The 57,671-nt window shown below is 47.8% G+C and carries 46 protein-coding genes and 1 pseudogene (1 of these 47 running past the window's edge); 5 read left to right on the plus strand and 42 right to left on the minus strand.

Going from position 1 to position 57,671, the window contains the following annotated elements; all coding sequences use genetic code 11:
• Window positions 1–60: 60 nt before the first annotated feature.
• The 5 genes from ACYVEA_RS25540 to ACYVEA_RS25560 form a co-directional block, all read right to left on the minus strand.
• Complete coding sequence (locus tag ACYVEA_RS25540; protein ID WP_461116263.1) at window positions 61–363, minus strand: hypothetical protein; 303 nt, start codon at window positions 361–363, stop codon at window positions 61–63.
• A gap of 24 nt (window positions 364–387) precedes the next feature.
• Window positions 388–1,797 carry a tyrosine-type recombinase/integrase gene (locus ACYVEA_RS25545; protein ID WP_461116264.1) on the minus strand — a complete coding sequence of 470 codons (1,410 nt, stop codon included), beginning with the start codon at window positions 1,795–1,797 and terminating at the stop codon, window positions 388–390.
• Between the two features lie 939 nt (window positions 1,798–2,736).
• Window positions 2,737–3,558, minus strand: coding sequence for an alpha/beta fold hydrolase (locus ACYVEA_RS25550; RefSeq protein ID WP_461116265.1), 822 nt, complete (start codon window positions 3,556–3,558; stop codon window positions 2,737–2,739).
• Between the two features lie 307 nt (window positions 3,559–3,865).
• A complete protein-coding gene (locus ACYVEA_RS25555) occupies window positions 3,866–5,446 on the minus strand; it encodes a Na+/H+ antiporter (protein WP_461116266.1) in 1,581 nt (526 codons plus the stop codon).
• A gap of 28 nt (window positions 5,447–5,474) precedes the next feature.
• A complete protein-coding gene (locus tag ACYVEA_RS25560) occupies window positions 5,475–5,945 on the minus strand; it encodes a nuclear transport factor 2 family protein (RefSeq protein WP_461116267.1) in 471 nt (156 codons plus the stop codon).
• A gap of 443 nt (window positions 5,946–6,388) precedes the next feature.
• Between ACYVEA_RS25560 and ACYVEA_RS25565 the strand changes: the two genes are divergently transcribed.
• From ACYVEA_RS25565 to ACYVEA_RS25575, 3 genes are all read left to right on the plus strand, one after another.
• Window positions 6,389–8,461 (plus strand): sigma 54-interacting transcriptional regulator, encoded by a 2,073-nt coding sequence (locus ACYVEA_RS25565; protein ID WP_461116268.1) that lies wholly within the window; start codon window positions 6,389–6,391, stop codon window positions 8,459–8,461.
• A gap of 13 nt (window positions 8,462–8,474) precedes the next feature.
• Window positions 8,475–10,763, plus strand: a complete 2,289-nt coding sequence (locus tag ACYVEA_RS25570; protein WP_461116269.1) for a tetratricopeptide repeat-containing sensor histidine kinase — start codon at window positions 8,475–8,477, stop codon at window positions 10,761–10,763.
• Between the two features lie 207 nt (window positions 10,764–10,970).
• Window positions 10,971–13,187: a tetratricopeptide repeat-containing sensor histidine kinase gene (locus ACYVEA_RS25575; protein ID WP_461116270.1), complete on the plus strand. Its 2,217-nt coding sequence runs from the start codon at window positions 10,971–10,973 to the stop codon at window positions 13,185–13,187.
• 9 nt (window positions 13,188–13,196) lie between these two features.
• Here the strand turns inward: ACYVEA_RS25575 and ACYVEA_RS25580 are convergent, their stop codons facing one another.
• The 12 genes from ACYVEA_RS25580 to ACYVEA_RS25635 all read right to left on the minus strand — a co-directional run bounded on the left by ACYVEA_RS25580 (window position 13,197) and on the right by ACYVEA_RS25635 (window position 21,728).
• Window positions 13,197–14,090 carry a helix-turn-helix domain-containing protein gene (locus ACYVEA_RS25580; RefSeq protein ID WP_461116271.1) on the minus strand — a complete coding sequence of 298 codons (894 nt, stop codon included), beginning with the start codon at window positions 14,088–14,090 and terminating at the stop codon, window positions 13,197–13,199.
• A 201-nt stretch (window positions 14,091–14,291) separates the two neighbouring features.
• Entirely contained in the window at window positions 14,292–14,813 is a 522-nt protein-coding gene (locus ACYVEA_RS25585) for a MaoC family dehydratase (RefSeq protein ID WP_461116272.1), read from the minus strand.
• Between the two features lie 39 nt (window positions 14,814–14,852).
• On the minus strand, window positions 14,853–15,326 hold the full coding sequence (locus ACYVEA_RS25590) for a Dps family protein (protein ID WP_461116273.1): 474 nt from the start codon (window positions 15,324–15,326) through the stop codon (window positions 14,853–14,855).
• Between the two features lie 22 nt (window positions 15,327–15,348).
• Window positions 15,349–16,350: a type I glyceraldehyde-3-phosphate dehydrogenase gene (locus ACYVEA_RS25595; protein WP_461116274.1), complete on the minus strand. Its 1,002-nt coding sequence runs from the start codon at window positions 16,348–16,350 to the stop codon at window positions 15,349–15,351.
• A 100-nt stretch (window positions 16,351–16,450) separates the two neighbouring features.
• On the minus strand, window positions 16,451–17,383 hold the full coding sequence (locus ACYVEA_RS25600) for a ring-cleaving dioxygenase (RefSeq protein WP_461116275.1): 933 nt from the start codon (window positions 17,381–17,383) through the stop codon (window positions 16,451–16,453).
• A gap of 101 nt (window positions 17,384–17,484) precedes the next feature.
• Window positions 17,485–17,889, minus strand: coding sequence for a response regulator (locus ACYVEA_RS25605; protein WP_461116276.1), 405 nt, complete (start codon window positions 17,887–17,889; stop codon window positions 17,485–17,487).
• Between the two features lie 105 nt (window positions 17,890–17,994).
• A complete protein-coding gene (locus tag ACYVEA_RS25610) occupies window positions 17,995–18,780 on the minus strand; it encodes an alpha/beta fold hydrolase (RefSeq protein WP_461116277.1) in 786 nt (261 codons plus the stop codon).
• Window positions 18,781–19,321: 541 nt separating this feature from the next.
• On the minus strand, window positions 19,322–19,498 hold the full coding sequence (locus tag ACYVEA_RS25615) for a hypothetical protein (RefSeq protein ID WP_461116278.1): 177 nt from the start codon (window positions 19,496–19,498) through the stop codon (window positions 19,322–19,324).
• Window positions 19,499–19,551: 53 nt separating this feature from the next.
• The gene (locus ACYVEA_RS25620) at window positions 19,552–19,677 is read right to left on the minus strand and encodes a hypothetical protein (RefSeq protein ID WP_461116279.1); all 126 of its coding nucleotides are present in this window, start codon (window positions 19,675–19,677) and stop codon (window positions 19,552–19,554) included.
• A 477-nt stretch (window positions 19,678–20,154) separates the two neighbouring features.
• Window positions 20,155–20,346, minus strand: a complete 192-nt coding sequence (locus ACYVEA_RS25625) for a carboxypeptidase-like regulatory domain-containing protein (RefSeq protein ID WP_461116280.1) — start codon at window positions 20,344–20,346, stop codon at window positions 20,155–20,157.
• 81 nt (window positions 20,347–20,427) lie between these two features.
• Complete coding sequence (aqpZ, locus tag ACYVEA_RS25630; RefSeq protein WP_461116447.1) at window positions 20,428–21,153, minus strand: aquaporin Z; 726 nt, start codon at window positions 21,151–21,153, stop codon at window positions 20,428–20,430.
• Between the two features lie 26 nt (window positions 21,154–21,179).
• The gene (locus tag ACYVEA_RS25635) at window positions 21,180–21,728 is read right to left on the minus strand and encodes a hypothetical protein (protein WP_461116281.1); all 549 of its coding nucleotides are present in this window, start codon (window positions 21,726–21,728) and stop codon (window positions 21,180–21,182) included.
• A gap of 773 nt (window positions 21,729–22,501) precedes the next feature.
• On the opposite strand from ACYVEA_RS25635, the gene ACYVEA_RS25640 reads away from it, so the two are divergent.
• Window positions 22,502–23,140, plus strand: a complete 639-nt coding sequence (locus tag ACYVEA_RS25640) for a hypothetical protein (protein ID WP_461116282.1) — start codon at window positions 22,502–22,504, stop codon at window positions 23,138–23,140.
• Between the two features lie 185 nt (window positions 23,141–23,325).
• Here ACYVEA_RS25640 and ACYVEA_RS25645 read toward each other — a convergent pair.
• The 5 genes and pseudogenes from ACYVEA_RS25645 to ACYVEA_RS25665 all read right to left on the minus strand — a co-directional run.
• A pseudogene (locus ACYVEA_RS25645) lies at window positions 23,326–23,868 on the minus strand (DUF481 domain-containing protein); the annotation flags it as partial.
• A gap of 11 nt (window positions 23,869–23,879) precedes the next feature.
• Window positions 23,880–24,113, minus strand: a complete 234-nt coding sequence (locus ACYVEA_RS25650) for a hypothetical protein (protein WP_461116283.1) — start codon at window positions 24,111–24,113, stop codon at window positions 23,880–23,882.
• 74 nt (window positions 24,114–24,187) lie between these two features.
• Window positions 24,188–24,436 (minus strand): hypothetical protein, encoded by a 249-nt coding sequence (locus ACYVEA_RS25655; protein ID WP_461116284.1) that lies wholly within the window; start codon window positions 24,434–24,436, stop codon window positions 24,188–24,190.
• Window positions 24,437–24,656: 220 nt separating this feature from the next.
• On the minus strand, window positions 24,657–24,881 hold the full coding sequence (locus ACYVEA_RS25660; protein ID WP_461116285.1) for a hypothetical protein: 225 nt from the start codon (window positions 24,879–24,881) through the stop codon (window positions 24,657–24,659).
• A 481-nt stretch (window positions 24,882–25,362) separates the two neighbouring features.
• Entirely contained in the window at window positions 25,363–27,186 is a 1,824-nt protein-coding gene (locus ACYVEA_RS25665; RefSeq protein WP_461116286.1) for a 7TM diverse intracellular signaling domain-containing protein, read from the minus strand.
• 226 nt (window positions 27,187–27,412) lie between these two features.
• Here ACYVEA_RS25665 and ACYVEA_RS25670 point away from each other — a divergent pair, with 226 nt between their 5' ends.
• Window positions 27,413–28,114, plus strand: coding sequence for a DUF421 domain-containing protein (locus ACYVEA_RS25670; RefSeq protein ID WP_461116287.1), 702 nt, complete (start codon window positions 27,413–27,415; stop codon window positions 28,112–28,114).
• Window positions 28,115–28,267: 153 nt separating this feature from the next.
• Here ACYVEA_RS25670 and ACYVEA_RS25675 read toward each other — a convergent pair whose 3' ends face one another.
• From ACYVEA_RS25675 to ACYVEA_RS25770, 20 genes are all read right to left on the minus strand, one after another.
• Window positions 28,268–29,320: a glycoside hydrolase family 43 protein gene (locus tag ACYVEA_RS25675; protein ID WP_461116288.1), complete on the minus strand. Its 1,053-nt coding sequence runs from the start codon at window positions 29,318–29,320 to the stop codon at window positions 28,268–28,270.
• Window positions 29,321–29,413: 93 nt separating this feature from the next.
• The gene (locus ACYVEA_RS25680; RefSeq protein ID WP_461116289.1) at window positions 29,414–30,520 is read right to left on the minus strand and encodes an endo-1,4-beta-xylanase; all 1,107 of its coding nucleotides are present in this window, start codon (window positions 30,518–30,520) and stop codon (window positions 29,414–29,416) included.
• Window positions 30,521–30,563: 43 nt separating this feature from the next.
• On the minus strand, window positions 30,564–32,486 hold the full coding sequence (locus tag ACYVEA_RS25685; RefSeq protein WP_461116290.1) for an alpha/beta hydrolase-fold protein: 1,923 nt from the start codon (window positions 32,484–32,486) through the stop codon (window positions 30,564–30,566).
• A 159-nt stretch (window positions 32,487–32,645) separates the two neighbouring features.
• Window positions 32,646–33,785: an alpha/beta hydrolase-fold protein gene (locus tag ACYVEA_RS25690; RefSeq protein WP_461116291.1), complete on the minus strand. Its 1,140-nt coding sequence runs from the start codon at window positions 33,783–33,785 to the stop codon at window positions 32,646–32,648.
• A 26-nt stretch (window positions 33,786–33,811) separates the two neighbouring features.
• Window positions 33,812–35,089, minus strand: a complete 1,278-nt coding sequence (locus tag ACYVEA_RS25695; RefSeq protein WP_461116292.1) for a glycosyl hydrolase family 8 — start codon at window positions 35,087–35,089, stop codon at window positions 33,812–33,814.
• 143 nt (window positions 35,090–35,232) lie between these two features.
• Window positions 35,233–36,348 carry an alpha/beta hydrolase-fold protein gene (locus ACYVEA_RS25700; RefSeq protein WP_461116293.1) on the minus strand — a complete coding sequence of 372 codons (1,116 nt, stop codon included), beginning with the start codon at window positions 36,346–36,348 and terminating at the stop codon, window positions 35,233–35,235.
• Window positions 36,349–36,470: 122 nt separating this feature from the next.
• Window positions 36,471–37,550, minus strand: coding sequence for an esterase (locus tag ACYVEA_RS25705; RefSeq protein WP_461116294.1), 1,080 nt, complete (start codon window positions 37,548–37,550; stop codon window positions 36,471–36,473).
• A 15-nt stretch (window positions 37,551–37,565) separates the two neighbouring features.
• Entirely contained in the window at window positions 37,566–38,726 is a 1,161-nt protein-coding gene (locus ACYVEA_RS25710; RefSeq protein WP_461116295.1) for an alpha/beta hydrolase-fold protein, read from the minus strand.
• Window positions 38,727–38,785: 59 nt separating this feature from the next.
• Window positions 38,786–39,697, minus strand: coding sequence for an alpha/beta hydrolase (locus ACYVEA_RS25715; RefSeq protein ID WP_461116448.1), 912 nt, complete (start codon window positions 39,695–39,697; stop codon window positions 38,786–38,788).
• Between the two features lie 180 nt (window positions 39,698–39,877).
• Window positions 39,878–40,732, minus strand: coding sequence for a sialate O-acetylesterase (locus ACYVEA_RS25720; RefSeq protein WP_461116296.1), 855 nt, complete (start codon window positions 40,730–40,732; stop codon window positions 39,878–39,880).
• Between the two features lie 50 nt (window positions 40,733–40,782).
• A complete protein-coding gene (locus ACYVEA_RS25725) occupies window positions 40,783–42,360 on the minus strand; it encodes a glycoside hydrolase family 43 protein (RefSeq protein ID WP_461116297.1) in 1,578 nt (525 codons plus the stop codon).
• Between the two features lie 21 nt (window positions 42,361–42,381).
• Window positions 42,382–42,924 carry a VOC family protein gene (locus ACYVEA_RS25730; protein ID WP_461116298.1) on the minus strand — a complete coding sequence of 181 codons (543 nt, stop codon included), beginning with the start codon at window positions 42,922–42,924 and terminating at the stop codon, window positions 42,382–42,384.
• An 87-nt stretch (window positions 42,925–43,011) separates the two neighbouring features.
• Complete coding sequence (locus ACYVEA_RS25735; RefSeq protein WP_461116299.1) at window positions 43,012–44,697, minus strand: glycoside hydrolase family 43 protein; 1,686 nt, start codon at window positions 44,695–44,697, stop codon at window positions 43,012–43,014.
• 319 nt (window positions 44,698–45,016) lie between these two features.
• Window positions 45,017–48,547, minus strand: a complete 3,531-nt coding sequence (locus ACYVEA_RS25740) for a VCBS repeat-containing protein (protein ID WP_461116300.1) — start codon at window positions 48,545–48,547, stop codon at window positions 45,017–45,019.
• An 84-nt stretch (window positions 48,548–48,631) separates the two neighbouring features.
• A complete protein-coding gene (locus tag ACYVEA_RS25745; protein WP_461116301.1) occupies window positions 48,632–50,155 on the minus strand; it encodes a RagB/SusD family nutrient uptake outer membrane protein in 1,524 nt (507 codons plus the stop codon).
• Between the two features lie 47 nt (window positions 50,156–50,202).
• Entirely contained in the window at window positions 50,203–53,637 is a 3,435-nt protein-coding gene (locus tag ACYVEA_RS25750) for a TonB-dependent receptor (RefSeq protein ID WP_461116302.1), read from the minus strand.
• Window positions 53,638–53,874: 237 nt separating this feature from the next.
• The gene (locus ACYVEA_RS25755; protein ID WP_461116303.1) at window positions 53,875–54,948 is read right to left on the minus strand and encodes a FecR family protein; all 1,074 of its coding nucleotides are present in this window, start codon (window positions 54,946–54,948) and stop codon (window positions 53,875–53,877) included.
• A gap of 58 nt (window positions 54,949–55,006) precedes the next feature.
• On the minus strand, window positions 55,007–55,597 hold the full coding sequence (locus ACYVEA_RS25760; RefSeq protein WP_461116304.1) for an RNA polymerase sigma factor: 591 nt from the start codon (window positions 55,595–55,597) through the stop codon (window positions 55,007–55,009).
• A 382-nt stretch (window positions 55,598–55,979) separates the two neighbouring features.
• On the minus strand, window positions 55,980–57,311 hold the full coding sequence (xylA, locus tag ACYVEA_RS25765) for a xylose isomerase (protein ID WP_461116305.1): 1,332 nt from the start codon (window positions 57,309–57,311) through the stop codon (window positions 55,980–55,982).
• A gap of 250 nt (window positions 57,312–57,561) precedes the next feature.
• Window positions 57,562–57,671, minus strand: partial view of an NUDIX hydrolase gene (locus ACYVEA_RS25770; protein ID WP_461116306.1) — the end only. It continues 577 nt past the right edge of the window; 110 of the gene's 687 nt are visible here — the last part of the coding sequence; its start codon lies off the right edge, out of view; the stop codon is at window positions 57,562–57,564.

Consider the following 57,671-nt stretch of genomic DNA (forward strand, 5'->3'; position numbering starts at 1 on the left):
TCAGTGGTTGCCACTGCTTGGTCATTACTTTGTTTCTTGGTCGATACAAAGTTGACTCGGCTACCAGTCCTTATCAATTCCCCAACAAACTCTTAGTAATTCTGTCAGCGCACAATTTAAGAGCATAACTGAAGGAACTGCAGGATAGTATCTGTTAACAAACTCTTTCGCATATTCTTGACCTAATTCTGTCGATATAAAAAGTCCAAATTCAGCTGTTGACCAATCCGTTTGCATTAGCCAAGATTTTTCAGTTGAAGGCACATACGTTTCTTCAACTGAAATAACAATCTCCATTAGTCTATAAAAATAACTATAGTCAACCGTTAAAATCTCCTTAATAAAAGCGTTTAATTCTTTCATGTTATAACCAGAAAATATGGTTTTTTACAGCGCGTTTAAGAATTCTTTAGCTTCATCATCATCAAATGAGCCTAGGTAACTTTCTGTCGTTTTGAGATTAGTATGGCCTAGGGATTTAGAAATAAAGGCAAGAGGAGTTTTACTTTTCAGTAGACTGGTAGCAAAGGAATGACGGGCCGAATACGTGTTTACGTCGGCTTTAATTCCTAGCTGGATGGCAATCTTACCCATCCATTTGTTCGTCATTTTCACAACTTGGTGAACGGCCTGTTTTTTCTGGTGGTCAGTCATATCAGTATTAAGAAACGGAAAAACGTAACTATTGGCGCGTCTATCGCTAGTTCCCCACCGCTCGATAATGGCAAGGGTTTCCGGTCGCAAATGAGCAATAACTGGCGTTTGATTCTGTTTTTTACTTCGGGCAGTTTTTTGTCGGACAAAGGTCAGTTTACTTTCTTTTAAATCAACCCGGTTCCAGGTCAACCGGCAGATATCGGTGAGATTAGCCCCATTACAGAAGTAAGAAAATAACCATAAATCATGGCTACGCTTTTCCATTGTTCCCAGTATAGGCTGATAAGCTTTAATCTGATTAATGATTTCTCTGGACAATGCTTTCTTTACATTAGTTCCGGCTGGAATAACGTACCGATTACGCCCAAACGGATAAGCGTCTTGGCTCATCTGACCGGTTTCTATGGCATCATTAATAACCGCTCGTACATGGCGCAGGTAAATTCCAACAGTAGTTAAACTGGCACCCGTTGGCGCCTTTAGCTTACCCTGTGACGTTTTGCCGTAGTGTTGCATCCACTGTTCATAGGCATTTAGAAAATCGGGCGTGAGGTGGTTAAAATGCAGGGTAGCAATAGGTCGCACCTGATTCGATCTGCGGGGAATGGGAATATTCAAAAACTCTTTACGTTCTTCATCGGTGAAAGAATCTACAAACCGACGTAATGACTTTGCGGCTAATTCATAATTGATTGCATTACCGATACGTCCAGCGTTGCTCATTACAGTAGCCTTAGTCAGTATTGCAGATATAAAGTCTGTTTGCTCAGCGGGTAGTAGCTTTTCTTTGCCATAGTTGGCAATAGCTTCGGCAAAGGCATCAAAACTGAAACGGTCGTCTAACTGACCAATTACCATCTGTGCCCGTTTCAGATAGCTGGTTTGTGGCTTGCCAGTTGATTCATCCTGAAATGTTTCACCGTATACCTCATGCCAGAGCCGTATTTTATCCTCGTCTTTAATTCGGTTATCCAGCTTGCTTTTACTATCCTGCAAAAATGACCATTCCACATATTTGATCTTTCGCCCAGTACTGAACAGCCGTTGTTTGCGATCAAGGCAGACAAGCCATTTTATTATGCCTTCGCCGTTTTTGCTAGCTCGTTTGTCAAAAAACAGATTAACTGTTGCTTTGCTCATAATGTATTGCAAGCAGTTTGTATGTTGCAATACAACTTGCAATACAAAAATACATAATTAACGCACAGTATCAATAAATAGAAATAGGAGAATCACATATAATGTACTGTATATCAAATGAATAACCTAATGATTATAAGGAGACGAATAATAGAAAATAGAGCATTGGATACGACTGTTAATCAGAGGGTCGCTGGTTCGAGCCCAGCTTCGGGAGCCCTGTGGATCAAGCACTTAACAGCAATGTTAGGTGCTTTTTTCATTTCTGTGCAATGCAATGTGTTAACGCAATTACTTCGCTATATTAACAAAGTAATCCCTGAGTGTCTTTACTTGGACTTGCCCATACTGTCAATATAAGGCGGTTATTACTGATGAACAACGATCAAGCGAGGATCATGATTTTTTTAAAATAATAAAGATGGACGCTTGACTTTAACAAGTACTATTATCGTATGTCCGAACCCTGATTGTAAAGAATACTTTATCACCGCTTGCCTTTTTAGAAGGGAGGTTAATCCTGGCGTTGGATTACGAGTAACAGGATAGCCTTTGTTGGCCCCTTAAGCCCCAATCAGAATCTAAGCCATATCCAGCCTATATACCAGAAGTGATTAGAAAAGACTATGAGGAAGTTTGCTCAATTGTTAACCTAAGCCCTAAAGCTTCTTCTACTCTCTCCCGCCGTTGCCTTCAGGGTATTATTTGAGATTATTGGGGTATATCGAAGAATCGATTAGTAGATGAAATAGCTGTCATTTAAGACAAAGTTGATTCTACCACTTGGCATACATATTGAAATAGCTGGACAACTCCAATGACGACTAGCGTGTCAAGATAATGATAGTCTTGGTCGTCAACTGCTAACTCATCAAAAGAACTGTCAATAAAAATATTGACAGTTCTTTTGATGTAGTTTGGACCTAATCTATTGATTCATTACGAATTAATAAAAGCCAGTAAGTCCGCATTAATCGTATCAGCTTCGGTGGTGGGCATGCCATGCGGAAACCCTGGATACGAAATCAGTTTCCCGTGTTTTAACAATTTAACTGCTTTTGCCCCAGAAATGGGGAAAGGAACGATCTGGTCATCTTCGCCATGCAGAACTAGAACCGGTATATCCACACGTTTGAGGTCTTCCGTAAAATCGGTTTCTGAAAAAGCTTTTATACCATCATAATGGGCTTTTATGCTTCCCATCATGCCCTGACGCCACCAATTATCCCGGATGCCCTGCGAGATGGTTGCCCCCTCCCGATTGTATCCATAAAATGGCAGGGTAAAATCCTGGAAATATTGGGGGCGGTGTTTAGCCGTTCCTTCCCGTATTTCATCAAATACCGACATCGGAACACCGTCAGGGTTGGCTTCTGTCTGGACCATTAGGGGCGTAACCGCACTAATAAGCACCGCTTTAGCGACCCGGCCCTGTCCATGTTTGGCCACGTAATGAATTACTTCGCCACCACCCGTTGAATGGCCGATGTGTATGGCATCTTTTAAATCAAGAAATTGGACTAGCTCCGCCACATCGGCGACATAAGTGTCCATATTATGGCCCTCAGATGTGTGCGATGAACGGCCATGCCCCCGGCGATCATGGGCAATAACGCGAAATCCACGCGATACGAAGAACATTAACTGTGTGTCCCAGTCATCGCCCGATAGAGGCCAGCCGTGGTGAAACACAAGGGGCTGTCCTGTTCCCCAGTCTTTGTAAAAAATTTCGGTACCGTCTTTTACTGTGATCTTGCTCATGATCGTAGGATTAAATTGTTGAGAGTAGATAAAAATTAAAAATTGGTATTCTTCGTTTATAAAGCCGTTACTCTTTATTGATCAGGTTAAGCGGTAGTTATTAAGGCCTTCAATCAAAGCGTAGTAGGGTCTTGACTTGGTTATTTTCGTTGGAACAAAACTACAGGCCTTCTACCTGTAAAAAGCGGTATAAAAAGATGGTATTCCAGTAAAAAGAGAGGATCATAAAACAGACTTTTCAGTCATGATCCGCTATGTGATCTCGTCCATAACTCGTTTACAGAAGCCATCAGGAATCTATTTCAGGCTATATGTCAGTACCTTGTAATTGTATCTCTTCCCGATCCAGTTCGTTTTCTAATTCATGGAATAAGTCAACGTCGATCAATTGGTCGTCCCGTAAGGATAATAGTTCCGCCCGTTGCGCCTGGATGGATGATAGGGTCAGTTTTTGACTTAGTTGATGCTGAGACAGCGTCTTGTCTGAATCTCCGCCTTCAAGTGAATCAACACGCTGCTGATGCTGGCCAATGATTTCCTGGACAGTGTTTCCGGTAAGCCCTTCCTGATTAACCACACGATGAATCATCGCCAGCGCTTTTTGGGAAAGTCTTTTACGGATCTCCCGGCGGGAAAGATAGTCGGTGGACGGCTGACCGAATTGCAAAGCCCGAATCACAACGGGTAGCATACTCCCCTGACCGACCAGCGTAAAGAGGATCACGCAAAACGTAATAAACAGGATTAGATTCCGACCGGGGCACGGAAGGCCATTGGGGAGTTGTTCAGGTATCGATAGCGCAGCCGCTAGAGATACAATGCCCCGCATGCTGATATACGCCAACAAAGTTGTGTGTTTGTAGGACGGAAATACAGGAGCAAGGTGCAACGTCTGCCGTATCCGGGTCGAAACCGTATCGGCAACAAAGATTCCCAGAAAGCGGATCGCCACAGCGGTCAGGCTAATGAGTAATCCGAACCAGGCGAGTTGCCCCAGCGACTGCCCTTTGATGGAGGCCACCACATGCGGTAGCTGCAGCCCAATCAAAATAAAGATCAGCCCATTCAGCAGCACAACGACAAAATCCCAGACCGCTACCGCCTGCATCCGTGTGGTTGGGCTATGTACTCTTGACTGCTTATGGCCTAACAATAATCCCGCCGTAACCACACTAAGTACCCCACTTAGCTGAAGGTGTTCAGCGGTAATATAAGCCGAATAGGCCGTCACGAACGTCAGCACCGTTTCCAGCGCGGGCTCCAGATTGCCGTACTTGTGCAACCAGAACGATAAATAACCAATGACAAGTCCGGTAACGACTCCACCCCCGGCTAACCAAATGAAATCCAGCAGCGAATTGGTCAGACAAAAGCGCCCGGTATTCATGGTAGCCAGGGCCAGTTGGAAGAGTACTAATGCGGTTGCATCATTAACCAGACTTTCGCCCTCAAGGACAGCGACAATTTTTCGGGGAACCGTCAGCGTCTTCATGATCGCCGTAGCGGCTACGGCATCGGAAGGGGAAACAATAGCCCCCAGCAGTAGGCCCGTAGCCTGCGTAAATCCGGGAATAAACGATTGCGCTACGTAAGCTATACCAACGCTGGTTGCCAGCACCAATCCCAGGGCGAGCACAACGACAGGCTCTAAATTTCGGCGAAAGTCGCTCCAGTTGGTATACCAGGCCGCACTATAGAGAATAGGTGGTAAAAAAACCAGCAGCACAACCGACGAGTCCAACCCTACGTTTGGCAGGCCGGGAATAAAGCCAATAATCAGGCCGCCTACCGTCAATACTATCGGGAAGACCAGGTTGAGTCGTCGGGCTATCAGCGCCAGCCCAATGACAAAAATCAGTAGCAGTAAAACCGTTTCAAGTGGATGCATTCCTGTTTTTAAGTAGGTGTGCTACGTGCTAGGGCCTACTGCTTCCATTCGCCGTATTATGCCCGTTTGGCGGGAGAGTAGTGCCTTTATTCGCCTGTTGCAATCGGTTGAGGAGCTTGGCGGAATCCCAGCTAAACGCCCTTAGTTCAATTACCCGATCATCTTTTATTTGCCAGCAGTGGATAAAAGGGACAACAGCGGGTTCGTTGTCAGCCAGAAGTTTACCTTCAAAAAAACCGGTCGTAATAATAGCGTTTTGTTGAGCGTCATTTTCCGGCAGGAAATACACGAGCGAATTCACGCTGAGGTTTTCGCAAACCGTGTAAAGTCTGGACATCATAGTCAAAAAACCGCTTCTGCCATGGTACTCGCTACCGGTAGGGCCATTCTCAGAAATATAGAGCACGATTTTCTCATCCAGCACAGGTAGTATTCGGCTTAGGTTATTATCCGAAAAAACACTATAAACTACGTCGATTAAATGTTTGGGAATGGCCATATGAACAAAAGGTAAGCGTCATGACCATACGCTCTATCAAGGTAAGTGCCAGCCTCTGCCGACTGCGTAAAGTAACAATTTAGTGCGGTGGGGAATAGCAAGCCCCTCATTATCAATAGCCCATAATCGTCTCCAAGTGTTAGCAGGTCCACTGGTCGGATTTTTCAATTTGGAGTTCTCCAGAAAAACTGGAGTTTTCTGCTTTTTCCGTAGGAATAGTTGTATTGAGTATCCGATTTGGGTCTAAGTAAGGCTGAGATTCAATTAATTTTTACTCGATTTGTGTGCTTTTTATCCCTGTTCTTAACCTCTATACCAAATAAAGTAGTTAGCTTAACAAGCGTTTTTATGCCTTTTGTGCTTCTCAGCCATGATTGGGACTAATTCTTGCAAACAGATGGAAACGCGGTCTGTGTATGCAATCCTTTAACCCATTTCGGACTATGCAATCATCAGTCAACCCTCCTCTTTCCTCACCATCGGCCTGTAAGATTTTAATAGTTGAAGATGAATATATTATCGCGAATGACCTGGAACTCATTTTACAGGAGGCAGGCTATCCGGTCATTGGTGTTGCCGACTCTGTTGCCGAAGCTCTGGCGCTAATGGATCAACAAAAGCCCGATATCATCTTACTGGATATTTACCTGAAGGGAAAAGAAACCGGCATTGATCTGGCAAAGCTGCTGGAAGATCTTGGTATTCCCTTTATTTACATATCGGCCAACGACAATAAGAGTGTGCTGGAAGCGGTAAAGGCTACACAGCCAATTGGCTATATTGTCAAACCGTTTCGGGAAAAAGATATACTGACGACGCTGGAAATCAGTCGATACCGTCATGCACACAGTGTGGAAATGAAGCTCCGGGAAGAAAAGGCGCTTCAGATTGCCCTGATGGATGCGCTGTCGGCTCCCGACACGTGGGAACAGAAGCTGCTGAAGGCTACGGTGGTTCTTCAGCAGCACGTGCCGTTCGATTTCATGTCGATTCAATACCAGAAAAACGGCCAAATCCAGCATTTCAATTACTACCGGGTTGGATTTGAGGAGTATCAAATTATACGTCTGGCCGATGTCCAGCAAATGACCAATACCCCCGTCGATCAACTTCTCCGGCTACAAGTTGACCAGCTATTTTCCGGCCCTGTTCGCTATAATGACGCTTCATTTAGCGTTTTCTGTAAACAGAGTCAGTTTGGGCAGTTACTGGCTAAAACATTCCGGTTTGAGTCGGCATTAACGATGCCGCTACGAATAGGGCCAGTTGATACGTTCAGTATCTCTTTCCTGAGTCGTAAGTCCGACGCTTACCTGTCCCGGCACGTTAGTCTACTGGAGCGGCTGGAGCAACCTGTTGTATTAATGCTGGAGCGGGTACTCGCCTTTGAGGAAGTGGCTCGACTGAGCGAACAATTAAAACGGGAGAATAACTACCTCCAGGAAGAGGTCAAGACATTAGCCAATTTTGAAGAGATCATTGGCCGGAGTCAACGCCTGTTACGGGTTTTTGATCAGGTCACCCAGGTCGCCAATACCGACACGACCGTACTCATTCTGGGTGAAAGCGGCACTGGAAAAGAACTCATTGCCCGGGCGCTCCATAACCTGTCGGCCCGGAAAGATAAAATTCTGGTCAAAATCAACTGTGCAACGCTACCGGCGACGCTAATTGAGTCTGAACTTTTTGGCCATGAGAAGGGGGCTTTCACGGGGGCCTTCGAGAAGCGGATTGGCAAGTTTGAACTAGCGCAGGGCGGCACTATTTTTCTGGATGAAATTGGGGAGATGCCCCTCGAATTACAAGCAAAACTGCTGCGCGTACTGCAGGAGAAAGAGATCGAACGAATAGGGGGCCGCAGCCCCATCAAAACGGATGTACGCGTGCTGGCTGCCACCAACCGGTATCTGGAAAAAGAAGTAGCCGAAGGTCGTTTTCGGATGGACCTGTACTACCGGTTAGCTACGTTTCCCATTACCTTACCAACGCTACGGGAACGACCTGCCGATATACCGCTCCTGGCCCAGTTTTTCGCCCAACGTTCGGCCCGCAAACTGGGGAAACCCTTTCGAGGCATTGGTGAGGCCGTACTCAATGAACTGATCAATTACAGTTGGCCGGGGAATATCCGGGAATTAGAAAATGTGATCGAACAGGCGGTCATTATCAACGATGGTCATGCACCGTTAACGCTGGGCCGCCCCCTGGTAAACAGCCTGTTTTCCCGAGCTATGTCTGGCCCCATACTTCATCCAGACACCAGTTTGACTGGGTATGGTCAGTCAGGAACGTCAACGCCAAAAGATTTGGAGGATGTAAAACAGATTCAACAGGAAACGGAACGGGAATATATTCTGACAATTCTGAAACAAACGAACGGGCGTATCCGGGGCAGTGGTGGAGCCGCTGAATTAATGAACTTAAAGCCAACCACACTCGAGTATCGGATGGAAAAGCTGGGTATCCGAAAAGTACTTTCCGCCCAGCCGCCAACGTCCTCATCTGGTATCAATTAAGGTATTGGACATAATGAAGCAGTACATTTTTCTGACCCTATGGACGCTGTCAACCTTATCAGTCAATGCGCAATGGTCTCCGGCTCAGATTGATAGTCTACAACGATTATTGAGCGTTCATAAACTGGATACCAATCGGGTGAACTTACTCCTTCAACTGAGTCAGTGTTACGTCCTTAAACCAGGTGAAGATGCTCATGATCTGGACACCGCGCTACGGATGAGTCAGCAGGCCAAGGCATTGGCTCAATCGTTGCATGATCAGACCTGCCTGGGTGAGGCCGCTTATACTTCATTCCTGATCTGGCTGGAAAAAGGGAACTTCGCAAAAGCCAGCATGTATGCCGAGCAGGCAGATAAATTTTTCCTGCGCCATAAGAAATGGGATCAGCTTGGCTATGTGTACATGAATCAAGCTCGTTTCTACAAGCTCGAAGGAGATGAACTGCCCAAAAAAATTCATTTCTACGAAAAAGCACTCGCTTATTTTATCCAGGCCAACGATAAAGTTAAACAGGCTGATATGTATAAGGAGTTATCTGATCTCCATCAGATACAGGAAAATTATGCGTTAGCCCTAACCGAACTGCAAAGTGCCCTTCGGTTATTTCGCGCGATTGGCCATACAGATTTAGCCACAGTATATGATTTGCTTGGGTTCGTATCGGCAAAGCTGGGCGATTATAAAGAAGGACTGGCGTTTGGTTTGATGGCTGTTCGGGCGGCCGAAGCGAACAAAGATAGTTCGCTGACGCTCTGTACCATCTACAACCGGGTGGGCCTCACGTATTATGGACTGGGTCAGTTCAAACAGGCGGAAGTTTATTTTCAGAAATCGCTGTCCATTGCCTTAAAACACAACAACAATGCCTATATCCTGCACCTGGTGGGCAACCTGTCTGATTTGCTAGTTCAACAACATAAACCGGAGCAGGCCCTTCGCTTTTTACGGCAAAAGTCCAGGCAATATCCGCCAACGACAGCGGAAAGCCAACTGCTGGTCGACTTTCGTTTTGTTACGATTTATACGGCACTAAATCGGTTTAAACTTGCTCAGACCTACTGCGATCAGGCATTGGGCATACTGGACAAAGGAGGCATTGGGAGTTTGGGACACGCCCGCATTTATCAGGCGGTTATCAACTTTTTTATTAAGAGCGGGCAGTTTCAGCAGGCCCGACAGTACCTGGCCCTTAATGAATCGCGCTGCCAGTTAAATGGATCGATCATGGCGTTAGCCAAAAATCACCTGCAATGGTTCAGGCTGGATTCGACCCAAACCAACTACTTCTCCGCTATTCGGCATTACCAACGATACAAAGGATTACAGGATTCTTTGCTTAATACCACAAAAAGCCGACAGATCGCCCAACTGGAAATTGAGTTCGAAAGCGAGAAGAAAGATCAGAATTTAAAGCTTAGTCAGCAGAACATTCAATTCCTGACAAAGCAAAGCCACTTGCAGCAGAATCAATTACAACAGGCCCACACCATCCGAAATGGTACTATTGTCGGCATCATCATGCTGATTTTACTGTTAGGGCTAAGCTACAATCGCTATCACCTCAAGCAACATAGTAACCAGCTCCTGGAAGCCAAACAGCTGGAGATCAATCAAAAGAATATATTCCTCCAAAAGGCAGTCGATGATCAGGAACACTTACTACGGGAGCGGGAATGGATGCTTCGGGAAATTCACCACCGGGTAAAAAACAACCTGCAAATCATCACCAGCCTGCTTCATTCTCAATCCACATACCTTAAAGATCAGGCTGCGCTGGCCGCAATTCGCGAAAGCCAGAACCGGGTTCATGCGATGGCCCTGATTCACCAGAAATTGTACCAATCGAACCGGTTGTCCAGCATTCCAATGGCGGAATACGTCAATGAAATTGTTGAGTACCTGATGGGGACGTTTGATTTAAAGGGGACTGTCAAAAAGCAGGTTGCCGTTGCACCGATTGATTTAGACGTTACGTTGGCCGTTCCGCTGGGGCTGATCATCAATGAAGCCATTACGAACTCCCTGAAATATGCGTTTCCGATGGATAGCACTGGAACCATACAAATTGAGCTTAACCGGGTGGATAATCAGAGCTTCTGGCTTTTGATTAGTGATGACGGTGTCGGTTTACCAACCGACCTGAATCCTTCCCGCAGTCGCACGCTGGGCATGAGTCTGATTCGGGGGCTGAGCAAACAGCTCGGGGGCACGCTGCAAATCAATCAGGTGAATGGCGTACAGATTAGCCTGCTGTTCGCCGAAGATAAAGTAGGTCAGCCAGCGTTGGTCAGTGCGTAACGTTCATCAATTGACGATGTGAATACGTTTGGACAGAAAAAGGATTTTTAATAAAAACAATCGATGCGGAATTGGGCACGACTTTTTCAGCGAGTGAGAAAATTGGCAACATTGTACCCTACAAAAATTGCCTGGTTAAGCCTGTTTAGTATTACGTTTCATATTTTGGGTGTTGCCTCGTGCAATGGCCAAAATATTACACGAAAAATGGTCAATCAATTATTGACCAAACTACAAAAAAGTGAGCTCGATACAGCCCGCATTTCTACACTGATTAACTTAGGAAAATTTCACGTATATAAAGCGGGGGAGGCTAAAATTGACCTGGACAGTGCGCTGCTTTATTTACATCAGGCAGAAGAGTTAAGCAACAGGCTGCATGTTTCAAAAGAAAAACACCAGGCCGAAAGTATATTGGTTATTGCCTATATGGAGCGGGGAAATGTCCGGCTTGCCGAGGCTGTTTTTTCTAAACTCATTTCAGACTGCCATCGAACGGGTGATAAAGAAACCGAAGCCGACGCCCTATACAGATTCGCCACTGCTCAGCGGTATATCACCCGAAATTATCCTAAAGCTATTGCTGGATTTCGTCAAGCCGCATCGCTGTACAAAGCACTCAGAAATCCGGAAAAAGAAATTCAGATGTACGAGCACATTGCCGGTCTCCATGCCGATCTGGGCGAGCTGGATCTGGCAGAAAACGAGTTTCTGGATGTGTTGAAACGGTATAAAGCGATCAACTATACTAAGCTTCATTACACCTATAGCTGGTTAGCCAGTGTTAGTCGATTAAAGGGAAATTTCGAGAAAGGCCTTTATTACGCACTGCAATCCCTGGAAAGTATGAACAGGACCCAGGACACTTTAGCGGCTGCCAGCTTTTACGGGACGATTGCCGAGGTATACATGGAACTGGGTAAACCCGATCAAAGTACGTACTGGTTTAAGAAAACACTTCAGCAATGGCGACAGGAAAAACTACCGAATTATTCGCTGTATTATGCAGCTAGTTTTATTGTGCAGGATTTAATTGGGCATCATAAAACACAGGAGGCCCTTCGGTTAATCAACAACCTTGTTACTGAAATTCAGCCTGTTACGAATATTCAAAAAGGATGCATTGCGCAAATATTCGCGTATTGTTATAACGATTTGAAAAATTATGCGCTGGCCGAGAAATATTACCTGGAAGCAATTGCCTGGTACAGCCAGTCGGGTAATGACTTCGAAATGGCCCAAAAAGCGCCCAAAGAAGTCGGAGAATTTTATTTAAAACGTAAGGATTTGAAAAAAGCAGGCTTTTATTTACGAAAAGCCCTCGCCTTCTCGCCCCAGAAAAATGCCCCATCAACCGTAAAGGACATTCACTTTATGTTATTTAAAGTTGATTCTACGGAGGGAAACTACCTGTCGGCCATTCGCCATTTTCGCCAACACAAAGCGTTAAATGATTCAATTTTTAATGAAGTGAAAAGTCGGCAGTTTGCGGAGTTGGAGGTTAAGTATGCAACCGCTAAAAAGGTACAGCAGATTCAACAGCAGCGGAATGAACTGGAAAAAGAAAAAACAACACGTAATGGAATACTGGCGGGAACCGTCCTGCTCCTGGGTTTATTAGGTGTCAGCTTTAATCAGTACCGATTAAAGCAGCGGAGTAACCAACTTCTGGAAGCCAAGCAGCTGGAGATCAATCAAAAAAATGAATCCCTTCAGCGTATCCTGGATGAGAAGGAAATCCTTATTGATGACAAAGACAACCTGCTCGATGAGAAAGAAGGGTTGTTGGAAGAAAAAGAGTGGATGCTTAAAGAGATCCACCACCGGGTAAAAAACAACCTTCAGATAATCAGTAGCTTGCTACACTCCCAGGGCGTTTATCTAAAAGATAAAGCGGCCCTGTCCGCTATCCGCGAGAGCCAGAGCCGGGTTCATGTTATGGCCCTGATCCATCAGAAGCTCTACCAATCGGACCGGTTATCGACGATTCCAATGGCCGAGTATATTGACGAAATCGTCGATTATCTACTGGTTACGTTTGCCTGCCAGGATTCCGTTACCAAGCGAATGTCCCTTACCGCCATCAATCTGGATGTTATTCTGGCAGTGCCACTGGGCCTCATTCTGAACGAAGTCGTGACCAACTCCCTAAAATATGCTTTCCCCGCCAATCAGCAGGGCAGCCTCTACGTTGAACTTGCCGAAGTGGCTAAACGAACGTATCGACTCACCATTGGTGATAATGGTGTTGGCCTACCCCCCGATCTGAACCCGAGCCGAAGTCGAACATTGGGTATGAGCCTGATTCGGGGGCTGAGTAAACAACTTGGAGGCAAATTGCAAATCAGCCAGCTAAATGGGGTGCAGGTGAGCCTGACGTTTTCTGAAGAAAAAGTTGGCGTGTCCGACGTTGTAAATGCGTAGCCCTGGTAGTTAATTTAAGGAAGGCTGTAAAAATGCGTTTCTTACGCGAGTAGGAACAAGCAAACTTCGTCGGTACTCCGTAGGCGTCGTCTGGTAATACCGTTTGAAAAGCTTATTAAGGTGGCATATATCAGTAAACCCAAATTCGTCTGCTATCTGCGAAATTGTCATGCTACTCAACCGTAGCCTTGTTTCTACCAATTGAAGTTTATACCGAATGATGTACTGATTGATGGATTCGCCCGCCTGTTGTTTGAATAGAGCGCTCAGGTGGCTTTGGGAATAATTGAACACATCGGCCATTTTCTCCATGCGCAGGTGATCCGGCATGGTTATATGCTGGCAGATGTACATGCCAATTCGCTGCATCAGTGAAGCCGCGCTAACAGTGGACGAAGTTAATCCCTGATGTTGAGCAAGTTGACGCTCAACCAAGCTCAGAATCGTTTTCATTAGGGCCTCTACGATTTGGTTCGAAATCAATGGTCGGTGGTTTTTCTGTTCCGTTAACAGGATGTCGACCAACGCATTCAGATTTTGTTGCTCGATGCGGTCTGTAACGATACTACCCACGAGTCGATGACTGGTCGTAAGTGCGCGCTCTTTGATTTGTTGCCAGCCGTCTGTCCCGGGCGTCGTCAATCCAGTCATGTAAAGTTCAGTGAAGGAAAGACAGTAAAAACAGGTCATTTTATCAATTAAAAAATAATGGCTGTCTAAATGTCCCAGAAAGAATATATCGCCGGCCTGATAAGCGAATCGATTGCCATTAATTATATGCTGCCCACTGCCGGTTCGGATCAGGATGAGTTCAAAGTGGTTGTGGTTATGAACTGGGTAAGGCCATTGGTTCGTTTCTACTACCTGAACCTTCAAGAGTTCATGCTGCATGTTGCGTTTCATACTGGGAAGTGTTCTGGATGGATATATTGACTTAACCACTTCGAACAACTTTGCCAATAAAATGCCAAACTCAAAATAGTACTGAACAATCAAGTATTTTAAATTAATCTACTGATTGTCAATCCATTTGGAATTTTTCGCGATTTAAGCCACCTCCAAATAAATTGGAGAGTCCATTATATTTGGAGGTAGGCACTAGAGTTATTGCTTCATTCTATTGGTACCGGTTCGCAGCAGGTACTTATGTTGCCCAGAAAGCACAAGCTCACCTCGCTGATTATAAACGGTTGCAGCCGTTACGACAATGCCCGTTTCGCCCTGCGTAATGAGGTCTATAATTTCCAGAGACGGGTACAGGGTATCCCCGGAATGTACTTCTAGCAAAAACTGGCAGGATACCTCACTGAAGCTGATGAATACTTCACCGATGTAGTGTGGAAACAACGTAGCACCCGGCGCCGTAAAGGCCAGCACCTGAAGTCCGTGAACAACCGGTGCAGTATGTCCATGGCTGCGTGCCCATTCGACATCGTAGTGAACGGGATGATTGTCGCAGGAGACTGTTTGAAAAGCTGACGCATGGGCGTCCGTCAAAGTACGGCTCGGAGCGCGAAACACATCGCCGATTTGCAGGTCCTCAAACGTTTTAGCCGGAACGACCAGGTAAGTGTTCGGGTCGAATGGATTGTTGTTACCCGATGAACTAGTTGCCGTTGGTTTCATTGGATACGTTCGTTTGTTATGTGAATCGTCGAATTCAGTTTACTTTAGGTGTGCCCGTAACATCCAGGCTATTTTTTCGTGCTTTTCCATTATTCCTGTCACAAAATCACTTGTCCCGGCGTCCTGATGGGCCTCCTCGAATTCGTTGATATTGGCGCGAATAAATTCGATGATACTCTCATGGTCACTCAGCAATTTTCTGATCAGGCTATGGCTATCGTTCCCATCTTCGTCCTGCTCGGTCAGGTGAGTGAGTTGAAGAAAGTTTTTTAGCGTAGCCGGGGCGTAATGACCTAACTGCCGGATACGCTCCGCTACTTCATCGACCATCGCGGCCGACTGGTTGTACAAGTCCTCAAAGTAGAGGTGTACCGAATGGAAGTCTATGCCCTCCAGATTCCAGTGGGCGTTCAGCGTTTTTGTGTAAAGGACAAACTCATCGGCCAGCAGTTTGGCTAGCGTATGGGCAACGACTTCCCGATTCTCGGGCGAAATACCGATACTTGTTTTCATGAATGATAGTTTTATAAGTTGATCAGATTCGTTCAGCCAGAAATGTGGCAACTTCAGCCAGGCGATTCGAAAATCCCCATTCGTTATCATACCAGGCCGCTACCGACAGTAGATTACCTTCTCTGGCTGTCAGGGGTAAATCAATAATGGATGAATGCGGGTCGGCTACAATTCGGGACGAGGCCCACTCACCCTCCAGTACATCCATGACCCCTTTAAGCGGGCCTTCAGCAGCGGCTTTTCGGAATGCATCATTGACTTCCTGTACCGTGCAATCTTTTTTAGTGATTAAATTCAGTTCGGCAATACTGCCCGTGCGCGTCGGGACGCGGTACGCTTTGCCCGTAATTTTCAGGTCCTTCCAAATAAATTGCAAAGCCCTGGCCGCTCCCGACGACGAAGGAATTATATTCTCGGCCGCAGCCCAGGAGTCACGACGATCTTTCATCGGCTGGTCTGTTATAGACTGGGTATTGGTATACGAGTGTACCGTCGAAAAAAGGCCGTACTGGATACCAAAATTTTCCTGAATCACATTGACCACTGCTGCCAGCGCATTTGTTGTGCAGCTACCCATGCTGATAATGTGATGGTTAACTGGATTGAATGTGTCCAGATTGATGCCTTTCAGGAGTACGGCGTCACAATCGGCCAGGGTTTTGCTGGGCGCGCTGATGAGCACGTACTTAGCCCCTCGGTCAAGGTGTACCTGCGCTCCGGCACGGGTTGTTGCCCGACCTGTGCAGTCCACAACTAAATCAACACCAAGCGAACCCCAATCAGGTACTTCTTTCAACGAATTGATATAAGGAATTGTCTGTTCGCCTATTGTTAGCTTGCCATCGCTTCCGGAAACAGGTTTCGGCCATCGACCGTAATTGGTGTCGACAGCAAACAGTGCAGCCAGGGTCGGCTCGTCCCGAATGTCGGCAACGGCCACTGGAACAAACAGGTTTTGCTGTAAGCCTATACGCAGGAACTGCCGCCCGATGCGGCCAAATCCATACAAAGCTATTGTAGCCATGTGGTGTATTTATTAAAGATCAGTTAGTCTGGTTACTGAAGATTAGTGAATGGGTGGGTTTAACGTAACTCGCAGCAGTCGGATGCCTGGTGTATGCTTATTATGAGGCCAATACAGGAAGTGTTTTTTCAATACGCGCTCTGGAGGGTTCGTACTGCTTCGGGAGTTTTAGATGGCTGCCCAATTCCTGTAGAGGCTCATCGACGGTGAAGCCGGGATTGTCGGTTGCGATTTCAAACAGAACGCCACCTGGTTCGCGGAAATAGAGTGAAAAGAAATAATCCCGATCAATTTTCGGGGTTATCTGTAATCCTTTGCTCAGGATCTTCTCCCGGAATTCCATCTGGATAGTCTCATTGGCGACCCGGAAGGCTACGTGATGATTAGTGCCAGCGGCATTTTTGCCTGTCATGCCGGCTGGTTCTTCCAACAAATCGACTATTGATGCCGTAGCAATGGCATCGGTCACGAACCGGTAGCGATTAGCCTCCTGCGCTTGTAGCGTATACCCAAAAATGTCGGTCAGCACATGGGCAGTGGCCTCAATTTTTTGCAGGCTTAACGTTACGCTATGAAATCCCTGGGTCGCCATGTCTTGCTTGATATCGGCGGTTTCCCAGGCGGGTCGCTCATCCGAATGCTGAATCAGGGCAATCGCCAATCCATCGGGATCAGTAAAAGGTAAATACGTTTCCCCAAAGCGCTCCGCTTGTTCACCCATAGACACGCCAAACTCTCTAAATCGCCCCGCCCAGTTATCCAGGCTTCCAGTCGGTACGGAATAACCAATTTCAGTTGCCATACCGACACCGCTTCTACCGGGGCCAATACCTTCCCAGGGGAAAAAGGTAAGAATGGTACCGGGGGTTCCATTTTCGTTGCCGTAGTAAAAATGATACGTAGTGGGGTCATCAAAGTTGACAGTCTTTTTCACCATCCGAAGTCCCAGCACGTGCGTATAAAAATCGTAGTTGCGCTGCGCGTTGTTTGCGATAGCCGTGATGTGATGAAGGCCTAAAATACGGTTGTCCATACCTGGTTGATGAGTTGTCATTATTTGTATCCATTGCGGATTTACTTACCTCAGTAAATCTTCTGATTAAGAGTTAGTTATTGTGCAAGATAGTTAAGCGTTCAGCTTACCGGAAGCGAAAGAAAGCAGGTTTTTATGGCGTCGGCAATCCGGTCATATTCGCCTACCTGCATTGGTTTTTTGATAAAGGAATTTATTCCTTTCGCATAGGCTGATGTTATTAGCTCTGGCTGGTCACTGGTTGAGAGCATGACAACCGGCGTAGAAAATAGTTGATTTTGCGCCCGAATGAATACCAGCGTTTCCAGGCCATTTAATCCGGGCATGTTCATATCCAGGATGACTAATTGAATAAAATTTGTTTGCAGCAGAGCTAGCGCTTCTTCACCATTTTTGGCCTCCAAAACAGCCGAATCGTCGATGATCCGCTCAATCGCCTGACGCAGAAAATAACGATCATCGTCATCATCGTCTGTCAGTAAAATGGTAGTATGTCTTTGGTACATAGTCAACTACAGTAATCTATGAGCAGATTCTTCGTAAAAGCTCAACCGGATCTCCCACTCTTAAGCTAATTCAATCAATACTAAAAGTGGGCGCCCGGTCATTATTTACATCGGCTTTACTTTGCTGGCCGCTTCTAAAATAAACGCAGCCACTTTATCCGGCTGCGCCAGCATGGCAACATGGCTGGATTTGAGTTCAATGGTAGTAGCCTTGAGTTTTTTGGCCAGCGTTCGTTCCAGATCCGGATTAATCATTCGGTCATTAGCCGCCACGACATACCAGGAAGGTTTATTTTTCCAGGCTGCTTTAGTGATTTTTTCTTTTAATGCCGTGAACGCTTGTGGTCCCTGCGTTGCCACCAGTAACTTCCGTTCAGATTGGGGTAAATCCTGCGCAAAATCTTCATTAATTCCTTTGGGCGACATGCTGACAAACCCATAGGCATCCGGTTTTATTTCGTCATTGCCCGGTGTAGAGGCTGCGGTCTGTACCAGTTCCAGAAAAGACTGCCCTTCATCAGGAGCAGCGGCAGCTACGTAAACAAGCCCAGCCACCTTATCATGGTTACCCGCTTCGGTAATGACTACGCCCCCCCAGGAATGACCCACTAATAAAACTGGCCCCTTCATTAATTCGATGGCTCGTTTAGTAGCCGCCACATCGTCACCCAGGGAGGTAAGTGGATTTTGTACGGCTATTACGTTAAATCCCTTAGCTTCTAGTAATGGAATTACCTTAGACCAACTTGAGCCATCAGCCCACGTTCCGTGAACCAATACTACATTTTTTACTCCGGTAGCCGATGCCTGAGCCGAAACGTTCCGGGCTGTTGAAAGAAGTATGGCAATACTAAGTGATGCGCATAAAACGGCGCGATTAATTGTCCACATGGTTGTTGAGAATTAAGAATTGGTTGATTTGAATATAGGTTTTGTAAAACAGATAGAATCAAGGTGGTATTAGGTTGAGTGCGTTATTCATCGCTTATATATGGTTGAATTGATTGATTTACCGGATTGGGACTCAAGAACTTGATGAAGTTTGACTTCCGGCTTTTGTCGAAACAAACCTACCAGGAGAAGGCCTTAAAAAAGCGGTACAAACAGATGGTATTCCAGTAAAAAGAGGGGGTTTCAACCGTTGCTAAACAACGAACAATCAATGAAAGACCTGAAATGATGAAACCAGGAAGACAAGATGCCTCAGCTAATTGACTGATAGGGTCAATTGATTGTAGTATTTTTAAAATTATGCTATCCCTATAGGCTATTTTGATATACTTAAATAATATTGCCTACCAAAAGCTTGTGCTAGAATAGATTAGGAGCTCGTAATGTCCTGTTGATATGGGGATTGTGCTGCCGTTAGGAGAGAGTAAAATCATTCAGTTAGACCTCCAAATAAAATCAGAACAAGACATCCTAGCAGACTTTAATCTTCAGCCAGCCAGCTCGACGTATTTGCTAACACCAGGGTGTATGACCCATAATAATACCCGGCACTGACCTGATCAGATAGGCCCGGCTTCACGCGGGCCGTGGCTGGATAGCATAAATCAGTGGGCAGGGCTATTGACGAACTAGCCACCAGGTGCATGTACTGAGCCATTCGGGCATACAACAGTTTAAAGGAGTGGCGTTCGTTGATCAGGTAACGGCCCGCTAGTCGAGGTTCCAGATTGGTGTATAGGTTGTTCTGTACAAAAAGATTCGAATATTGAAGTCCGGTGTTAACTTGCCAGCAATGGCCCCATTGCCGATCATTGTTGGCGTACGGAGCGAATTCAATCGTGTTGATCTGGGTACCGGGCTGTGATTTGAGGGCCTCCGAAATTTCACCTGTCGTACTGACAATATTGGCGTTGAAATAGTAATTAGTGAACGGAGCTCCGAAGTGTAGGTTATTGCGGGGATCCGGGCTGAAACTAAAATTAGCTTTGCCGCCCCAATCGCGAATCGAGGAGGCAATGAGTAGCGAATTATTGCCTACATTGGCCGCTATATGGTAGCGAAACCGGGTATACTGCCCGCTGAAGTTTGAGAACAGACGGGGATCTTTAAATAGATGATTCCACCGAAGTGATCTTGTTGCATTCCCTCTCCAGCAATGGATGGTACCTTTTTGAGTAGGCTCATGGGTAGATCAATGATACTCATCTGTGTACTGTTGATGTGATTACGTAGCTTGTCCGTTGAAGCACTCACCACGACCTCCTTGATTAGTATGCCAGCCGCCTTCAATTTTATGTTTTCCAGGTTGACGTTCTATTTGCTGAGGTCCACCTGCGGGATGATTGTGGTATACCCCGTATAACTCATCCGCAACGTGATGGGTGAGGCTGGCAAGGTCAGTGAAAGTGAAAAATAATCATAAGCATTCGTGACAGTTCCTGTTTGGGTACCCGCCACCACAATGGTGGCAGCTATTAACTGCTCGTTAATCGTAGTATCAATCAACCGAAGCCTGGGAGGCTAAACCGTCGAATCACACGTATAAAAAGCGATCAGCAACGTTTAGTAGCGCGTTGCTGATCGCCGTTATTTCTTATTGACCTCAACGGCGTTTTCAAAGATTCCTTTCCAGACGATTGCGGCCAGAATGCCACCCAGAACTGGCGCGATCAAAAATAACCACAGTTGCTCCATCGCTTTGCCCCCAGCAAAAAGAGCGGGTCCGAGGCTACGGGCCGGATTGACGGACGTACCGGTAATGGGAATCGCAACCAAGTGAATTAGTACTAGAGTCAGACCAATTGCTAACCCCGCCATGGTCGGATTAGCCCAGCTAGCCGTTGTCTTGAAAATGACCAGAATGAATAAAAACGTCAGGACTGTTTCCGTGATAAACGCAGATTTCATACTGTAAGCGCCCAAATACCCCGGCCCCCAGCCATTGGAGCCTAAAGCCCATTCCGTCATCATAAAACCAGGTGCTCCAGCCTGGATAACATACAAAACCCCGGCAGCCAGGATTGCTCCTATAAATTGCGCGCTAATATAGCCGACTGCTTGACCGGGTTTAATTTTACCCGCGACCAGCATCGCAACCGTGATCGCTGGATTAATATGACAGCCCGAAATGGGGCCAATGGCGTAGACCATAACCACCACCGATAGGCCAAACGCCAACGAAATGCCCAGCAAGCCAATACCAACCGGACCGGTTGATGTAATGCCGGATATGCCTGCGGCTCCGCAACCAAACAGGACCAGCGAAAAGGTACCGATGAGCTCGGCCAGATTTTTTTCAAGGAAGAAGTTGATTTACTCGTGATGTGGTATCACGAAGGTTACTTTTTAAGGCCGAAGTTCTTTGAAATTCCAAAACCTGCACCACTCCCAAACGCTACGTGAAAACTGGTAGCTGATTCGGGGATGCCCGCAAATTTCTGCGAGCTGAAGCTGAGCGATCCGAATGTGAAATTGAGTGCGAAACTATTTTTCAGGTTCACTCCGATGGCGGGAAAGAGCGTTCCCTGGAAACCTGTATAAGAGGTCGTGTTGGTGGTTTCTCCGGATAAATAATTGGCATTGAACTGGCCATAGATGGCAAATATGCCGGCCAGCGGTTGGGTATATCGAATGAATGGACCTACGGATACATTGGATGATTTATCCGTATCCTTTGCCCCGTTCAAATTTAGATTTACCCCAGCCGTCCAGTGGTCGTTCCATTGATAACCAACGCCGGGTGCAAAGGAATAACTATTGTAAGTGACCCCATTAACTTTTTGAGAATCGAAGCCTACATTTCCGTAGAACAGTAACGTACTACTTTGTGCATTTACACCTACTGTACTCATTGCTGCTATGAACAGCAGTAAACTTACTTTTTTCATCGTCTTATTTAATACTGTTGGTCGCGATCTAAGTTAATTGGACCACCCTGTAGACGAGAATAAAGTGAGAAGTAACAAAGAAGATTGGCTTATATCACCAGGATCAATTTAGTTGATTATTTTCTAGCATATGTTCGATGTGGCGTTAAAAAAAATGTTTTCTTCCTGTTACTTTTACCCACTTACCACATCTAATTAATACGTTCGGGCAATCTTTTTCTTCATCGCTTTTGATACCGAAATAGAGAAAGACGAGTGGTTTGGCCGGTGAACCAGATTACTCTCTTTCTCGCTTGCTAAGAAATAGTAATAACAACTATTTCTGTTACAGCCAGCTCCTTTTGGGGGCTGGCTGTTTTTATAGAGGAGAATATAGGGGTGTGTTGGAAAATAAGCCTGAGCAATTTGACAGTAAAAATGGACGAGAGCGCCCTTGAATATCGAATGTATAATGCGCAAATCGACGTAGAATTATACGTCTATGTTGCCTTACCAATGGTTGTAAACGTACATACAACGTAGCAGAGGAATGAAAATTAAGAGTCCTGAAAAAAGTAGCTTGTATTTCGAAAGTTTACAGTTTTTTCAAGTTTCGGGAAAAACTCATACGTATTGCTGGTCTATTGAATAGCTGAATTTTACAATTTTCAGCAATAAAGGCTCTTTAGTTTTGCGGTTAACTCTACAGGGTTTACTAACATCTGGTATCGATTTGAGAGGCATAAAACTCTACCTCGAAAACCAGAAGCAGAACGCTAAAGGGACCTATTATTATGCGAACATTATTTATACTGGCGAGCTTTTTTGGATTAGGCGCTTGCCAGAGTACTACGCAAAAATCGGATCAGGCTCAGACCGATACCACAGCCGTTATACCGGATACCGTAGCCCAAACAGAGAAACCGTCGAACTTTTTCGTGCTAACGTCCTGGGCAACGACCGATCGGAACAAAGCAATGGCTTATGTGCCCAACCAGCAAAAACAATTAATGGGCCTCTGGCGTAAAGGCATTGTCGAAAATATTTATTACAATCAGAAAGGGAAGTTTGCCGATGGACAACCCCTGGTCCTGATTGGGTTTTTCCTGAAAGGCCTGACCGAAGCCCAAGCCCATCAGGCCCTTGATACAACGGATGTAGTCAAAACGAATCTGGCGAATTATTCGCTGCAACTGGTTGGTCAACCTGTATTTGGACGTAGTGATAAAGCCTTGACGATTTCAGCTGCAGGGACTGAAACGTATGCCGTTATCTGGGCTTTCCTGGTCAACCGGGATAGCCTGGATCGTGCCGTTCTGGGTGAACAGATGAACCTTAATATCAGGCTTCAGCGAGAAGGGATATATCGATTTACGGTCTTCCGCGGCCAATGCGGAAGGCATTCAGCCAGCGGTTTACTTTATCAATGCTAAAAGTGAAGCCGAAGCCCGTCGTGTGCTCGATGCCATGCCATTGGTGAAATAGAAACAGGCGGTCTATGGCCTGCACATGTTGGGCAGTTCCTGGCCGGGTCAACGCCTAACTAGTTTTTGATGTATCCTGCCATACCTATATAGCAGGATACATCAGTAAATCATATTCTTCCCTGGATTGGGTTTTAGTCCTCATCAATATCGGCTTCTTTCTTGCTTTTGAAGATGTTGGTAACCGTTATGCCGAAAGTGAGCAAGAAATCATAGCTAGACTTGTCCACCAGCACCACATTCTCATAGACGTACTCCAGATTACCCCGCAACGCTACGTACCGTCCAAGCGGGACCTCAGCGCCAGCCAGCGCATTTACGCGAAGGTTGTGGCTCTGAAACGCCGGTTGCCAGGCCACTTCATAGACCAGCCGCATTCGATCGCCCGGCAGCGTCTGGGTGCCAGCCGCAAACACCTGCAATCGTTCTCTGCTAATTATATCGCTGGTCCCGTCGTAGTTTTCAAAGCGGTTACCTGCATATTTACTACGCTCATACAGAACGGCGCTGCCCAATCGTGAGTAACTCTGCTGAGTACCGAATACCCGGTATGCAACGTCAGGCCCTACCTGATACTGAGCGTCGATTCCCCGTCGTAAACTTTTTGCCATCGATACGATCACAAAAGGATAGAATCGTCGTCTTTGGCCGTACGAAAGAATGTTACGGGAGGTGACATCGTTGGTTGTTACGTCATGGTCCCGGTTTTATAGGTGTACGAGGTGCCCGAAAAAAATCCCCACTGCGGTCCATTATGGGCTAGCTCTGCCCGGGAGGAGCCAATAAAATCATTCACGTTACCGCCCAGAATGAGGACAGTCGCCGTAATTCGGTATTGCCAGCGTGTAGTATCCGCTTCATTAACCTGGCTAAACGCCGGTAAGCACAAGTTCATCAATAAACAGGTAGTCAGTAGTCGCATAAAAATAAGATAATGCCCGATGTGTCACGGTCGTTCGATTGGGCCGTTTGTAAGCCGGACGCAAAGTTGACTATTCAGGCACGGGCATCCTTGTACGATTCGGCCAATGTTCGGCGGGGTTGCCAATCAAAGAGCTGTTGTAAGTGAATGCAGGGCGTTTCGGTTGGCGGAGAACAGAGAATGGTGGATACGGCTTTCACATCCAGTACTGCACGTACTGGATGTGAAGCGATACCGGGCTGTCCTAATGATAAATCGGGAGTAGTCACCAGCGGGCTAAACGTAGCACTGCCTGTTAGGAGAGACCTTAGTACGTTAGACAATGTATACGCGAAGAGCCCTGATAGGTTGCTTACGGTGTCGGTAAATTGAATCGGACTAAAATCGCGCGTAGATAAAGTGTGTATAACTCGAAAATAAAACGGACAACGTGCCGACAGCTTAATGATCGGTTGGCTTCTGGTAAGGCTATAGCGACTGTTATTCGGTTTAGTATGACCTTGATCCGAAAAATCCCTATCTTTTGGAAACGCTGCCAGCAGCTTACTGCCGCTCAACGATGAATAGCCATTCATCCCACTCCAAATTGCTCTTTTCTCCCTTATACGTAGTTAATCGAACGGTTTCGAGTTTGGTCAATCGTTCATTTATAGCCCAGACTTGGTCGGATAAAAACGCTCTATGTGGAGTTCTGGTAATGCCATTGGAAGGAAATACCGGCATCACTAATAGAAGCAGGAAGGGTATAGTTACTTTTATCAGTCTCATCGATTTTCTTCGTTTGTGGCTTATCGTAAATCAACTCATATTACCAGTAGTTGTGGCGATTGGCTCGGCATGTACCGGTAGGCTGGAAACCGTCAGGCCGACACAGGGGCAGCTACGTATTGACACTGTCATAACGGTATCGCCCAGGTAGACGGCAGAGTTCCTTTCTGACCGTCCAAGCCATAACCCAACTATCAGCTTACCAGCTAGCCAAGTACAGAAGAGCGATCGGCAGACCCACAGATGGGTCACTAATAAAGAAGTTAAAACGAAAGGGAGCATTTTTGTCAAGGTCTGGTTGAGTTAGTCTAGAAGTAGAATTACTGTGTAAAGCACTCCTAATTTCCTGCTATCACCAAAAATCAAGCATAGACAAAGTGTGTACACCTCACGTAATGTGCTGACTAAAAGGAAGATAAATTGGCAATCAGCTTCAGGTAAGCAGGGTAAGGTAGGCTTGTAGCGAACTGAGCCGGATCATTCAGTGGGGTATATCAGGTTCGCTAACCGCCATTTTCTTATACAACCGGGTTTTTGCCCGTCGTACGCTGGCCGGATCAATATTAAGCAAGGCGGCAATTTCTTTCGTCGAGAGATTGATATGAAAATAGGCGTAGAGCCGAACCTCATGCTTAGTCAGAGACGGGTGTTTAGCTAGCAGATTATCAAAAAAATCAGGGTGCACTTGTTCAAAATGGATTTTAAATTTTCCCCAGTCGGCATCCAGATACTGATCGCTTTGTAGGATTGACTCGATGCCTTTCAGCTCTTGCTGGCTGACTGTTGGATGCCGGTTGGTCAGCTTCACTAATCGTGCTTTAAGATCAGCAAGCAACTCGTTTTTCTGAACCAAATACAGGGTCGTAGAAGCCAGCTCCCGTTGGTTGGTCTCCAGCTGTTGCTGTAGCAATTCGTTTTTGGTTTTTTCGTGTCGGATATTGGCATTGATTTTTTGGTTTTCCAGTTCGGTGAGTTGGTAGCTCAATTCCATTTCCCGCATATCGAACTGGTGCTGCAGAGCTTCGGCGTCCCTGGTCGTTAGTTCCTGCTGAATTAATTTCGTTCGGGCTACCAACGGTATTGAGAATGTGAGCGCTTGTGTGATAATAGCCAGATCAGGTAATAACGTACTTTCAGCTTTGTTAAAGCTCACAAATACGTGAAACAAAGTGGTGGCCAGTATAAAGAGTAGAGGTAGAATCGTCGCCAATAAAAAAGGACTGGCTGCCGGTAACCTGCGCATATAGCCAATGATGCAAGTCCAAATAATACAAGCGATCAAAAAGAGCGCCAAAATGTTATGATACCATAACGTATGGGATTCCAGATAAACCAGACAGCTGTTAATGACCAACAGAATAAAAGAAAATACACCATAGGTGTATAACCCATACCTGAGCATGAAATCCAATCGGGGTAACGTAGTAGACGTATCTAAGTAGGTGCGGGTCAGTTGCACCAGACCAAATAAGATGAGCATAATACTAAGATGCTGCAATAAATTACCCAGGTCATAATAGATAAGGTGGCCATTGGGCAGCAATCCGATTGTGAAGACCGGGCACGGAAAAAGAACTTGGAAAAACTGTTTATAGTCCGTCAAATAGATCATTCCGCCTATCTGCACAAGTAGATAAAAAAGAACGATTTTATGTTTGAAATTAAAATAGATAATTAAGTTGTTCAGAAAGAATAGGAACAATACCGACATTGATGCAATCCAGATAATGAGCATAAATTGGTCATTCCGGTCAGTAGTAGCTTGTTTCTCAAGGCTTATTACTGGTTTGATGGCCTTGGTGGATGGGTAGCGTACGTCGACATGTATATATAGTATGGTTTCAGCGTGACCCTGAGCGGCAAAAGTCATCAGGTTCCGATTGCGACGGCCCATGTTGGGTGCATAGGCCCCTCCCTGCTGAGAAATCCAACGCTGCGTATTCTGGTTGAAATAATACAGGGTATTATTTAGAGAAGGTTGGACCGATACATTGTAGAATTCGTCATAGTGAGCTGAATTAGCTATGACCACTTTTAGCCAGTAATACGTTGCCTCGACTGGCCGGAGGGAATCATCCGGCACAAAGCGGAGAATGGTATCAGTACGAACTTGATCAAGGGTATAGCCCTGGTCGATCAGCAGGGCATAGCTTTTAATTTGCGCTGTAGAATGATCCTTTAGCGCATCTGCGGTTTGGGCATATGCCATCACCGGAATGAATACAAGCAACAGGATAATTTTAAGCAACTGGTATTGATTGATGAAAAGTTGATAAACCAGCAAATCGGTTGCTCTATATTCCAACAAATTAAGCGTTATTTAAATAGTTAATCATATAGTATACAGTAAGTTTAAAAACTTGCCTTTTTACTGTCGTACTACCTGCCGTCAGGGGCCGGCTGAACACATCGCAAAAGACGGAGTTGGATAACTATAATGAAGTCAATACAGACTTGATGGATAGGCGGCCTCTTCCAAAATGGCCAGCCAACCTGCATCTGAATTAAACTAATAAGCTTCTATCTACTGAATGAAAGACTACGAACTTACCGATTGGCATCGCATTTTGTTGGGTGAACTGCCTGGACACTTCCTGGTAGAGGTGGGGGTCAGAACACTGATTATGTTTACGGTTATTTTCATTAGCCTGCGGGCCACGGGAAAAACAACCGTCCGCCAGCTAACCGTCGTGGATTTAGTGCTGATCGTGGGTTTGGGGTCTGCCGCTGGTGATCCGATGTTTTATCATGATGTCGGCTTGTTACCTGCCTTGCTTGTTTTTAGCGTAGTGGTCCTTGTATACAGGATCTTGACTCGCTGGGCTGCTACGTCCACCAGGGCTTCGGATTGGATCGAAGGCAAAACCATTCTGTTAATTGAAGATGGGCAGTTTGCCATTGATGAGTTCAAGAAAGAACAACTGGGCCAGGATGAGTTTTTTATGGAATTGCGCGAACGCGGTATCGAACATCTGGGGCAGGTACGCAGAGCCTATTTAGAGTCGAGTGGCAACGTGAGTCTGTTTTTCTATGAGGATGAGCAGGTAAAACCGGGCTTGCCAATTTTACCTGAATTATTCTGTCAGAAATCAGTGTACAGTGCTCAGGCAGGTATATACGCTTGTAGCTTTTGTGGTCAGGTAGAAACACTGCTTTCGCAGGTCTCGGTTAGTTGCTCACACTGTCAGCATACAGAGTGGGTAGTCGCTTTAAAAACCCGGCGGATAAGTTAGCGAGCCAAGCGTGTAGTATCGGGCCGACGCAGGAATGCATGCACGACAGCCATACCGACGTTTGTCGCCAGTACAATGGCAAGGACCACCCCGCTTCTCTTTTACGGCTGCATCAGTCCTACCATAATAAAAAAATACCTCTTCAACCCATGATTACTTGTAGGCGTCAATCGGTTTAATTGTGCCGTCTGGATTATAGGTCAGTTCGGTTACTTTCACATTCCGGAGGTGGGTCTTTCCCGAGAGTTGTACATCGTGGTAGAACAGATACCATTTGTTTCCCACCTGCACGATGGAATGGTGATTCGTCCAGCCGAGAACGGGTTTCAGCACAATGCCTTTGTAGGTAAAAGGGCCGTACGGGTTGTCGCCTATAGCGTAGCAAAGGTTATGCGTATCGCCCGTCGAATACGAGAAGTAATACTTGCCATTGTACGTATGGAGCCAGGCGGCTTCGAAAAACCGTTTGTCGTTGTCCTTTTCTAAAAAGGGTTTTCCGTTCTCATCTAGAATCTGCACCTCTCGAACCGGCTCGGTGAAGCTTTTCATGTCGGCACTCAACCGGGCTACGCGGGGTAAGTAAGCTACTTCATCTTTCTGCTTCAACGCTCCTTTCGGATCGTACTGATTGTCACTCCATCGCTGCAACTGACCGCCCCAGATACCTCCGAAGTAGAGATACGCTTTGCCATCAGTATCCTGAAATACAGTAGGGTCGATGCTATAGCTCCCCTTTATTGGCTCCGGTTCGGCCTTAAACGGTCCCGTTGGGCTTTTGCTGGTTGCCACGCCGATGCGAAAAATATCCTGTTTGTCCTTGACCGGGAAATAAAGGTAATACGTACCATTCTTGACTGTAGCATCAGGTGCCCAAAGCTGACGCCCGGCCCAGGGGATGTCTTTAATATCAAGCGCTACGCCATTGTCTTTAACGGGCCCACCAATCTTATCCATCGACAGCACATGGTAGTCACGCATAGCAAAGTGCCCACCTTCGTCATCCTCTTTGACATCCTTCGCATCAATGTCGTGCGAGGGATAAATATAAATTTTACCGTTGAAGACATGAGCTGATGGATCGGCCGTATAGATATGCGATACTAAGGGCTGGGAAATTGGGGTTTTGCCTCCGCTGGTTTGCGCGAGGGCCGTCAGCGAGCAACCGGTTAAGGCTGTCAGGGCTAGTGTTGTGTATAGATGGTTCATCAGATTTTGTTACGTTACTTTAGGCTTGACGGAATAGTAGCTGGAAAGGCATAGGGCAGAAAAGCAACCTTTACGGATAGATCGCGCTGCGGTTTACTTCTTCAACGCAATCACGTTGTAAAAAGCAGGCTTGGGCTGGTTGTTCCGGTCGAACAAGAGCGGGTAGCTGGTGCGGCCCCGGATAGGCCAATTGTTCAGCCAGCTATCAGCATCGTTGACACCCCAGAAGGTGACGCGGGTGACTTTGTCTTTATGCTTGAGAAAAAGCCTGAATAGTGCTTCGTAATCAGCGGCCAATTGTTGCTGAACGCTATCGGGTAAAGCAGTAGGGTAGGGGTTCGACTCGGCGTTAGCGGTCATTCGCTGACCTACATCGGCTCCCTGGAAGTTGCGGGGCAGCACTTCAATATCCAGTTCGGTAAACATGACTTTTACGCCCAAAGCCGCGTATTGAAGAATGCTTTCCTCAATGTCTTTCAGCGGTACTTTCCCAACGTGCCAGTGGCCCTGAATACCAACCCCGTCGATACGTACCCCAGCGGCCTTAACTTTTTTGATGAGTTCAAGACAGCCCGCTCGTTTGGCAGGTTGTTCGTTGTTATAATCATTATAATACAGCTCAGTCTTGGGGGCGGCCTGTTGTGCCAGTCGGAATGCTTCGGTGACGAAATTATCGCCGAGGTATTGCAGAAACACTGATTTGCGCATCGTTCCATCCTCATTCAGCGCTTCGTTGACCACGTCCCACGAAAGCACCTTTCCGTCATAGCGACCAGCTACCGTTTTTATGTGGTTGGTAAAGAAGGCTCGGATGGAATCGGCGCTGTGAATACCCCGGATGAACGACGGTAATTGGCTATGCCAGATCAGCGTGTGCCCGTTGATCTTGATGTTATGCTTTTTGCCAAAGGCAATCAGCTTGTCCGCCATCTCAAAATTGTACGTATCCCATCCCGGATGGATCAGCGCCGATTTCATGATGTTCTCCGGCGTCGCCCTATTAAACTGACGTACGATGAAAGCTGTCATTTGCGGGTCTCGTTCCTCAATTTGGGCATTGTTCAGCGCCGTTCCGATGCCGAAATCCTTTTTGAAGGTTTCTTTTAACGAGGGGATATTTTGCGCCGACGCCTTATCCGGTACGGATGCGTTTAACAGGGCAATGGCACTGATGGCGACAAGGTGTTTTTTAAGAACCATGAGCTGTATCGTTTTGAACTAAGTCTGGTTATAATGAAGCGACCTATTTAAAAAGCACCTGAGCAAACTGAAACAGGTCATGCCGCCAGACGGGCCAGGTATGACCGCCGGGGTATTCGCTGTAGCTGTACTTGACGCCCATCTCATCGAATTTCTTCATCATGATCTGGCAATTTTGATAGGCGATATCTTCCTTGCCGCCCATCGAAATCCACAGCGGTTTCAGGTTGGTGTTGATGGCCGCTACGTTGGTCTTCATAAAGGCATATTGCGGGTCGGTCAGCGCAGGGTTATTGGCGAACCAGCCTGAGCTGAACACGCCCAGCGCCGAGAACATATCGTTGTTTTTAATGCCTGCATACAGCGTCTGTAAGCCACCCATCGACAAACCCGCCAGTGCCCGGTTTTTAGCGTCGGTTTCTACCCTGAAATTGCTTTCCACAACCGGAATGGCGGCCAGCTTCAATTCGTTTTCAAAGGCCTTCAGCACGTTTTCGTTGAAGCCCGCCAGGCCACCGGCGCTCACGTTACCGTCGAGCATCACGATTACCATCGGTTTTGCTTTTTTCTCGGCGATCAGGTTGTCGAGTATCATGTCCGTTTTGCCCTGCGTAGCCCAGCCCCGCTGATCTTCGCCACCGCCGTGCAGCAGATACAGCACCGGGTATTTCTCTGTCGTTTTGTCGTAGCCGGGCGGTGTATACACGTACATTTCGCGCCATGTATTCGAGGCTTTCGAGAGGTAGCGCTTAATGCGAGTATCGCCATGGGGTACATCTTTCATGGCGTAAAAAGCCCCGTCTTTGTCTGGAATCTCAATGCCGCTGGCCATGCGGCCCATACCGTAAAAGGCTTCGCTGGCTGGGTCGGCGATGGCTACCCCATCGATCAGCAGCGAGTAATAATGAAAGCCCCGACTGATAGAATCGGTGGTGGCGGTCCAAAAGCCGCTGGTGTCCTTCACCATGTCGTATTTCTTGCCCAGGTCGACCTGCACCTTTTGCGCATCGGGCGCTTTGACGCGAAACACGACGCGGTTATCAGGTAGAATCTGCGGGTATTTGGCGTTGCGGGCATTGGTTGCTGCGGGTGTACCCAATACGCTGTATTTGGTCAGCGAGGCCACATCGACTGGCTTGAACAGGAACTGCGAGAACATATACAGTCCGTTTTTCCAGACCTTGAAATCATGACCGCCCGGTTCGACGTAGTAGATATGGGGTACCCCATTCTGGTAGAGGTAGTCGTGGGTACGCTTGCTGAACGAAATCAAACCATCGGCATCTCCACAAGAAATCCAGAGCAGCTTCAGCTTTTGTTTAGCGTCGGCGGGGTTGGGCACCAGTTCTTCGGGGCGTTTGGTATTGGGAGCTGACGAGAAACCGCCCACCCATGCAAACTTATCCAGATTCCCCAGCCCGAAATTCAGCGACTGCCCGCCCCCCATCGAGAGTCCGGCAATAGCGCGTTGTTCGCGGTCAGTCAGCGTAGGGTACTTCTTTTCAATAAACGGAATTAGATCATTAAGCAAATCTTTTTCAAACGTAGCAAAGGCTTCGACCTTGTCTTTCTCAAATACGTTACCGATGGCCCGATCATCTTTCATGGCGCGGCCGTTGGGCATCACCACGATCATCGGCTGGAGTTTGTTTTCAGCGTATAGATTATCCAGAATAACCTGGGGTTTGCCACCGTTTAGCCATTCTTTTTCATCGCCCCCAATGCCGTGGAGCAGATAGAGGACAGGATACTTTTTCTTTTTGGAATAACCGGGTGGGGTATAAATCAACGCTTTCCGGGTAGTACCCACGGTTTTAGACGGATACGCAACCGAGTCGAGTTTTCCGGTGGCAATACTCGTCCGTGCCTGGTCAAAGCCTTTCGGAGCCTCTTTTTCGATTTGTTGGGCGTGACTGGTGACGTTTAGCAGGCTCAGGGCAGTCACTACGAATATGAATCGTTTCATGATTATAAGTTTTTGTTATACAGCGTTTTTTGTCATTCCGACACCAGGAGGAATCTTCGGTTGAGGCTTATAATACCTCCGGCTACAGAAGATCCCTCCTGGTGTCGGAATGACAAAAAAAAGCTACAAAGGGCCTAATAGAGGCCGTCCATTTATCGTCTATTTTTTAAAGATCAGCCCTGCGTACTGCCGAAGTGACCGACGCCAGGTTTGCCACTCGTGCAACGTACCCGGCGACTCGTAATACACATGCTTGATGCCCGCTTTTTCCAGCGCTTCATGGAAGCCTTTCACGCCGGTGTACATCCGCTCCGGTTCTTTAGTGCCAATGCTTACATACACTACTTTCATTTTCTTGTTGAAAGCGTCGGCATCGGCCCAGGCGCCGTCATAAAGCTGTTTTATGTCGGCGCCCGGCTGCAAACGACCCGCTCCGCTGAACCCACCGATGTAGGCAAACTTGTCGAGGTTGGTCATCGTGGTCTGGAATGTTTGAAAGCCACCCATCGACAGCCCCGCCATAGCCCGGTTATCCCGATCGGTCAGCGTTCGAAACGACTTGTCGATCATCGGGATAACCTCTTTTACCAGTACCTCAGGAAACACATTGCTGGTCATGCCGCCGGTAGCGCTGACGGGTTTAGTCGGGTCGGTTGCATAGCCGCGTTCCATGACTACGATCATGGGGGTTGCTTTGCCTTCAGCAATCAGGTTATCGAGAATGAAATCCATTTTACCCTGCGTCGGCCAGCCGGTTTCATCTTCGCCCGAGCCATGTTGTAGGTACAGCACGGGGTAGCGCTTCTTCGGATTGTCGTCGTAGCCGGGGGGCGTGTACACGTTGGCCCGTCGCCAGGCTTTGGTCATGTCGGAGTAGTAATTGACCGAACGTACCTGACCATGAGGCACATTTTTAGGTTGATAATACGCCATGTCTTTGTCTGGAATGTCAATACCGCTGGCCATGCGCCCCATGCCATAAAACGTCTGGCTCGATGGATCACAAATGGCGATACCGTCGGCAATGAGCGAGTAATAGTGAAAGCCTTCGCCGACGGGTTCCGTTGTGACGGTCCAGAAGCCGCTGGTATCTTTTACCATGTCGTACTTCTTCATCAAGTCAATTTGCAGCTTACGGGCGTCGGGTGCTTTCACCCGAAACACTACCCGATTGTCGGGCAATATCTGCGGGTATTTCTGCCCCGGAATGTTGGTCGATGCGGGCGTTCCGGCGTTTTGGGCCCGAGCCGGTACCGTCAGGGCCATACTGCCAATGAGTAATGCGATGATCGTTTTCATGGTAAGGTTTAGAACTAGTAAGGGCATTATTTGGCCTGTGGCGTAATGATCTGGTACTTGCCACTCAAATGCATCAGGCTGAATACATACAACAACCCGTCGTAGTAGGGATCGAAATAGCCATCCTCGAACGGTTCCAGTTTGGCTTTCCACAGGGCATGCACAAAATCGAGGCTGTTCTTTTCCTTGTTAATGAGCGAGAGTGTAGCGGATGTAGACACAAGGCCGATCGAGTGCCGCAGTTTTTTTACCGGTCCGGCCTGAAGAATGAACTCAGGTCTTGAACCGTCCAGGTTGAACTGATCCTCATAGGTGTCCATCCCTTTCGAGCGTAGAAAGCTTTGAAACCGTTTGGCGTAATCTTCCTGCCAGGCTTTGTCTTTGCCATACCAGGTGTAGTCCATCGCGATGTTCATGGGCACCCGCCACGAATCGTAGCGGAACGCCGAGGGTGACCATCGGGTATCGTGCGGCTTGCCACTGAACTCGGTATAATCGGCGTTGAGGCCCGTTACCGGATGACAGGCCCGGTGCAGAAACACCCGCGACGTATCGGCGCACTGTTTATAAAAGGCTTCGTGCCCGTCTTTGGCGTAAATAGCCCAGGCTTCGTAAAAAGCCGGCAGGTGATACGATGGATCGGTCCATTTATAGTTGCTTCCTTCGGGGACAAATGAAATCTGTTTGGCGTCGGTGTTGATCAGGTTATAAATGTTGCCGGTGCCGTCCTTTTTCCACATGGCGTCCAGTATCCGCCGGGCTTCCCCGTAGTAGTTAATGCCGGTATTGTTTCCCCATTTATTGGCCGCAAAAAGCAGGCTGGTGATGTAGTACAACTCGCCGTCTGAAGCCGACCCCTCCGAGTTTTTCTTCATCGTTTGTGGGTTGATGCTCCAGGCAAAGTAGGCTTCTCGCGGACCGCTCTGGTGCTGCAAATGCTTTTTGGACCACCGCCAGATTCGATCGAATACGTCTTTTTTGTCGAGCTGTACAGCGATCATCATGCCATACGACAACCCCTCCGTTCGCGCATCATGATTTTTGACGTCTGAGACATAGGCCATTGTATCGCCCACCTCGAAATAGACCTTATTGGGACCTTCAAAAACGTCGTGGTACGCTTTCGCCAGTTTCGCGTCGATGTCGGCTTGCTTGTAGCCCACTTCCCGAAACAGGTTGCGGTAGCTGGGCTGACCTGTCTTTTTGCTTTGCCCCATAACAACACTCTGGCCGCTGCATAACACCGCCAGTAGCAGCCACCAACTAATCCTGCGCTTTCCGTTCATTCGTATTGATTGTACCATAAAGTAGGTTGAGTATCTGGGAGTGAGGCTATTGTGAGTAGTTTTTTGTCATCCCGACGACAGGAGGGATCTTCGGGTGAGGCTGAGAGTACCTCCGGCTATAGAAGATCCCTCCTGTCGTCGGGATGACAAAAATGAATGGCTTATTTAAACAGCAACGGAGCCATTTCATGCAGACTACGGCGCCAGGTCAAGAATTCGTGGGCTGTGTTTTCAGACACATACGAAACCGCATTATACCCGGCGGCTTGCAGGTCGGAGGCCGACTTCTTCACGCCATCGGGCCGTTCTTTGCTGCCGCAGCTAATGAATACAAGCTTCGGTTTTGCCTTGCCGTTGAGGTCGTCCGGCGCGTAGATGCCACCGCTGAGCAGGCCGTAGTAACCAAAAACGTCTGGCTTGCTGAGGGTGACCATTTTGGTTTCCATACCGCCCATCGACAGCCCCGCCATGGCCCGATTGTCCCGGTTGGAAAGGGTGCGAAAATTGGCGTCCACATACGGGATCAATTCATCGACGAGCACTGTCTGGAACGGATCGATTTTGAATTCCCGAATCTTGCCAAATTTTACTTCATTGGTCATGCCATAAGTCATCACGATGATGAATGGCTTGGTTTTACCGTCGGCAATCAGGTTATCCATGATCAGATTAGCGTGCCCCTGATTGCTCCAGGCCGTTTCGTCCTCCCCCCAGCCATGCTGTAAATAGAGTACCGGATACTTTTTCGAGTTGTTCTTTTCGTAGCCTGGTGGGGTATACACGAAAGCCCGACGGGCTGTACCCGTGCTTTTGGAGGGAAAAAGAACTTGCTGCACATGACCGTGGGGCACGTCCTTCATAGCGTAAAAATCCTGGTCGTGAGCAGGAATCTCAATGCCGCTCTCCCACCGGATTGAACCGTAGTAATCTTTGGCACCGGGATCATTGAAGATCCCTCCATCAACGGTCAGATGGTAGTAATGGAAGCCCTCGTCCATCGGTCCTTCCGTTGTACCTGTCCAGAACCCATCGGCTCCTTTGGTGAGCTTTGTGCCGCCCCGGCCACCAAGCCCCAGGCTTACCTTAACACTATCGGCCTGGGGTGCCTTTATTCGAAATCGGGCGTAACCCTGTGAGTTTACCTGCGGGTACTCCTGCCCCGGCTGATTCAGCGAGGAGGGTTTGAAATCTTCCGCAACCGCGGGTGCTGTTTGCGAATAACTGCTTACGCTGATCAACGTGGCTACCACGAATGCCGCTAAAGTTTTACGTGTCATTTGGTTATCGGGTTATGTTAGGAAAATTTGAAAGGATTACCTTACCCCAACCCCCTGCAGGGGGCTTTGCTCGTGAGTAGAAAAAGACCCCTGCAGGGGGTTGGGGGTAAGGCCATAGCGTTCTATTTAAAAAGCTGTGGCAACGTAGTAGCGAGATACAGTTTGCAGTTCATCCAGGTATGCCCGCCCGGCACAATGAGCGGTTTGACGTTGATTTTCTTCTCAGTAAACATTGCGATGTTCTGCTTCACTGGCTCATACAGAAAGTCATCGGTGCCGACGCTAACGGTGAATAGTTTCAACTGCTTATTCATCTGCTCCGCATTCGGCGACCAGTTTGAAAAGTTCGATTTGAACTCATCGGTGGCCGTGTAGGGCGCATACGAACATACGTAGGCGAACTTGTCGGGGTTGGTCAGGCCAATGTTGAGCGTTTGTCCACCCCCGACCGAAAAGCCTGCTACGGCCCGGCCTTTGCTTTCTTTGATCACCGGGTAATTAGCCTCCACGAACGGGACAATGTCGTTGATCATATCTTTCGTAAAATCGGGCATTGGAGCCGGGCGTACATTGCCGTAGGGCATCACGATCAGCATGGGCTTCGCCTTTCCCTGCGCTATCAAGTTATCAGCAATCAGGTTGGCCCGGCCCACTTTGGTCCATGTTTCTTCGGTATCGGAACCGCCGTGAATCAGGTATAGCACCGGGTATTTCGTTTTCCCGTTGGGGTTGAAACCGGGGGGCGTATACACCAGCAATTGACGCGTGGTCCCCAGCGTACCCGATTTGTAGTAGCGGTAACTGATCTTGCCGTGCGGTACGTTCTGGAGCGAATGTACCAGCGGCTGGTCGCCGGGAACGTCGACGATGCTACGTTTGAATCGTTCGTTGGCGAAGATGTACGTATTGTTCGGGTCGGCCAGTGAGACGCTGTCGACCATAAAGCTATATGGGTAAATATCGGGCTTGACCGGAGGTACTGTCACGTTCCAGATGCCCGACGTGTCTTTGGTCATGGCAACAGGTGCCGACAGAAATTCGCCGGAAACCATCACTTTTTTCGCATTTCGGGAGAAATACCGGAACGTGATGCTGTGGTCTTTATGCACGTCGGGCGAGCTGATGGCCGGTGGGCGTTGCTGGGCCAGTACCGTGATCCCCGGAACAAAAACAGCCAGAAGAATAGATAGAATGCGTTTCATGAGCGTAGCAGTTTATTATTGGAACAACAGTGGCGTGGTGGCGGCAACGTACGTTTTCACGTTCATCCACGTGTGGCCCCCGTCGGTGATCAAGCTTTTGTAATTTACCTTCTTCGCCTTCAGGTAGTCCATAAATTCCACCGTGCCTTTGTATAGAAAGTCGTCGCTTCCAACGCTCACCCACAGCAGTTTGAGCTGCTTGTTGGTCTGGTCGGGCTTGTTCACGATCTGGCTGAAATTGCCATCCATCTCCTGGGGTGACAGGTACGAGCTATAGGCGCATACCCAGGCAAATTTGTCCATGTTGCTAAACGCCGTCCGCAGTGTTTGGCCGCCCCCGCGCGAAAACCCGCCAATGGCCCGGTTCTCCCGATTGGCAACGGCGTGGTAGTTTTTCTCAACGTATGGAATGACGTTGCTGACCAGATCGGACGCGAAATCGTTGGCCCGTTTTACCGCATCGGCCCCGTCCCGAACGGTCGGATCGCCGGGTTTTGCACCCCCTTTTTGCTCGGCCACGCGGGCAGCTATGTTACCATACGGCATCACAACAATCATCGGCTTGACCTTGCCTTCGGCCAGCAGATTATCCAGAATCAGGTTAGTTTTGCCGACTTTGAAGAAGGTTTCTTCGGTATCCGTCGTGCCGCTGATGAGGTAATAAACGGGGTACTTCTTCGACGGATTCTGATCGTAGCCCGGTGGCGTATAGACGACTAGTGAACCTGTGGTTCCTTCCATTGACGGGTAATATTCGTAGTTGATCGACCCGTGAGGCACGTCCTTCATGGCGTGAACCAGGGGCATATCGCCGGGTATATCGACCAGGCTGGCTTTGAATCGCTCATTGGGAAAGAACGCTACGTTGGCGGGGTCCATCACCGTGACGCCCTCCACCCGAAAGCTGTACGGGTATATGTCGGGTTTGACGGGGCCGACCGTTACGCTCCAGATACCCTGCGCATCTTTGGTCATGGGCACGGGCGCTTTCTCGAACTGCGCACTCAATTCCACCGCTTTGGCCTGCGGAGCCAGATACCGGAACGTCACCGTTTTGTCGGCGTTCACTTGGGGCGACACTACCAGTGGACCGCGTGGCGGCTGGGCCACCGCTCCGCTGTATAAGCAGAATATAACCCAGACAAGCCATAATCGATTGACTAATTGTTGGTTCATAGATAGGTAAGGGTAAGGGGTTAGCAAGTTGATACGTAGCACTCCAGAACAAACTGAACTCAGTTGTTAATGAGCCAGTTGTTCAGTTTCATCCAGGCAAATAAGGGGTCCATCCAACCAGGGTGTCGGAAAATGAATCCATGGTCACCTTTGGGGTAGATGTGCATCTCGACGGGCACTTTCTGATGGCGGAGCTTCTCGAAAAACACGACGCTGTTGTCTACGTCGACCAGTTTATCATCGGCCGCGTGGGTAAGGTACGTTGGGGGCGTGTTGGTCCGTACCTGTAGCTCGTTGGAGAAGAGGTCAACGTCCTGCCGCGAGGGGTTTTTACCCAGTAGGTTGTCGCGGGAGCCGCCATGCGTCAGACTATCCTGCATGCTGATGACGGGGTAAATCAGAACCTGAAAATCGGGACGCAGGTTGGTGTTGCCGGCGTTGTCGATGTAGGCTTTCTCGAAGTGCGTAGCTGCCGTTGAGGCCAGATGGCCACCCGCCGAGAAACCCATAATGCCCACCTTATTGACGTCGATACCCCATTTCTGAGCATTGTCGCGAACCAGTTTTATAGCCTGCTGGGCGTCCTGTAAGGGGCCAATTTTTTTGTCAAGCATGATGTCGTCGCTCGGCAGCCGATACTTTAAAATAAAAGCGGCTATTCCTTTTTCGGACATTGCTTTGGCAATATTAATGCCCTCGCCCTGGTACACGACTACGCCGTAGCCACCGCCGGGAATGATGATGACAGCCGCACCTGATGCCTTACCAGCCGCCGGTTTGACATACACCAGCGTGGGTTTGGTAATGCCCTTCAATACCCCCGACTCCTGCACATCCGACGCTTTTGCATTCGGGACCGTAGTCGTGTATAAAGGGATTATTTCCTGCGCGTTGGCGGACAGCGAACAAGTCAACAGCCAGCCAGCCAGTGCGGCCACTGTACGTGTATATTCTAAACTAAAGCGCTTCATGTTAAGGAGTTCAATGTAGTATAACGTTTTTGTCATGCTGAGATACGAAGCATTTTAATGCGTCTATCGAAGATGCTTCGTACCTCAGCATGACAAAAAACCAGTCATAAATACCATACCGTCAAGTAGCCTACGTACTTATCAAGGTTTAATCAGAATGCATCAGCCACGACAAAGAATCTAGTTCATGGCCGTTGGTTTATTGCCCAGCAACGACAGCATCTCTTTAGCGTATCGTTTCCCTAATTCCCGATAACCAGCGGCATCGAAATGCAGGTTATCAGCCGCGTCAGTACAGCCAGCCGAAGAAATCACGTGCGCATTTTTGATCGTTTGCGGGAGGGTAGCAATGATCTTATTCATACTCGCACAAATGCCACCCTGATCGGCATTGACGGTTTCTCCGGCCAGTAACGGCACTTTTTTGGGTTTTAGATTTAGGTCGTGCATCAGGTTATCGTAGACAACCCTCACTTTTTTCGTCCATAGCGTATCGTTGGTATTCGACTCACCCTGGTGCAAAAGAATACCTTTGATGACGCCATCTTTCTGCGCCAGTCTCGCCATCTCGACCAGTCGGGCGTAAGGGTTTCCGTCGTATTGGTTAATGAAATTTTTCATCCAGCCCGGTACGTTGGCGGTGTATGACTCGTAATGGTCTTTGTCGAACAGTTCAATTTTACAACCACCTACTGCCACATTGATCACGCCCACCCGGACCTTTTCGGGAAGATTCGCCACCAGCTCCCGGCCAAAGTAATCGGCAGGCGTAAGTCCGGTTTTGCAGCGGCATAAGGGCGGAACAGCGGTGTACCAATTCCCTTTTGTTCGATTCAGGTCGGGGCAGTCAACGGCCTCCATCACTTGAAAGCGGCTGTTCACATTGACTGTATCCTGCGGCTCAATTTTGGCGTTCCCCTCCATGTTGGATTGCCCGAAACAAAGGAAAATGTAAAAGTTTTTGTCCTGAGCCGACGCGCTCAGGGCCAGCAGGAATAGCCCGGTAAACAGAAAGCTGCTAATTCTCTTTTTCATGGATATATTCGGTTTAGAATCGGTTAGGAGGAGCTATCCCACCTGATGTATCATCGCTTTCTAGCTAGTTTATTGTCAATCCGGAAATAATCAAAGTCAGCAAAACCGCCCGTTTGCTGGGTAGCGTAATTGAACAATCCGAACCGATAACCCATAAAATGCGGGATCGTGTATGGCATTTTGAGCGGTTCGCCAATAGCGGTCCACGACTTGCCGTCGAGGCTGTAAAAGAAATGAGCGGTGTCTGTACGGTCGCGAAAATCACATTCTGCTTTCAGGTAGACCGTTTTCTGGTTCATCGGAACGCGTTGCACTTCCACTGGCTTCCCTGATCCAGCACTAACCATGACTATAGACCGGCTTCCGTTTTCGACCTTCACGCCAACCAATCCGTAGTTCTTTTGCAGGAGGCTCAACCCGGCAAAGTCGCCCTCTTTCAGATTCGATACGTTCAGTGCTGTCGAGCCCGAGCATTCAGGACCGATGGTACGTTGGGTTAGGGTATTTCGGGCCAGCACAAAAGACGTATCGGTACGTCCGGTTTTCAGGCGTAGATAGCCTTTTCGTTCCGTAACTGACCAGAGTTTATTGTCGGGGTTGTGGTTCCATTGCCAGACCAGGGGTAGGGCAGGTTCTCCTTTTTTGCGAGTAAAGTCGTCGGAGTTTACGATACCGGGAATCAGGCTTTTGTTGGCGGGCAGGTTGAGCGTTTGGGGCACTTTGCCGGTTTCGCCCAGTACCGGCCAGCCATCTTCCCAGGTCACCGGCACCAGATACGGAATACGGCCCACACCGCCGAAATCACGGAATAAATAGGCAAACCAACGGCCATCGGGTGTGTCGATCAGCCCACCCTGCGCGACGCCCAAATCCTGCAAGGCCACTTTACCTTCCCAGGGACCGGTGAGTTTATCGGCCCGATGAATGACCACCGTTCTCATACCCCCTTTGGGCCAGGTGATATTGAACAGGTAGTATTTACCGTTGACCTTGAAAAGCTGCGACCCTTCGGCAGGTAAGCCGCCACCTGTTCCCGAGGGCGTACTGGCATTTTCGATCAGGATCCGTTCGGTAGTACCCGGCTTCACGCCGGAGGCATCAGCGGTGAGTTCGACCAGCCGGAGTTTTCCTGCGCCATAAATTAGGTACGTTCGGCCGTCATCATCAAAAAACAGGCTGTGGTCGTGATAAGCCGGTTTGAACGAGACTTCTTTCCAGGGCCCTTTTTCGATGTCTTTTGTGATATAGATGTATGTTTTTCCTGTCGTCTGAGCAAACGTAGTAACGTAGTAAAGGCCGTTGTGATAACGCAGGCTGCTGGCCCAGGAACCCCGGCCGTACGTGCTTTGGCCGTTGGTCAGATTCAGGGCGTCTACATTTGCCAGCGTGTCATATGCATAGCCAACCATATGCCAGTTGACCAGGTCTGTCGATTTCATAATCGGCAATCCCGGACTTAGGTGCATAGTGGTGCTGCTCATATAATAGGTGTTGCCCACCCGAATCATAGCCATATCCGGCACATCAGCAAAAATGATGGGATTCTGAGCCGTTTGTCCCACAACAGCTACGTGCCTGAGCAGTAACCCAATTGCCAGCAGACCGAATCGGCATATCCTGTTTTTCATGGAGATAAGGGACTGTCTTTGCTATTGGAGCGGGCCGATCAGCTCAATAAAATTTCCGTCGGGGTCCTGCACAAAAACAAAGTGAGCTTTCGCGTTCAGGGCTGTCGGTGTGCTGCCCAGAAGAGGAACTTTCATCTGGGTCAATCGGTCGATAATAGGCTGTAACGCCTTCACGTTGATGGTGATATACTGCATGCCCGTATCATCCTGTATGAATCTAGGCTTTGGATGCGCTGCTTTTTTGCCGAAACTCATCAGCTTCCAGTCCGTGGCTTCAGGGCTATTTTCGAGCTTGAGAATAGTTACATCAGTCGCTGTGCCATTTGTCAACCCGGAGCGTTTGCCAAAATCTTCATTGATGGTGAAGTTGCCGGTTTTGACCATGCCAATACAGTTTACGTAGAAGTCCAGAGAACGTTCGAGGTCGGCGACAACAACCCCAACGCCAATGACTTTGCTGGTAAAATTAGATTGCGCATATCCATGAACCGATACAGCAAGCCCGATCAATAAAACACGTAGCGTTACTAGTGTAAGTTTGACACAATTGAATTTGGTCCTCATCTTTAGTACATTAAACAAAATGGTGTATTTTTCTGCAAGCCTGATTTGATGAAACCAAGGCGTTTTCTTACATCTTAGGTACAGTATTTACTTTTTAAACATCGGGTCTTCACCCTGGTATTTAAGAAATTGGAACGAAGCCGAATTGGTTGTTTGCTCCCCCGACGACGTAGCGTACATGCCGTACAGACAACCAATGAAGCCGCCCGATACTTTTGTACTCAAGAATTTGCCGTCTACCTTGTCTTTTAATAGTTTCCAGTTTTTAGCATCCGTTGATGCATAAAAACTGTAGGTATCTCCCTGGGACGTAATACGCAGACCGACTTTTTCTGATTTCGCATCCAGCGGTATTTCGGTCAATAATTCCATCTCTTTCGATCGTGGCTTGCTTTGGTAGAGTTGCAGCACATCTTTATCTTGCGCCTTCGATTTACACAGCCAGTAAAAATGGCCCTCGTCCTGTAAAATCACCAGCCCCGCTTTCTCTTTGTCCGATTTTGGCGTAAACCTTAGTTCGGTTTCTGCCGTGCTGTACAGGTGTTGCTGACGTTTCCCGATAAAAGAAGGATTGCCCATTTCCATGATCGTTTCGGGCTTCAGTTTCAGGGTTAGCCCATCCTTCTTCAATAGTGAATACGAATTTTTATCGTGGGTACGCATGAACAATAGTGCAGGGTCAAGCTCCTTATCGAAAGTCAGTGTATAACCGAAATTACCCGATTGCGGCAACGCTCCTTTTTGTTTAACTTCTTTAATATTGGTTGTATAGCTATAAGCAATGGCCTTCTCACCATGTTCGATCATGGGCCATTCGTCTTTCCAGGTTACAGGAGCGATAAATGTTTCACGACCGGTGTTGTAATAATCGCCTTCGTAGGGCCTTACCGCCAGGAAAATGCAATACATCTTACCATCCGGCCCATCCACAAACTGCGCATGCCCCGCCGACGTAATGGCGTCTTTTCGATCGGCGGGCAGCTCCCGTTGCGTCAGGATCGGATTACCGGCAAACGGAATATACGGTCCCCAAACGTCTTTACTACGTAGTATGACTTCCGAATGGTTGACCGACGTGCCACCCTCGGCCGCGTAGAGATAGTACCAGCCATTACGTCTCATAATGTGCGGTCCTTCAATCCAAACGGGCTTTTTAGACAGATCGACACCCCCGTTAACAAGTTGTTTTTCTTCGCCAGTAACCGTCAGTTTCACCGGATCAAACTCATACATTCGAATGGTGCGGTGCCCCGAATACAAGGGTTTACGGTCGGGAGCATCGCTGTTGTAGATGATGTATGCTTTGCCAGTCTCTTCATCAAAATAGATGGATGGGTCGATGCCTTTGACCTGCGGAAGTTTAACGGGATTGCTCCACGGCCCGGCGGGATTTTTGGCCGTAACAACAAAGTTGCCGTCGTGGTCGATGTCGGTGCAGGTCACGTAATACGTCCCTTTGGAATAACTGATGGCGGGGGCGAAGAGTCCGCGGGTCAGTCGTTCGCCCATAAAGTCCAGTTGTTCAGGACGATCGATGACATTTCCGATTTGCTTCCAGTTTTTCAGATCCTGGCTGTGCATGACCGGGATGCCCGGAAAATAGGAAAATGTCGAATTGACCAGGTAGTAATCCGGCCCCACTTTCACAATGCTTGGGTCGGGGTAGAAGCCGGTCAAAATGGGGTTGACTAAAGTGGTCGTCTGGGCGAACGTGTTGGTTCCCAGCCTGCAAAGCAACGCCATCAAGACGGCAGTGATAATGTATTTTTTCATGAGACGTTATATTTTCACTCTTTTGTTGTACCCCTTTTTTGTCATCCTGACGCAGGAAGGATCTTTGGGATAAGCGTTTTTTTAGCATCTACCAAAGATCCTTCCTGCGTCAGGATGACAAAAAAACTATTACACTACCAATGTATACACGTTGCCCGTTTTCCTCGGCCGTTCGTAAAGCAACGGTTTTTTCATCGTTGGTATCGTTACGTTGGCTTAAGCCGATTGAATGGCCTTTAGCGTTTCGTCAATAATTCTGCCCATCATTTTAAATAGCGCCTGCCTGTACACGCGGGATTTAGACGGCTAGGCATACCGGTTAAAGCGATCGACGACGGCCCTGAACGTTTGTGATCGCGCTATTCTTTCTATCGCCAGTGAGCACCATCGTTCGGGACGATTGAGAGAGGTAGCCACTGCCCCAGTAAAATTCCGTCTTTCGCTTTTTCCCGTCAGGTCGCGTAGTTATGGCAAAGGCATCCGTACTACGTGGTTTGATCAACGAACCTAAATGCTTGTCAAGCTTCGTGAACAGGCGCAGGCTATCCTTATTCTGCGTAACGACATACAAAGGTTGCCCGCTGGCGAGCCTTAATTCAGCCATAGCTTTAGCATCCTTATCAACTCGAAAACCACGTTGTCCCGCTTTTACAGGCGCAAACTTCCCGGCTCCATTTCCCAGCAGACAGGTACCTGTTCCCGCGTCATACCACCCCGTCAGAGGCTCTGTGCCGTATTCATTGCCGACGCCCACCAAATCAAGATTCCCATCCCCATTAATATCGGTTACCAGCATGCCCAGTAAGGGAGAGAATTGGGCTTCAACAGGCAATGGCTTTACCGTAAATCGCCCCTGTCCGTTATTCTCGATATAGGATGAGGCCATGTTGGTAGCCTTGAAAATCAAGGCGTCGTTAAGTTGGTCAGGCGTAAAAATATCGGCAAACGTAGCGTTTCCGTAATCGCTATAATGCAGGAATCGCCGACGCATACTCACCAGTTGCGTGCTAAAGGTTTCCCTAGGGTGAGTAGGATATTCTTTTCCCTGAATAAATCGGCACAGCACGGGGTCGATACGGCCGTTGCCATCAAAATCTTTGGCATACAGGCAAACGGGCTGATCGGGTGATGCTTTGAACCGAGTGTTAAGCCCTAAATTCCCCGCTACGTAGTCAATATCGCCATCGTTATCAAAATCTCCGCCCACCACCGAGTTCCACCAGCCAACGGAATTATTCAAGACAATAGACTCGTTGCCCAGCCTTTTGCCCCGGTTGTTTTTATAGAAGGTAATCGGCATAAACTCCCCAACTACCATCAGATCTACCCATCCATCGTTGTCGTAATCGCTCCACAGAGCACTTGTAATCATGCCCGCTCGCCGAAGCGTTGGGGCTACCTGATCCGTAACGTCGTCAAAATGGCCTTTCCCATCATTCTTTAGTAAATAACTGGCGGGTGCCATTGGATAGGAACCGGGAATAAGCCGACCGCCGATAAATAAATCCAGATCCCCATCTCGATCAAAATCATTAGCTACTACGCAGCTACCACTGGCCGAGACGACCGGCAACGCCCCCGTATCCAGTTGAAAAACTCCCTTTCCCGTATTTCGATAGAATCGGCTTTGGTAGGCTTTTTCATCAGTGCCAAACTCACTGCTCCCACTTACACAATATAGATCCTGATCACCATCGTTGTCGGCATCGAATACGAGCATGCCCGTGTCTTCCGCCTGCTTGGCCGGTAAACGATCGACGGAGAAGGTCTGATCCGGTCGCTGATAAAATAGGGTAGCCGAGTTGCCCGCTGAACCACCCAGGATAAAATCGTCAAGTCCATCGCCGTTCAGGTCGCCAACGGCAATGCCAGGTCCCGACTGAGAGTATTTTCTGGGAAGTAAACTGGTCCATTTAAAGTCGACAAAGTCAAGCTCAGTCTGTTTGTAAGGCGGCATCACACTCGTTGCCACCTCACTAAAAAAGGCAGGTTGCTGCACGGACTCCTGAGACGTTTCAGGTCGAGCCTGCTGTTCATACAGCGTGAAGGTCTGATTGGCTTTCACCCTTTTCAGCTTTTCAACTTTCTGGCTCGGCCAGGTTATCATCAGGGAATCAATATCAGCCTGTTTACCTAACCCGAAGTGAACCAATGACTCAACGGTCGATTTATAGCCCCGCTGTATAGCCTGTTCGGCATACTGTTGCTGTCCGTTGGACCAGATGGTTATTTTCGCCCCCAGTCCCGCTGGATTTCCTTTCTGACCGACGAGCTTTAATCGAAGGTAATTCGCCGTCGTTTTGTCTCCAGCGTCCTGAACATGATTTTCGTAAAGAAGGGCTTCACTGTTAATGGAGTTCATCACTAAATCCAGATCTCCATCATTATCCAGATCGGCATAGGCCGCTCCATTGCTGATGGCGTGTTGGGTAAGCCCCCATTCCGTGGCTACGTTGGTGAAAACAAGGTTGCCTTTGTTCTGGAACAGAAAATCAGGCTTGTCGACAGCAGTCAACTGATTAATTGCTTCGACCACACTGCGTAATTGAGCCTTCTTCGTTCCGAACATCGACGCATCCTTTGTGTAGATACCAAAGTCAAGGTTGGTTACGTCCTTTGGGTAGCCATTCGTTATTAAAATGTCACGATTACCGTCGTTGTCGAAATCCGCCAGAAGTGGGCTCCAGCTCCAGTCGGTCGCTTCAATGCCCGCTAACTGCCCAACATCGCTAAAGGTTGGCAATTCCTTATCCTGGGCACCATTGTTAAGCTGGAGCACATTTCGAACGTACTGGGGTTGGTAGTTTCTATTGAGGGCGGTCTGGAACTGGTCATAATTGATGTCGGAAAACATCGACTTCTGCCTCAGATTATCATCGGGCAGCATATCAACGGCGACAATGTCGTTCAGGCCATCGTTGTTCAGATCAGCCATATCGACACCCATTCCATTTTGTTCCTGATGTTTGAGAGACGAAGCAATTTTGTTGGTGAACGTACCATCGCGATTGTTGATGTACATCAGATCGTTCGACAGAAAATCGTTGGTGATGTACAGATCAGGGTAGCCGTCCCGGTTGATATCGTTTGTCACAACGCCCAGTCCCCACCCTTCGGACGTTATGCCAGCCTGCCGGGAAACATCCGTAAAGCGAGGTAGCGCGTTGGGCTGCAAGCCCTCATTGCGAAATAATTTGTCGACACTGCGGCCGGTGCCATCGCTCTTCTGACCAACAGCTACATTCCGGCTGTAATCTTCCAGTGCGTTGGTAACCAGATACATATCCAGGTCACCATCCAGGTCATAATCAAAAAAAGCGGCCTGGGTTGAATAACTCGTATCGGCTAGCCCTACGGTTTGGGCCTCTTCGCTAAAGGTAGGGATGCCCGCTGCGTTCAATCCCTGATTAATGTAGAGCAGGTTTGGGGCTGATTTATTTTTATCGGGGTGGACAGTTGAGATATAGATATCGAGCCAGCCATCCTGATTGACATCGACCATGGATACCCCCGTGCACCAGGACGTAGTACTTACATTAGCCGGTATCGTGATGTCCTGAAAGGTCAGATTTCCTTTGTTGAGAAATAGCCTTGAGGAAACCATATTGCCCGTGAAGAAAATATCCTGTAGCCCGTCGTTATTAACGTCACCAATACCAACGCCCCCTCCATTATAGATGTATTCGAAACTCAGGACATTGAAGCTGTCCGTTTCGGTAATTTTATTCGTGAACGTAATGTGCGATTCATCGGAGTTTACCAGCGTAAATACGGGTTTTTTACCAAACTGGCAGGCGCATACCAGATGGACAATCGTAAGAACAGAAAGTAATGAACGCGCTACCCGCATGGCAAACCTGATATAAACAAAGACGTTACGTATAAAAGATCGTATAACCTCTGATCTGTCAGAGGTTATACGATCTGACAGCTACTAATAGCCGGGATTCTGGTCCTTCTGGTCAATTTTTGAGTTATTATTAATCTCGTTTTGCGGAATGGGCAGCAATTCCGTTTTCCCTTTTTGGAAATAAGTAAGTGGCTCTCTGGCCAGCTTATTCTGTTTCCGCCAGCGCAGAATATCCAGGTTACGCACCTGTTCCCCGCCCAGTTCAACCCGTTTTTCGTGTACGACAGCGTCAAAAACCTGCGCCTTGGTCGACGCCGGAAATTTAGCGGTTGGATAATGGGGTAAACTCACACTCTTCCGGTCGCGGACCTGATTGAGATAGGATACGGCCGTCGCTGGCGAGCCGACTTCATTTTCACATTCAGCCATCATCAGTAGCACTTCGGCATACCGGATAACCCGGAAATTTATGCCCGATTGTGAGTTCTCCGACGAGGCTTTATAAATTTTCTGGTATTTCTTCCAGCTAATTTTAGGATCGGCTCCCTGCACATCTTTTACTACGTCCTTGCCATTATTGAACGGTTCACCAACCTGATAAAATGAATCCTGGTAGCGTGGGTCATCTTTGGCATCGCCCGCTTTCTGGGTTTCAAATTCAGCCAGGAGTCCATTAGACGGTATTAAATTCCGCCAGGCATTAGGGCCATATTCCTGTCCTCGAATGGTCACTTCCCCGTTTATTCCATTACCATCACCGCTCCAGTTTAACCCGCCAAAGGCTTCCGTAAAGGCTATTTCCCAGACGGACTCGGCGTTGAACTCGTTCTCCTCCCTAAAATTGTCGATGTAGGCATCTACCAATTTGTATTGATTTGATGCGATCACGGCGGCCAGTTGCTCTTTAGCCGACGCATAATCTCCCCGCTGCATATATACCCGGGCCAGCATAGACTGAGCCGCCCCCTTCGACACCCGGCCGACATCAGAATCTGCATACGTTGACTTCAGCGGCAAACCGGCAATCGCTTCTTTTAAATCGCTGATGATAAGTTCATACACCTGATCTTCGGTGGCTCTTGGCTGGCTTTCATCAGGTGAAGTAGCATAGGTTTTGTACAGAGGAACACCACCCCAGAGTGAAGCCAACTCGTAGTATGCCCAGGCTCTATGGAATTTGGCTTCGCCCAGAACCCGGTTCCGTAACTCGTCTGTGATGCTCTGTTTAACATCCGGGGCAAACCTGATCACCACATTGGCCCGATGGATTACCCGGTAAAGGCCTTGCCAGACATCATTGGCCACCTGGTTAGAAGCGTCCTGAGTGCCATTGATCAACTGCGCCCGCTGAATTTCGAGTTGCGACCCGCCTGGCTGCATATCGTCGCTCCGCAGATCGTGAATAAAGAAGTATTCCCGGCCGTACAGGTTCAACCCCTGCCAGCCAGCGTAAACCGCATTAACGCCCGTAACCAGCTCGGCTCCTGTCTTAAAGTAGGTTTCCGTAGATAACTGGGTGGGGTTCACTTTTTCCAGAATATCGGTATTGCAGGAGAAAGCGAACGTAATCGTGCTAGTCACTAGAAATCTTAAAACGTATTTTTTCATGTCGTTTTCGAGAATTGGCTGAAAACCATTAATTGAGTTTCTATGGGCTAGAATCCTATTTGAAGTCCAGCCATGATTGTTCTTGCCTGTGGGTACTGGCCATAATCAATACCGTTGGTCAGTGAAGAACCCCCGAACGAACCAATTTCCGGATCGTAGCCACTTTTGTAGCCGGTGAAAGTCAGTAGGTTAGTTGTGGACACATAGACCCGGGCTCTGGATATAAACGAAGCCCCGAGTGGTGTAAGCCAGTTTGTTGGCAGCGCATAACCCACGGTTAAATTCTTCACCCGTAGGTAGGAGCCATTTTCCACGAAGCGATTAGAAGCCCGCGCGTTATGGTTTGGATCACCAGCCACCGCCCGTGGTACGTCTGTAGCCTGCCCATCTTTCACCCAGCGATTCAGTACGGCGGTACCCGCGTTGAACAGGCGGGTCATCCCCTCCAGATTGTATTTCACGGTGCTATAAATCTGGTTGCCCTCTACACCCTGAACAAATAAGGTAAGGTCCAGTCCTTTCCATTTAGCCGCGAAATTCAGTCCATACGTAAGCTTGGGGAAGAACTGACCAATCTTCACTTTGTCGCTTGGGTCAACCTTACCGTCCCCGTTGACATCGGCAAATCGAATATCACCGGGCTGGGGTGAGTTTTTATCCGCTACTACGTCGGTATATTTCGCTTTCCAGGCATCTACCTCGCCCTGGTTCTGGAAGATCCCATTGGTCTGGTAACCATAGAAATAACCAATGGGCTGGCCCACCTCCGTTTTGGTGATATTATCACCGTACCAGTCGCCCCCGAAAATGGTGTTACCCTCGTCGCCCAGCGAAATAACTTTGTTGCGAACCGCGCTGACATTACCACTTAACTGCCAGGTTAAGGCTCCTTTGTTTGACTGGTAACCTGCCTGTATTTCAATGCCCCGGTTTCGAACGGAACCCACGTTCGACAGCGGAGCCTCATCGTAGCCCATCGATGGCGGGATAGGCCGGTTGAGGACCATGTCACGCGTCAGGTTGTTAAAATAATCAAAAGAGAATGAGACCTTCCCGTTCAGCAGGGTGGCATCCAGACCAATATTGGTCATTGCCACGCTTTCCCACTTCAGATCTCTGTTGGCCAGTTTTCGAATCGTATAGCCCTGGGTCTCAACCGAGGTCGTCTTGTCGAACTCGTAGTAGGGATCGCTCGATAAGGTTGCCTGATAGCCATAGTCGCCGATATTATTATTACCCACCAATCCATAGCTTCCCCGCAATTTCAGCTCAGAAATAGCCGGGATGTTTTTCATGAATTTTTCTTCACTGATGCGCCAGCCTGCCGAAGCCGCGGGGAAATTACCCCATTTTCTGCCGGGGGCATACTTCGACGAGCCATCGCGACGGAAGGATAAACCGAGCAGGTATTTACCCGAAAATTCGTAGTTAAGGCGGCCAACATAGGAGAGTATGGCTGATTCAGACCGTCCGGCACCAATTCGGGGGCTGGTCAAGTTGGTCGGCTCAATAATCGCGTTGGTAATGGTATTGTTGCCCCCTACATTGATATTTGAGTAGACCGAGGTTTGTTGCTCAGCCACCGCCGTTGCATTGATCGTGTGTTTGCCGATGACCTTATTATAGGTTAACTGATTGGTGAAGATCGGCGCGATAGACTGTCCTCGGTCCTGCGTAATACTGGCGTAACTTTGCGAAGCAAATCCACCCGGTCCACTATCAAAACTTGGGTTAACGGTACGTCCAATCGAATTGTATATGTTGATGCCAGCCTGAAAGCGATACTTCAACCCCGTAATCGGCTCAACTTCAACGTAAAGCGTGCTAAAAACTGTGTTTGATTCCAGCGTATTGCTGTTCAGCAGCACATTCCGGACGGGATTAGATGGGTCAGTACCATCTACGTTTTTTGCCCCTTCAAATCCACCCAGGTTATTGGGGTTGTAAACGGGCAGATACGGTATTGTATTGATAATATTTCGTATCTGGGTGCCAATTGAGCCGCCGTTCTGTTCGATGCGACGCTTGTCGTAGGCTAGATAAAGTGTTTGGCCCAGCGTTACCCGCTTCCCCAGTTTGTGGTCCGAATTAAGTCTGATATTTCCCCGCTTGTAGTTCGTACCGATCATAATTCCATCCTGGCTGAAGAAGCCACCAGAGAGATAAAATTTAGATACCTCATTCCCCCCCGAAAGTTCTAACCTGTGCTGCTGAATAGCCGCATTTCTGAACATCTCTTTTTGCCAGTCGGTCTCGGTTTGCCGAAAGGTTTGGGTAGCTCCAGCATAAATGGGCTGATCCAGGCCGGTTTGCCAGCGGACAGGCAAGCTGGTCCCTGCCGGTTTGCCGTTATAGATATCGCCATTGTTTAATAGCTCCGTTCCGTAAGCGATGTATTGATCCCGATTCAAGAGAGAAAGCTTGCGCCAGGCACTCTGAACCCCAACGTAGGAATCAAGCGTAACACTTAATTTCTTGGAGTTCGATCGTTTGGTCGTAATAAGAATAACGCCATTCGCAGCGCGGGACCCATAAATAGCGGCTGCACTGGCGTCTTTTAATACCTCAATCGACTGAACGTCTTTCGGGTCAACATTTGACCCGTCACCAACCGGTACGCCATCCACTACGTATAATGGATTCGCATTATTGATCGTACCAACGCCCCGAATACGAATAATGGGCGCTTCGCCCGGCGCTCCGTTATTCGTTACCGTTACCCCGGCGGCTCTGCCCTGGAGGGATTGGGATATGTTAGACACCGGCAATGCGCTGATCTCTTTGTCGGAGACGGAAGCAATGGCGCCGGTTAACGATGTTTTTCGCTGCGTTCCATACCCAACTACGACCACCTCGTTAAGGGTTTTATTATCAGCAACCAGTGTGGTGTTAAGTACAGAACGGGCACCTACGGTCATCTCCTGGGTAGTATAGCCAATGAACGAGAAAACGAGCACCGTCCCCGCTTCGTCTGGTATGCTGAGTTTGTAATTCCCGTTCCCATCCGACGTAGTACCACGTGACGTATTCTTGATCTGGATATTCACCCCTGGCAAACCCTCCCCGTTTTCTCCTGTGACCCGGCCAGTTATTTGTTTATCCACGACAGCTTCCGTATTGATGTCGCTGGACGCATTCTGCTGAAGCTGCGTTGCCGGAACCAGGTCTCTTTTAATGACAATTTGCTGGCCTACAACTTCATAACTCAAATTAAGTGGTGGCAGAATATGATCCAGCACCTGCGAAAGTTGTTCATTCTTGGCCTGGTAATTAATCTTTCGTTTTGACTGAATGATTTCCCGGCTGAACAGAAATTGAACGTTAGCCTGTTTTTCAATTCGTCGGATTGTCACCTCAACATCCTCATTTTGGGCTGAGATACTGACGCGTCGATTGAGCAGTTCCTGGGCCTTACCATCGAGGGCAAAGCCAATATTGGTTAACGTGAGGGCAAGTAAGAGTTGCAGGCTTGAAATTCTCATAATCCTGATCCAAACATTGCGATTGATGAAACGGTATTGCATACATTTATGCGTTTTTGTTGGTTTTAGGAAAAAATGGCAAAAATCATGTCTCGTCTCTCCAAAAAGAGACAATGTGTGTGTCTGACACATTTGTAGACATTCGAGCGATAGTGTTGGTAGCACTATCGCTTTTCTGTTGAAAAAGAGATAGTTTTTAGACCATAGGTAGCCGTTGTGTTAAAGGTTAGGAGACAATTAATTACACCCGTGACTGCGAATGATCACCTGGTTGTCAGCCACTTCGAAAGTAGACTCCGTGGTTAGACAGATAAGCCGGATTTTCTCCAGAAAAGGAACATCGTTGAGCTGCCCTGTAAAAGTGCACCTGCTAAGCAGTTGTTTATCATAGCGAATCGGCATATGATAGCTGGATTCCAATTGAGTAAATACGTCTGATACGGGCGTGAATTCGAATCTAAATTGTTGATTAACAATAACCGACGAATTGTCTTTGGATGGAATGATGGTGCGTTTACTAATCTTATCCGTTTTGGTTTCAAGACTGAGCTGTTCGTTTTTTGTCAGCAAGACTGTTTTTCCGGGTGAATCAACTGGGGTAACTGATACGCTACCCGTCTTCACTTTTACGTAAGCTGCCGTTTCCTTATCAAAGGAACGTACCTGAAAACTGGTACCCAGCACTTTAGTGGTCAGATTGGCGGTGTAAACAAGAAACGGTTTAGCCGGATTTTTACTTACCTCAAAAAAACCTTCTCCCTGGAGATACACCTCCCGAAGCGTATGGGTGTTTTGTTTATGAAAACGTAACTGGCTTCCCGATGATAGCAATACGGAGGAATTATCCGGCAACAATACGACTAAAGGCTGCCCCGTTCCGTTTCTCACAATCTTCCAGTCGGTCTTCTGTATGGGCTGCTCCACTTTTTTGTTAAATCCTGCTATATTTCTGGATATCAGGTTGTTCGCCTGCCACCAGATTAGTAGGCTAATGACCGATGCTGCAGCAACCCATCGCCCCCAGTGCCAGCTAACTAAAGGCTTTACGACGGTAATCGGTGGGGTAAGCTGATCCAGGATTTTTTTTGTATTTTCTTTACTACGTTGGTCTGGGAGCTCAGCCTGTTTTCCCTGAACAACCAGTAAAGTAGCAACGGCCTGTTCATAGAGAGGCCTTTTTTCTGGATATTGAACCAGCCATTGTTGCCAGTGTAGTTGGTCTTCCGGCCGCCTTTCACGAACCCATGTCCGAAACGCGTCGTTTTCTAAAAAATCATCAACGGTAGAAAAATTCTCGGAAGGGCGGTCCATTGGTACTTTTCTGCGATTTTCATTGATAGTATGGAGAATCGCCCGGATGATACCCTTCTTAAAGCAAATTTTTTTGAAAAAAAATGCAAATAGTCAAAAACGTGTGGACAAGCCACTGATTGCGAAGCTTGCTAAGCGCTTTCTGTAGAAAATTGGAAACTGACTGCCGGTTTACATTCATCACTTCGGCGATTTCCGGTATGGATAAGCTTTCGTAAAAGCGTAAATAAAGAGCCTCCCGTTCGCGCGCTGGCAAAGAGGCTAACTGAGCCTGGATGGCGTTGGTGAGTAAGGTGAGAGATTCCTGTTGAATCAATAATGTTTCGGAGTCCGTTTCCTCCGCTATCGAACTGTCCCAATCCATTTCTTCATGGTTCAGCCGTTTCTGACTCCGCACGTACTGAAGGATATGATGCCTGAGCGCTTTTAATAAGTAATGCCTAACCGACTCTGTGTCATTAATTTGTAAGCGATTCTGCCAGAGTTGTAAAAACAGTTCCTGAATACAGTCTTCGACGACAACTTCACCGACCATGAATTTTAGGCCATAGTGCCTTAGCGTGCGATAGTAACGTTCAGCCAATTGACCAAATGCCTGCTTATCGCCCTGACGGTATAAGTGCCATAACACGTGGTCTTCCGGAGTCATCAAGTTTAGAAATATATAGCTAAGCTAAAAATAAGAAAAAATATAAATATACAGTAAATTGTACAATAAATAGACTATCTCTTTGAGATAATTATTTGTCTTCTTCCTATATCTCCGGCGATTTATCTACACACATCCATTTTAAATCCATCCAAAAATACAGTCGGCATATGTATTGAGAATAGCTCCACTGGATTCCAGTGGAGCTTTACCAATTACTAACCTATGATAAAGTCTAAGGGTCTTACGGCCACCTGTTAAAGGGCTTTAACGCTAAGTATCAACCGTTTATGTAGGGGCAGCCTCAATCACTTTCCCTTAAAGGATCACTGGCGTTTAGGTTTCTACCAAGCCTTATGGTTCAAGGACAGGCTTTTTCAGGTTAGATATATTGATTGATGATGCTTTCGAGCCATTCCTGCTTGCCACTACGTTGTTTTGGTTCGCCGTTTTCGAGTGTGTAGCTCCGTAGGTCTTCCAATGTCAGTGTGCCGTCTTCAAACGCTTTTCCCTGACCATTATCGAAGGATGCATATCGTTCCTGACGAAATTTGAGGTAGTCGGAATCTTGTAAAATGGCATCGGCCACGATGAATGAACGGGCGAAGGCATCCATGCCGCTAATGTGAGCGACAAACAAATCCTCCAGATCAGTCGAGTTCCGGCGCACTTTTGCATCAAAATTAATCCCGCCGGGTCTAATACCCCCTGCCTGATGAATCACTAAAGCGGCTTCCACCAGTTCGTAGAGGTTTATTGGGAACTGATCTGTATCCCAGCCGTTCTGGTAATCGCCCCGGTTGGCGTCGATACTGCCCAGCATACCCGCATCAGCCGCAACCTGCAGTTCATGATCGAATGTATGACCCGCCAGCGTCGCGTGGTTGACTTCAATATTCAACTGAAAATCTTTGTCCAGACCGTATTGACGCAGGAAGCCAATGACCGTAGCCGCATCGTAATCGTACTGATGTTTAGTAGGTTCCATCGGTTTTGGTTCGATAAAGAACGTGCCTTTGAACCCCTGCTTACGGGCATAATCTCTGGCGATGGTCAGGAACTTCGCCAGGTGTTCGACCTCCCGCTTCATGTTGGTGTTCAACAGCGACATGTAGCCCTCCCGTCCACCCCAGAACACGTAGTTTTCACCGCCCAACGCGATGGTTGCATCAATGGCGTTTTTTACCTGTGTTCCGGCATAAGCCAGCACAGAAAAATCTGGGTTGGTCGATGCTCCGTTCATGTATCGTGGATTCGAGAATACGTTAGCCGTACCCCACAGCAACTTCACTCCACTTGCCTGCTGCTTCTGCTTGCCATACTCAACGATCTTCTGCAACCGGCCTTCGTACTCACTCGCCGACGATCCCTCATCGACCAGGTCGATGTCGTGGAAACAGTAATAAGGTGCATCGATTTTGGTAATGAATTCGAAGGCTGCGTCCATTTTCAGTCGGGCCCGCACATTGGCATCGTTGTCCTGATCCCAGGCGAAAACACGCGTTCCCGGGCCGAAGGGATCACCACCTGCTCCAGTGAATGTATGCCAGTAACTGATGGCAAAGCGCAACTGCTCGCGCAGGGTTTTCCCGCCAATAACTAAGTCGGGGTTGTACCATTTGAAGGCTAGCGGATTTTTGGATTTAGGGCCTTCGTAGCCAATAGCACCAATGCCTTTGAAATACTCCTGATCGCCTAACGTGATCGTCGACATGATTTGGTAAGTAGTTTTTTATGGTTTTGTGTTGGGTTGACAAAATCAAAACGGCCTATCATCAGGCAATCATCCAGTAAACCCGCTGCTTCAATGCGGCTGATTCTGTCCATTGATTTATTCGTGTAAATTTTACACTAATAATTTAAATGTCAAATCGACACATAAAAATTTTTACAAAAAAATCTGGTAATAGGTTCTACGAAAAACCTGGAACCAGACATACAGGAAGCTCGGACTGCAAACCTGCTCAGGAAGGAATAAAATTTAAGAAGGAGTCCGTATTCTGTTGGTACTTAGCCATATCAACCTGATAATAGTAAGCCCCACGTTTCGAAAAGCCCTTCTGTTTTTCATTGA

This window comes from Spirosoma jeollabukense, from assembly GCF_054777855.1.

Bases quoted from the DNA above. Each gene is read 5' to 3' on its own strand.
- ACYVEA_RS25540 (WP_461116263.1), bottom strand. From the start codon at position 363: ATGAAAGAATTAAACGCTTTTATTAAGGAGATTTTAACGGTTGACTAT.
- ACYVEA_RS25545 (WP_461116264.1), bottom strand. From the start codon at position 1,797: ATGAGCAAAGCAACAGTTAATCTGTTTTTTGACAAACGAGCTAGCAAA.
- ACYVEA_RS25550 (WP_461116265.1), bottom strand. From the start codon at position 3,558: ATGAGCAAGATCACAGTAAAAGACGGTACCGAAATTTTTTACAAAGAC.
- ACYVEA_RS25555 (WP_461116266.1), bottom strand. From the start codon at position 5,446: ATGCATCCACTTGAAACGGTTTTACTGCTACTGATTTTTGTCATTGGG.
- ACYVEA_RS25560 (WP_461116267.1), bottom strand. From the start codon at position 5,945: ATGGCCATTCCCAAACATTTAATCGACGTAGTTTATAGTGTTTTTTCG.
- ACYVEA_RS25565 (WP_461116268.1), top strand. From the start codon at position 6,389: ATGCAATCATCAGTCAACCCTCCTCTTTCCTCACCATCGGCCTGTAAG.
- ACYVEA_RS25570 (WP_461116269.1), top strand. From the start codon at position 8,475: ATGAAGCAGTACATTTTTCTGACCCTATGGACGCTGTCAACCTTATCA.
- ACYVEA_RS25575 (WP_461116270.1), top strand. From the start codon at position 10,971: ATGGTCAATCAATTATTGACCAAACTACAAAAAAGTGAGCTCGATACA.
- ACYVEA_RS25580 (WP_461116271.1), bottom strand. From the start codon at position 14,090: ATGAAACGCAACATGCAGCATGAACTCTTGAAGGTTCAGGTAGTAGAA.
- ACYVEA_RS25585 (WP_461116272.1), bottom strand. From the start codon at position 14,813: ATGAAACCAACGGCAACTAGTTCATCGGGTAACAACAATCCATTCGAC.
- ACYVEA_RS25590 (WP_461116273.1), bottom strand. From the start codon at position 15,326: ATGAAAACAAGTATCGGTATTTCGCCCGAGAATCGGGAAGTCGTTGCC.
- ACYVEA_RS25595 (WP_461116274.1), bottom strand. From the start codon at position 16,350: ATGGCTACAATAGCTTTGTATGGATTTGGCCGCATCGGGCGGCAGTTC.
- ACYVEA_RS25600 (WP_461116275.1), bottom strand. From the start codon at position 17,383: ATGGACAACCGTATTTTAGGCCTTCATCACATCACGGCTATCGCAAAC.
- ACYVEA_RS25605 (WP_461116276.1), bottom strand. From the start codon at position 17,889: ATGTACCAAAGACATACTACCATTTTACTGACAGACGATGATGACGAT.
- ACYVEA_RS25610 (WP_461116277.1), bottom strand. From the start codon at position 18,780: ATGTGGACAATTAATCGCGCCGTTTTATGCGCATCACTTAGTATTGCC.
- ACYVEA_RS25615 (WP_461116278.1), bottom strand. From the start codon at position 19,498: ATGGCTCAGTACATGCACCTGGTGGCTAGTTCGTCAATAGCCCTGCCC.
- ACYVEA_RS25635 (WP_461116281.1), bottom strand. From the start codon at position 21,728: ATGAAAAAAGTAAGTTTACTGCTGTTCATAGCAGCAATGAGTACAGTA.
- ACYVEA_RS25640 (WP_461116282.1), top strand. From the start codon at position 22,502: ATGCGAACATTATTTATACTGGCGAGCTTTTTTGGATTAGGCGCTTGC.
- ACYVEA_RS25650 (WP_461116283.1), bottom strand. From the start codon at position 24,113: ATGCGACTACTGACTACCTGTTTATTGATGAACTTGTGCTTACCGGCG.
- ACYVEA_RS25660 (WP_461116285.1), bottom strand. From the start codon at position 24,881: ATGAGACTGATAAAAGTAACTATACCCTTCCTGCTTCTATTAGTGATG.
- ACYVEA_RS25670 (WP_461116287.1), top strand. From the start codon at position 27,413: ATGAAAGACTACGAACTTACCGATTGGCATCGCATTTTGTTGGGTGAA.
- ACYVEA_RS25675 (WP_461116288.1), bottom strand. From the start codon at position 29,320: ATGAACCATCTATACACAACACTAGCCCTGACAGCCTTAACCGGTTGC.
- ACYVEA_RS25680 (WP_461116289.1), bottom strand. From the start codon at position 30,520: ATGGTTCTTAAAAAACACCTTGTCGCCATCAGTGCCATTGCCCTGTTA.
- ACYVEA_RS25685 (WP_461116290.1), bottom strand. From the start codon at position 32,486: ATGAAACGATTCATATTCGTAGTGACTGCCCTGAGCCTGCTAAACGTC.
- ACYVEA_RS25690 (WP_461116291.1), bottom strand. From the start codon at position 33,785: ATGAAAACGATCATCGCATTACTCATTGGCAGTATGGCCCTGACGGTA.
- ACYVEA_RS25695 (WP_461116292.1), bottom strand. From the start codon at position 35,089: ATGGTACAATCAATACGAATGAACGGAAAGCGCAGGATTAGTTGGTGG.
- ACYVEA_RS25700 (WP_461116293.1), bottom strand. From the start codon at position 36,348: ATGACACGTAAAACTTTAGCGGCATTCGTGGTAGCCACGTTGATCAGC.
- ACYVEA_RS25705 (WP_461116294.1), bottom strand. From the start codon at position 37,550: ATGAAACGCATTCTATCTATTCTTCTGGCTGTTTTTGTTCCGGGGATC.
- ACYVEA_RS25710 (WP_461116295.1), bottom strand. From the start codon at position 38,726: ATGAACCAACAATTAGTCAATCGATTATGGCTTGTCTGGGTTATATTC.
- ACYVEA_RS25715 (WP_461116448.1), bottom strand. From the start codon at position 39,697: ATGAAGCGCTTTAGTTTAGAATATACACGTACAGTGGCCGCACTGGCT.
- ACYVEA_RS25720 (WP_461116296.1), bottom strand. From the start codon at position 40,732: ATGAAAAAGAGAATTAGCAGCTTTCTGTTTACCGGGCTATTCCTGCTG.
- ACYVEA_RS25725 (WP_461116297.1), bottom strand. From the start codon at position 42,360: ATGAAAAACAGGATATGCCGATTCGGTCTGCTGGCAATTGGGTTACTG.
- ACYVEA_RS25730 (WP_461116298.1), bottom strand. From the start codon at position 42,924: ATGAGGACCAAATTCAATTGTGTCAAACTTACACTAGTAACGCTACGT.
- ACYVEA_RS25735 (WP_461116299.1), bottom strand. From the start codon at position 44,697: ATGAAAAAATACATTATCACTGCCGTCTTGATGGCGTTGCTTTGCAGG.
- ACYVEA_RS25740 (WP_461116300.1), bottom strand. From the start codon at position 48,547: ATGCGGGTAGCGCGTTCATTACTTTCTGTTCTTACGATTGTCCATCTG.
- ACYVEA_RS25745 (WP_461116301.1), bottom strand. From the start codon at position 50,155: ATGAAAAAATACGTTTTAAGATTTCTAGTGACTAGCACGATTACGTTC.
- ACYVEA_RS25750 (WP_461116302.1), bottom strand. From the start codon at position 53,637: ATGAGAATTTCAAGCCTGCAACTCTTACTTGCCCTCACGTTAACCAAT.
- ACYVEA_RS25755 (WP_461116303.1), bottom strand. From the start codon at position 54,948: ATGGACCGCCCTTCCGAGAATTTTTCTACCGTTGATGATTTTTTAGAA.
- ACYVEA_RS25760 (WP_461116304.1), bottom strand. From the start codon at position 55,597: ATGACTCCGGAAGACCACGTGTTATGGCACTTATACCGTCAGGGCGAT.
- xylA (WP_461116305.1), bottom strand. From the start codon at position 57,311: ATGTCGACGATCACGTTAGGCGATCAGGAGTATTTCAAAGGCATTGGT.